Source organism: Tautonia rosea (assembly GCF_012958305.1).
In the GTDB taxonomy this organism is placed as follows: Bacteria; Planctomycetota; Planctomycetia; order Isosphaerales; family Isosphaeraceae; genus Tautonia; species Tautonia rosea.
This window is the reverse complement of record NZ_JABBYO010000017.1, coordinates 1-57671: the sequence shown is the minus strand read 5'-3', so window position 1 is coordinate 57671 and position 57671 is coordinate 1. Positions and strand designations below refer to the sequence as shown.

General features: G+C 63.7%; 49 protein-coding genes, 2 tRNA genes and 4 pseudogenes (1 of these 55 running past the window's edge). 16 read left to right on the top strand and 39 right to left on the bottom strand.

All coding sequences use genetic code 11. The annotated features are described in order from the left end of the window. From HG800_RS23010 to HG800_RS22995, 4 genes are all read right to left on the bottom strand, one after another. Positions 1–378: the start of an acetyl-CoA carboxylase carboxyltransferase subunit alpha gene (locus HG800_RS23010; RefSeq protein ID WP_169979973.1), read on the bottom strand. Its footprint begins 744 nt before the window's first position; only the first 378 of its 1122 coding nucleotides appear in the window; its start codon is at positions 376–378; its stop codon lies beyond the left edge, outside the window. Between the two features lie 132 nt (positions 379–510). Then, a complete protein-coding gene (locus HG800_RS23005; RefSeq protein WP_169979971.1) occupies positions 511–1401 on the bottom strand; it encodes a serine/threonine protein kinase in 891 nt (296 codons plus the stop codon). A 176-nt stretch (positions 1402–1577) separates the two neighbouring features. Further along, complete coding sequence (locus HG800_RS23000) at positions 1578–2876, bottom strand: glucose-1-phosphate adenylyltransferase (RefSeq protein WP_169979969.1); 1299 nt, start codon at positions 2874–2876, stop codon at positions 1578–1580. A gap of 222 nt (positions 2877–3098) precedes the next feature. Next, entirely contained in the window at positions 3099–3422 is a 324-nt protein-coding gene (locus HG800_RS22995; protein WP_169979967.1) for a DUF6793 family protein, read from the bottom strand. 362 nt (positions 3423–3784) lie between these two features. Between HG800_RS22995 and HG800_RS22990 the strand changes: the two genes are divergently transcribed. Continuing rightward, complete coding sequence (locus HG800_RS22990; RefSeq protein WP_169979965.1) at positions 3785–5182, top strand: hypothetical protein; 1398 nt, start codon at positions 3785–3787, stop codon at positions 5180–5182. Between the two features lie 6 nt (positions 5183–5188). After that, complete coding sequence (locus HG800_RS22985; protein ID WP_169979963.1) at positions 5189–8158, top strand: PVC-type heme-binding CxxCH protein; 2970 nt, start codon at positions 5189–5191, stop codon at positions 8156–8158. Between the two features lie 173 nt (positions 8159–8331). Here HG800_RS22985 and HG800_RS22980 read toward each other — a convergent pair whose 3' ends face one another. Further along, positions 8332–9927 (bottom strand): NAD(P)/FAD-dependent oxidoreductase, encoded by a 1596-nt coding sequence (locus tag HG800_RS22980; protein ID WP_235963897.1) that lies wholly within the window; start codon positions 9925–9927, stop codon positions 8332–8334. A 137-nt stretch (positions 9928–10064) separates the two neighbouring features. Further along, complete coding sequence (locus tag HG800_RS22975; RefSeq protein WP_169979961.1) at positions 10065–10499, bottom strand: HEPN domain-containing protein; 435 nt, start codon at positions 10497–10499, stop codon at positions 10065–10067. Between the two features lie 174 nt (positions 10500–10673). Between HG800_RS22975 and HG800_RS22970 the strand changes: the two genes are divergently transcribed. Next, a complete protein-coding gene (locus HG800_RS22970) occupies positions 10674–11597 on the top strand; it encodes a hypothetical protein (protein WP_169979958.1) in 924 nt (307 codons plus the stop codon). Positions 11598–11903: 306 nt separating this feature from the next. Here the strand turns inward: HG800_RS22970 and HG800_RS28315 are convergent, their stop codons facing one another. The 13 genes and pseudogenes from HG800_RS28315 to nuoB all read right to left on the bottom strand — a co-directional run. Then, positions 11904–13691 carry a rhomboid family intramembrane serine protease gene (locus HG800_RS28315; protein ID WP_169979956.1) on the bottom strand — a complete coding sequence of 596 codons (1788 nt, stop codon included), beginning with the start codon at positions 13689–13691 and terminating at the stop codon, positions 11904–11906. Positions 13692–13727: 36 nt separating this feature from the next. Then, positions 13728–15434: an NADH-quinone oxidoreductase subunit N gene (locus HG800_RS22960; RefSeq protein ID WP_169979954.1), complete on the bottom strand. Its 1707-nt coding sequence runs from the start codon at positions 15432–15434 to the stop codon at positions 13728–13730. A gap of 80 nt (positions 15435–15514) precedes the next feature. Beyond that, the gene (gene nuoK / locus HG800_RS22955; protein ID WP_169979952.1) at positions 15515–15853 is read right to left on the bottom strand and encodes an NADH-quinone oxidoreductase subunit NuoK; all 339 of its coding nucleotides are present in this window, start codon (positions 15851–15853) and stop codon (positions 15515–15517) included. Continuing rightward, the gene (locus HG800_RS22950) at positions 15850–17631 is read right to left on the bottom strand and encodes an NADH-quinone oxidoreductase subunit J (protein ID WP_169979950.1); all 1782 of its coding nucleotides are present in this window, start codon (positions 17629–17631) and stop codon (positions 15850–15852) included. Before HG800_RS22950 ends, nuoK begins: the two co-directional genes overlap by 4 nt. A gap of 28 nt (positions 17632–17659) precedes the next feature. After that, positions 17660–18973, bottom strand: a complete 1314-nt coding sequence (gene nuoH / locus HG800_RS22945; RefSeq protein WP_315852094.1) for an NADH-quinone oxidoreductase subunit NuoH — start codon at positions 18971–18973, stop codon at positions 17660–17662. A 49-nt stretch (positions 18974–19022) separates the two neighbouring features. After that, on the bottom strand, positions 19023–19394 hold the full coding sequence (locus HG800_RS22940) for an NADH-quinone oxidoreductase subunit A (RefSeq protein ID WP_152051997.1): 372 nt from the start codon (positions 19392–19394) through the stop codon (positions 19023–19025). 184 nt (positions 19395–19578) lie between these two features. Next, positions 19579–19890 carry a hypothetical protein gene (locus tag HG800_RS22935; RefSeq protein WP_169979948.1) on the bottom strand — a complete coding sequence of 104 codons (312 nt, stop codon included), beginning with the start codon at positions 19888–19890 and terminating at the stop codon, positions 19579–19581. 158 nt (positions 19891–20048) lie between these two features. Next, positions 20049–20783, bottom strand: coding sequence for a 4Fe-4S binding protein (locus HG800_RS22930; RefSeq protein ID WP_169979946.1), 735 nt, complete (start codon positions 20781–20783; stop codon positions 20049–20051). 33 nt (positions 20784–20816) lie between these two features. After that, positions 20817–21152: a XisI protein gene (locus HG800_RS22925; protein WP_169979944.1), complete on the bottom strand. Its 336-nt coding sequence runs from the start codon at positions 21150–21152 to the stop codon at positions 20817–20819. Positions 21153–21255: 103 nt separating this feature from the next. Further along, positions 21256–21543 carry a hypothetical protein gene (locus HG800_RS22920; RefSeq protein ID WP_169979942.1) on the bottom strand — a complete coding sequence of 96 codons (288 nt, stop codon included), beginning with the start codon at positions 21541–21543 and terminating at the stop codon, positions 21256–21258. Beyond that, a complete protein-coding gene (locus tag HG800_RS22915; RefSeq protein ID WP_169979940.1) occupies positions 21540–21734 on the bottom strand; it encodes a type II toxin-antitoxin system HicA family toxin in 195 nt (64 codons plus the stop codon). The genes HG800_RS22920 and HG800_RS22915 overlap by 4 nt, the downstream gene beginning before the upstream one ends. A gap of 10 nt (positions 21735–21744) precedes the next feature. Then, positions 21745–22836 carry an NADH-quinone oxidoreductase subunit D gene (locus tag HG800_RS28525; protein WP_390622649.1) on the bottom strand — a complete coding sequence of 364 codons (1092 nt, stop codon included), beginning with the start codon at positions 22834–22836 and terminating at the stop codon, positions 21745–21747. A gap of 240 nt (positions 22837–23076) precedes the next feature. Further along, positions 23077–24345 (bottom strand): annotated as a pseudogene (gene nuoB, locus HG800_RS28520) (NADH-quinone oxidoreductase subunit NuoB); the annotation flags it as partial. Positions 24346–24759: 414 nt separating this feature from the next. On the opposite strand from nuoB, the gene HG800_RS22905 reads away from it, so the two are divergent. The 5 genes from HG800_RS22905 to HG800_RS22885 all read left to right on the top strand — a co-directional run bounded on the left by HG800_RS22905 (position 24760) and on the right by HG800_RS22885 (position 27889). Continuing rightward, entirely contained in the window at positions 24760–25062 is a 303-nt protein-coding gene (locus HG800_RS22905) for a hypothetical protein (protein ID WP_169979927.1), read from the top strand. Between the two features lie 169 nt (positions 25063–25231). Continuing rightward, the gene (locus HG800_RS22900; protein WP_169979924.1) at positions 25232–25615 is read left to right on the top strand and encodes a response regulator; all 384 of its coding nucleotides are present in this window, start codon (positions 25232–25234) and stop codon (positions 25613–25615) included. A gap of 157 nt (positions 25616–25772) precedes the next feature. Further along, the gene (locus tag HG800_RS22895; protein ID WP_169979922.1) at positions 25773–26285 is read left to right on the top strand and encodes a hypothetical protein; all 513 of its coding nucleotides are present in this window, start codon (positions 25773–25775) and stop codon (positions 26283–26285) included. Between the two features lie 681 nt (positions 26286–26966). After that, positions 26967–27278, top strand: coding sequence for a hypothetical protein (locus tag HG800_RS22890; protein WP_169979920.1), 312 nt, complete (start codon positions 26967–26969; stop codon positions 27276–27278). Beyond that, the gene (locus HG800_RS22885) at positions 27275–27889 is read left to right on the top strand and encodes a dCTP deaminase (protein ID WP_169979918.1); all 615 of its coding nucleotides are present in this window, start codon (positions 27275–27277) and stop codon (positions 27887–27889) included. The genes HG800_RS22890 and HG800_RS22885 overlap by 4 nt, the downstream gene beginning before the upstream one ends. A gap of 207 nt (positions 27890–28096) precedes the next feature. On the opposite strand, the gene HG800_RS22880 is transcribed toward HG800_RS22885, so the two are convergent. The 5 genes from HG800_RS22880 to HG800_RS22860 form a co-directional block, all read right to left on the bottom strand. Further along, positions 28097–28423, bottom strand: coding sequence for a hypothetical protein (locus HG800_RS22880; RefSeq protein ID WP_169979917.1), 327 nt, complete (start codon positions 28421–28423; stop codon positions 28097–28099). 139 nt (positions 28424–28562) lie between these two features. Then, entirely contained in the window at positions 28563–28871 is a 309-nt protein-coding gene (locus HG800_RS22875) for a hypothetical protein (RefSeq protein ID WP_169979915.1), read from the bottom strand. Between the two features lie 70 nt (positions 28872–28941). Next, positions 28942–29349 carry a hypothetical protein gene (locus HG800_RS22870; protein WP_169979913.1) on the bottom strand — a complete coding sequence of 136 codons (408 nt, stop codon included), beginning with the start codon at positions 29347–29349 and terminating at the stop codon, positions 28942–28944. Positions 29350–29442: 93 nt separating this feature from the next. Further along, positions 29443–29655, bottom strand: coding sequence for a hypothetical protein (locus HG800_RS22865; RefSeq protein ID WP_169979911.1), 213 nt, complete (start codon positions 29653–29655; stop codon positions 29443–29445). Positions 29656–29698: 43 nt separating this feature from the next. Beyond that, positions 29699–29977, bottom strand: coding sequence for a hypothetical protein (locus HG800_RS22860; RefSeq protein WP_169979909.1), 279 nt, complete (start codon positions 29975–29977; stop codon positions 29699–29701). 191 nt (positions 29978–30168) lie between these two features. Here HG800_RS22860 and HG800_RS22855 point away from each other — a divergent pair, with 191 nt between their 5' ends. From HG800_RS22855 to HG800_RS22840, 4 genes are all read left to right on the top strand, one after another. Further along, entirely contained in the window at positions 30169–30366 is a 198-nt protein-coding gene (locus tag HG800_RS22855; RefSeq protein ID WP_169979907.1) for a hypothetical protein, read from the top strand. An 83-nt stretch (positions 30367–30449) separates the two neighbouring features. Then, positions 30450–30662: a hypothetical protein gene (locus HG800_RS22850; protein WP_169979905.1), complete on the top strand. Its 213-nt coding sequence runs from the start codon at positions 30450–30452 to the stop codon at positions 30660–30662. Between the two features lie 102 nt (positions 30663–30764). Next, entirely contained in the window at positions 30765–32714 is a 1950-nt protein-coding gene (locus tag HG800_RS22845) for a phage tail tape measure protein (RefSeq protein WP_169979903.1), read from the top strand. Positions 32715–32821: 107 nt separating this feature from the next. Next, entirely contained in the window at positions 32822–33370 is a 549-nt protein-coding gene (locus HG800_RS22840; RefSeq protein WP_169979901.1) for a terminase small subunit, read from the top strand. Between the two features lie 39 nt (positions 33371–33409). On the opposite strand, the gene HG800_RS22835 is transcribed toward HG800_RS22840, so the two are convergent. From HG800_RS22835 to HG800_RS22805, 7 genes are all read right to left on the bottom strand, one after another. Next, on the bottom strand, positions 33410–33577 hold the full coding sequence (locus HG800_RS22835; RefSeq protein ID WP_169979899.1) for a hypothetical protein: 168 nt from the start codon (positions 33575–33577) through the stop codon (positions 33410–33412). A gap of 153 nt (positions 33578–33730) precedes the next feature. After that, a complete protein-coding gene (locus HG800_RS22830) occupies positions 33731–33934 on the bottom strand; it encodes a hypothetical protein (protein WP_169979897.1) in 204 nt (67 codons plus the stop codon). Between the two features lie 68 nt (positions 33935–34002). Beyond that, positions 34003–34710: a hypothetical protein gene (locus tag HG800_RS22825; RefSeq protein ID WP_169979895.1), complete on the bottom strand. Its 708-nt coding sequence runs from the start codon at positions 34708–34710 to the stop codon at positions 34003–34005. A gap of 247 nt (positions 34711–34957) precedes the next feature. After that, complete coding sequence (locus HG800_RS22820; RefSeq protein WP_169979893.1) at positions 34958–36307, bottom strand: DNA primase family protein; 1350 nt, start codon at positions 36305–36307, stop codon at positions 34958–34960. Positions 36308–36633: 326 nt separating this feature from the next. Continuing rightward, on the bottom strand, positions 36634–36939 hold the full coding sequence (locus HG800_RS22815; RefSeq protein WP_169979891.1) for a hypothetical protein: 306 nt from the start codon (positions 36937–36939) through the stop codon (positions 36634–36636). A gap of 298 nt (positions 36940–37237) precedes the next feature. Then, positions 37238–38443: a tyrosine-type recombinase/integrase gene (locus HG800_RS22810; protein WP_169979889.1), complete on the bottom strand. Its 1206-nt coding sequence runs from the start codon at positions 38441–38443 to the stop codon at positions 37238–37240. 120 nt (positions 38444–38563) lie between these two features. Then, positions 38564–38637, bottom strand: a tRNA-Ile gene (locus tag HG800_RS22805). A 528-nt stretch (positions 38638–39165) separates the two neighbouring features. On the opposite strand from HG800_RS22805, the gene HG800_RS22800 reads away from it, so the two are divergent. Then, positions 39166–39238 (top strand) — tRNA-Phe (locus HG800_RS22800). A gap of 72 nt (positions 39239–39310) precedes the next feature. Then, positions 39311–39553: a hypothetical protein gene (locus tag HG800_RS22795; RefSeq protein ID WP_169979887.1), complete on the top strand. Its 243-nt coding sequence runs from the start codon at positions 39311–39313 to the stop codon at positions 39551–39553. A 441-nt stretch (positions 39554–39994) separates the two neighbouring features. Here the strand turns inward: HG800_RS22795 and HG800_RS27040 are convergent, their stop codons facing one another. The 4 genes and pseudogenes from HG800_RS27040 to HG800_RS28510 all read right to left on the bottom strand — a co-directional run. After that, positions 39995–40357 (bottom strand): hypothetical protein, encoded by a 363-nt coding sequence (locus HG800_RS27040; RefSeq protein WP_206352407.1) that lies wholly within the window; start codon positions 40355–40357, stop codon positions 39995–39997. A gap of 39 nt (positions 40358–40396) precedes the next feature. Next, positions 40397–41032, bottom strand: a complete 636-nt coding sequence (locus tag HG800_RS27705; RefSeq protein ID WP_235963896.1) for a hypothetical protein — start codon at positions 41030–41032, stop codon at positions 40397–40399. A gap of 220 nt (positions 41033–41252) precedes the next feature. Beyond that, positions 41253–41357: pseudogene (locus HG800_RS28515) on the bottom strand (transposase DNA-binding-containing protein); the annotation flags it as partial. 137 nt (positions 41358–41494) lie between these two features. Next, positions 41495–41656: pseudogene (locus HG800_RS28510) on the bottom strand (transposase); the annotation flags it as partial. Positions 41657–42098: 442 nt separating this feature from the next. Between HG800_RS28510 and HG800_RS22780 the strand changes: the two are divergent. Continuing rightward, positions 42099–49010 carry a Calx-beta domain-containing protein gene (locus tag HG800_RS22780; protein WP_169979885.1) on the top strand — a complete coding sequence of 2304 codons (6912 nt, stop codon included), beginning with the start codon at positions 42099–42101 and terminating at the stop codon, positions 49008–49010. Positions 49011–49015: 5 nt separating this feature from the next. Here HG800_RS22780 and HG800_RS28505 read toward each other — a convergent pair. The 4 genes and pseudogenes from HG800_RS28505 to HG800_RS22760 all read right to left on the bottom strand — a co-directional run. Beyond that, positions 49016–49543, bottom strand: a pseudogene (locus HG800_RS28505) (transposase DNA-binding-containing protein); the annotation flags it as partial. 154 nt (positions 49544–49697) lie between these two features. Continuing rightward, positions 49698–50972, bottom strand: a complete 1275-nt coding sequence (locus HG800_RS22770; RefSeq protein WP_169979883.1) for a hypothetical protein — start codon at positions 50970–50972, stop codon at positions 49698–49700. 3 nt (positions 50973–50975) lie between these two features. Continuing rightward, on the bottom strand, positions 50976–52082 hold the full coding sequence (locus tag HG800_RS22765) for a squalene--hopene cyclase (RefSeq protein ID WP_169979881.1): 1107 nt from the start codon (positions 52080–52082) through the stop codon (positions 50976–50978). A gap of 487 nt (positions 52083–52569) precedes the next feature. Then, complete coding sequence (locus HG800_RS22760; protein ID WP_169979879.1) at positions 52570–53772, bottom strand: neutral/alkaline non-lysosomal ceramidase N-terminal domain-containing protein; 1203 nt, start codon at positions 53770–53772, stop codon at positions 52570–52572. Between the two features lie 1362 nt (positions 53773–55134). Here HG800_RS22760 and HG800_RS22755 point away from each other — a divergent pair. Beyond that, on the top strand, positions 55135–57561 hold the full coding sequence (locus HG800_RS22755) for a DUF1592 domain-containing protein (RefSeq protein WP_169979877.1): 2427 nt from the start codon (positions 55135–55137) through the stop codon (positions 57559–57561). The last annotated feature ends 110 nt before the right edge of the window (positions 57562–57671 follow it).

The following is a 57671-nucleotide window of genomic DNA, read 5'->3' as shown; positions in this document are numbered from 1 at the left end:
GAACATGAGCTTCTTCTCGCCGAGGTGGGCGAAGCCGGTGACCATCGCCGGGTCGTCGCCGACAGCGCGATCGCCGTGAAGCTCCAGGAACTGGTCGAAGATCAGCTCCAGGTAATCACGCGACTGGGGACGGAGCTGGTGCCGAGACACCTGGACCGTTTCCCAGGGAGTCAGGTTGGCGAAGATGGCCCGTTTCAGGCCGATCAGCTCGCGCCGGATCGTGCGAATCTGGTCGGACAAGCCCGAACCGTCTCCCTGAGATTGCCGGGCTTCAAGCTCGGCCAGCCGGGCCTCCATCTCGAAGATGGGGGCCTCGAAGGGCAGGCGGTACTGATTGGGGGCCTGGGTATTGGTCTTCGGGTTGGTGGCGGGGGGCATGGTCGGCCGCCTCCTCCTGGCGCGGGCCGTTCGCCGGGGGGGACCGGCGTGGTCTTGGTCTGGGTCGGTTTCGTTGGGATTCGAGTCAGGTTCCGAGGCGAAGCGGGAGCCCTCGGCGGTTTTCCCCGGCGATCACATGGAGTAGCGGTCGGCCATGGGGTCAGGGTCGTCCTTGAAGATCCGGATCCGGTTGAACGCGGCGAGGAATTCCCGCAAATCCTTGAGACGATCGTCGGGTTTTTTGGCGAGCATCTTCAAGACCAAGTCGGAGAATTCTTTGGTCACGTTCTTGTTGTAAGAGGTCGGCGGGACGGGTTTCTCCTTCATGTGCTTGTTGAGCAGTTCCATCGGCGAGTTGGCCCGGAAGGGCTGCCGGCCGGTCGCCAGCTCGTAGCAGGTGATACCGAAGCTGTAGATGTCGGCTGCGGCCGAGGGGGCCAGCCGGCGGATCACATCCGGGGAAATGTAGCTGTAAGTTCCTTCCCTCGGAGGCTTTCCGGCGAACAGCTTGCCGAATCCGGTCGGAATCTTCTTGGCCAGGGCGTAGTCGATGACCCGGACCTCTCCGGAGCGGTTGATCAGGATGTTCTCGGGCTTGACGTCGCGGTGGGCCCAGCCTTGCTCGTGCATGTAGGCCAGCGCCTCGGCTGCTTGACGGAGCACCATGTGGGGGCGTCCGGCCGGCAGGGCGTACTCTTGAGGCTTGCCGATCACCAGGCGGAGCGTCATGCCCGGGAAGTAGTCCATGACGAAATACGGCGAGGGCTTGGCGTTGACGAACTCGTGCACCCGAATGAGGTTCGGGTGGGTGAACATCTGGCCGAGCTTGGCCTCGAACGCCAGGGCGCGCCGTTCGGCCGGGTCGCTCGATCGGCTTTCGAGCAGCTCCTTCAGGGCGAAGCGACGGCCGGAGCCCTCCTGGACGACCTCCATGATCACGGAGTTCTGCCCCATCTGAAGGACCCGGACGATCCGATAGTTACCGATCCGGTCTTCGCCGGTCGTGGTGGTTCCGGTGGCCACGGGCCCTCCTCGGCGGCGAGGCACCGGGCCGCCTGTACAAGGACTCCTGAGCTTCAGGAGAGGGGGCGACCCGGGGCAGTTCGAAACGTTGGCAGTCTGGTTGATCTTACCAAACCCAGCGATTGGCACAACGCGGGTCGGCTTGTCGCGGTTCGGTTCGATCGGCCGGTTGGGGATCAGATTTCGGTGCCGTCGGGGATCACGGCGAACTTGGGCACGACGACGATCCCATCTCGAACATAGTACAGGCCCTCTCGGTCGACCTCCTGATCCTTCGGTTGCTTGCGGATGCGAACCCCTCGGCCGACCCGGGCGTTCTTGTCGATGATCGCGTCCTCGATGATCGAGTCGTCCCCCACGCCGATATTCGGCCGACCTTCCTTCTGGTTTTTCTCGATTCCTCGCTGGCCTTCGAAGACGTCAGCCCCCATGACGTAGGAGTTGCGGATCGTGACGTTCTCGCCAATCTGGGTCCGCAGACCGACGATCGAGTGCTCCAGGACCGACCCCTTGCCGATGGCCGCACCGTCGGCGATCAGGCAGCGGGTCAGGGTCGCCCCGTTGACCTTCGAGGGGGCCATGAAGCGCGGCCGGGTGAAGATCGTCTTGTTGTCGGCCGCGAAGTCGAACGGAGCGTCCACTCGGGTCAAGTCAATGTTCGCCTTGTGGAAGGCGCCGATGGTCCCGATGTCCTCCCAGTAGCCGTCGAAGGGGAAGATCTGGACCCGCATGTTCGGGTCGGCGATGGCGGCGGGGAAGACCCCCTTGCCGAAGTCGTCCACCTCCATGCGGTGCAAGAGATCCACCAGCACGTCACGGTTGAAGAGGTAGATGCCCATGCTCGCCAGATACGAGCGGTTGCCGGCCCTGATGCCCTGGTTTTCCAGCCATTTCGGGTCGGTGCGGACCGAGTCGAGCGCGTCGCGGGTCTTCGGTTTTTCGAGGAAGTTATGCACCTGGCCGTCGGGCTTGATCTGCATGATGCCGCAGGCGGTCGCCTCCTGCTCATCGACGGGCAAGGCGGCGATGGTGGCCGCGGCCCTGGTCTCGTAGTGCAGGCGGATCATCTCCTGAAAGTCCATGCGGTAGAGCTGATCTCCCGAGAGGATCAAAACCAGTTCGCTCAGCTCCTCCTTGAGCAGGTCAAGGTTCTGGCGGACTGCGTCGGCCGTCCCTTGATACCACTCCTGGTTCTCCATCGTCTGCTGGGCGGCCAGGATCTCGACAAAGCCGCCACCGAACCCATCAAACTTGTACGTATTGGTAATGTGTCGATGCAAGCTCAAGGAGTTGAACTGCGTCAGCACATACATCCGGTTCAGGCCAGAGTAGATGCAGTTGGAGATGGGGATGTCGATCAACCGATACTTGCCGGCGATCGGCACGGCAGGCTTGCTGCGCAAGGCAGTCAGCGGAAAGAGCCGGGTGCCTCGGCCTCCCCCCAAAATCAGGCAGGTCACATTATTGCGCGTCATGACAGGAAATCCCCAGGCGAGTCGGATCGGCGCGGTGTCTCGCCAAGAGGACCGACCCGAGCATCCGACGAACCGTACAGCCAGTCTACCCGAAGGCGGGAGCAGGCTCGACCGTCGGCAGGAAAAAGCGCGTTGATTGACGATGGGAGGCGGGTTCGGATGGGTGCGTCGTGCACGCGGCCAGAACCCGCCCCGAGTTGAGTCGGTCGGACATTCGGCTCCTTACCAGCCGAGAGACATGTTGGACTCGATCACCTTGCGTGCTTCATCCAGATCGGTGCCGGTTTGCTGCATATAGAGTCGGACGGCATGCAGCTTGTCTCCTCGGGCATTGGAAAGGCACTCGCGTGCCTTGGTACACGGGTCGATCCCTCCTTCGATCCCCAGCAACCGCTTGGAGATGACCCAGGCATCACGCGGACGGTGCGTGACGCGGAGCACCTCCTCACCCGGATAGTTTTCCTCGGCGAAGGCTCGCGCGGCCGATTCACCGTCGACGCACGCGATCATGATGTGCGACGTCGTTTCCACCTCGAACAGAGGCATCGTTATGCCCCCTTTCTACGAGTCGAGCGGCCGGCCGCATGGCGTGATCTTGCCAGTTGGGGCCGCGAGGCTCATCGAGTTGTGAGAGAAAGAGATGGGTACTGCCACCGAGAATCCTAAGACGCCCCACCTGCCCCGGTCAAACCTTTTGAGCCGAAATCCAGGAGCCTCGGCCCGCCCAATCGGCCGAGATGCACCGGGCGGCCCATCGCTCCGACCGGCCCTGACAAGGGGCAGCGCCTACCTCCCGATCGCCCGACGGTTTACCATGGCGCTCGATCGGAACCGCGGCTCATCGCCGCCGAGGAGGGTTCCTGGAACTGTTGGATTCGGAAATGTAGATGCGATCGGAGGGTGCTTCGATGATGCGGTTGCTCCTGGCGGCCCTGGTTCTGGGGATGATGGGACCGGCATCGGCCGGAGAGTTGCGGGTGGGTGCTGCCCAGGAGGTGATTACCCCTCCTCCGGGGACGCCGATGGCCGGCTATTACTTTGAACGGGCCGCCGAGGGGGTGCACGACGACCTGTTCGCCAAGGCCATCGTGATCGAGTCGGGCGAGATGCGGGCCGCCCTGGTCGCGCTCGATGTGATCACCACCACGCGTGATCTGGTCAACGATGCAAGGCAGGCGATTGAGGACGCAACAGGCATTCCTGGTGCTCATGTGATGATCAGTGCGACCCATGCGCACACCGGCCCGGTCATTGCCGATCAATCCCGGCGGTCTCAGACTTTGGGAGGAGGCTCGGATCTGTCGCAGCGCTACCGGGAGAGCCTGCCGGCGAAGATCGCCGAGGCGGTCCGGCGGGCCGATGAGGCCAAGGTGCCCGCGATGGCCAGGGCTGCCCGGGGAAGCGAGTCGTCGATCGCCTTCAACCGGCGCTATCATATGAGCGATGGAACCGTCGGTTGGAATCCCGGCAAGCGGAACCCGAAGACGCTGAAGCCAGCCGGCGTGATCGATCCCGCCGTGCCGATTGTTTACTTCGAGTCGCTCGACGGCGACCCGCTGGCCGTGTACGTCAACTATGCGGTGCACCTGGACAACGTCGGCGGACCGGCCATCTCAGCGGATTTACCGTACACCCTCTCGAAGCTGATTGCCGAGTTCAAGGGGCCGGACGTGGTGACGGTCTTCACGGCCGGGTGCTGTGGGGATATCAATCATATCGACGTCTTCTGGGCCGAGCCGCAAAAGGGGTTCGAGAACGCCGCCCGCATGGGGATCATCCTCGCGGCAGAGGTCCTTCGGAACTGGCCGAAGCTGGAGGAGGTGGACCAGGTTTCGCTTCGGATTGACCATGAAATGGTCGCCCTGCCCTTGCCCGAGATTGCCCCGGAGGAGGTTCCGAAGGCCGAAGCCGTGGTCGAGCGACACCGCTCCGGCTCGACTCCTCAGCCAAGCTTTCTGGAAACGGTCAACGCGTACAAGGTGCTCGATGTGACCGCTCGGGACGGTCAACCGAACGAGGTCGAGGTACAGGTGATTGCCCTGGGAGACGTGATTGCCTGGGTGTCGTTGCCCGGCGAAATCTTTGTCGAGCTGGGGCTGGAGATCAAGCAGGATTCTCGATTTGAGCATACGATCATCGCCGAGCTTGCGAATGGGTCGATCGGTTACGTTCCCTCGCGCCGGGCCTACGCGCAGGGGAATTACGAGGTGGTGAGCGCTCGTTGTGCGGAAGGATCGGGCGAGATGCTGGTCGATGCCGCGGTTCGATTGCTCAGGAGCTTGCATGGCGATGCGATTACGGAGTAAACAGCGATGAAAATGAGGATTGTTGGACTTCGAGTTGTCGTGCCGTGCCTTGCGTATTCGCTCGGATGGCTCGTGGTTGCTTCGACTGCCCAGGAGCCGAAACCGGGCAAGGGGCCGCTTGAGCCCGAGGAGGCCCGACAGACGATCCAGGTTGATCCCGGTCTCCGGGTCGAGCTGGTCGCCGCCGAGCCGCAGATCACCAGCCCGGTGGCGATGGCGTTTGATGAACAGGGACGGCTCTGGGTGGTTGAGATGCGCGACTACCCGAACGGCCCGGCTCCGGGTAATCCGCCCGAGGGACGACTGAAGATTCTGGAAGACGGTGACGGTGATGGGTTCTTCGAGCAATCGCGGGTGTTTGCCGATGAACTGCTCTTTGCCAACGGGGTCTTGCCGTGGAAGGACGGGGCGATCGTCACAGCCGCGCCTCACATCGTCTGGCTCCTGGATACGGACGGCGATGGGACGGCTGACGTCCGTGAGATCCTGTACGAAGGCTTTGCCGTCGAGAACCCACAGCTTCGCGTCAGTCATCCGACGCTTGGGATCGACGGTTGGATTGCTGTGGCGAACGGGTTGCGAGGCGGTCAGGTCCGTCGCGCCGGGGAGGACGATGCCGAGCCGATCGACCTGAGCGGCCGTGATTTCCGCTTCGATCTCGTGAACGATCGCGCTGAGCCGATCGCAGGGATGGGTCAGTATGGCCTGACCTTTGACGACTGGGGCCGCCGCTTCGTCTGCACGAACCGGAATCACCTGGTGCCGATCATCCTGGAAGACCGCTACGCGCAACGGAATCCCGACCTGCCTGCTCCCGGTCGTGCCTCCGACGATCAGACCGCCGGGGGAGCAGCCGAAGTCTTCCCGCTGGTCGAGCAGTTTACCACCTCGTCGTTGCACATCGGTAGTTTTAGCGCGGCCTGCGGGGTCACGGTGTACCGGGGGAATTTACTGCCCGAGGCGTACCAGGGGTCGGTCTTCACCTGCGAGCCGACGGGCAGTCTTGTTCATCAAGAAGTGCTCACGCCAGATGGTGCAGCGTTCTCGTGGGCGCCCGCACGCAAGGGGGTCGAGTTCTTCGCCAGCACCGACCATTGGTGCCGACCGGTGGCGATGGCGCACGGTCCCGATGGGGCGCTCTATGTGGTGGATATGTACCGCGCCGTCATCGAGCACCCCCAGTGGATGCCCCCCGAATTGCGGGAACGGCCCGACTTGCTCGACGGGAAGGATCACGGGCGAATCTGGCGGATCGTCCCAGAATCGCGGGGTGATCGGCCGGAATCGCCGAAGCTTGGGGAGGCCTCGACGGCGGAACTGGTTGGCCTGCTCGACCATCCGGACGGCTGGTGGCGGACGACCGCACAGCGATTGCTTTTGCAGCGGCAGGACCCGGAGGCGATCGATCCGTTGCGGGAGATGGCCCGAGCGGCAAAGTCTGCCGAAGGCCGCGCCCAGGCGGCGTGGTTGCTGGAGCATGCCGGGGAACTAGATGAGGAAACGTTGCTCGGATTTCTCTGCGACGATCATCCGAGGCTCCGGGAGCAAGGGACGTTGCTGGCCGAGCATCGACTATTGGAGGATGGGAAACTGCGCGATGCGGTGATCGCTCTGGCCGACGATGAGGATGCTCGGGTTCGGTTCCAGGCCGCGCTGGCACTCGGGTTCGTGGATGATGATGTGATCCTCGATCCGCTGGCGACCATTGCCCGGCTCGGGGCAAATGATCGCTGGACGCGGGCCGCCGTGGGGAGCGCGGTGCCAGGACGGGCCGGAGCGTTGCTGCTGACCTTGCTGGAGGAACCGCATGGTTTAACCGATCAAACGGATGAAGGGCGGTTGATCTTGCTCCAGGAGCTGGCGGCACTCGTGGGCACGCAGCGCGATCCGGCGGAGTGTGCCGAGGTGCTGGAGGCGCTCTGGCAGATTGATCAGGACGCCGAACGCTGGCGATTGGCAGGGCTGAATGGTCTGACCGAAGGGCTTGCGAGACGAGGGACGAGGCTCGGCAGCTTCCTTGAACAGTTGCCGGAGGCGATTGCCGATCGGACGGCTGAGGCTCTGGCCGGGTTCGGCGAGACGGCCGAGGATGCCGATGCCGATCCGGCGGCGCGGCGCGATGCGATCCGGTTGCTGGCGCAAGCCCCCTGGGATGTTGCTGGCGACTCGCTTTCGCGGCTGCTGGTTGAGGAGCCGGATCAAGGGTTGCGGATCGCCGCGGCCCAGGCTCTTGCAGCTCGGACCGAGCCGGAGGTGGCGGATCGCTTGCTGCACCCGTGGCGGAGCCTGACCCCCGCAGTGCGCCGCGAGGTGGCGCAGGGGATGGTGGCACGGGCGGATCGGGCCGGTGCGCTGCTGGATGCGATGGAGCAAGGGCTTCTTGCGCCTCGGGACCTGGATGCAAACCAGAGCCGACGCCTGCGCGATCATCCGACCCCCGAGGTGCGCGACCGGGCGCGCTCGTTGCTAGCGTCGAGCCTGCCCGCGGAGCGGGTGGCGGTGCTGGAACGCTACCAAGAGGCGATCGAGATGCCCGCCGATCCGCACCGCGGCCGCGAGGTGTTCCGGAGGCTGTGCATTACCTGTCACCGCCTGGAGGATCAGGGGGTGGTCGTCGGCCCGGACATCGGCGACACGAGGACACGAACGAAGGCGGCCTTGCTTTCGGACATCCTGAACCCGAACGAGGCGATTGATGCGAATTACGTCAGCTACACGGTCGCCACGGTCGATGGGCAGGTGCTCGGCGGCCTGATCGCGTCGGAGACGGCCTCGGCCCTGACCCTTTTACGGGCAGAGGGTCAGTCGGAGACGATCCTGAAACAGGAGATCGAGGAGATTCGCTCGGATGGGGTTTCCTTGATGCCGGAGGGAATCGAACAGGATCTCACGGTCCAGGAGATGGCCGACTTGCTGGATTACTTGAAGAACTGGAGGTACATGGATGGGGTTGTGCCGCTGACCGGACAGGAGTGACGGGAAGCAGCGTTGAATGAGCCACGGATGAAACATGGAGAAGAAGGAGGGGATAAGAAAAAAGGGTCGTCCCCATCAGGTCGAGTCAATGGAGAAGGTCCATTGATCGCCATCTGTGATTCATCCGTGTTTTTCCGTGGCTCCAGATGCGTTCCGTGTTCCGGTGGTTGGGTTCAGGCGGCCTCGACGCGGCGGGGGACAGCTCGGCCGGCGAGGTCGGCGGAGGCGTCGTCGCTGGCTTCCTCGTGGTATTCGGCGTCGGTGTTGACCTTCCAGGTGTCGTAGGAGCCGAGGCCAAGGATGTTCCGCGCGGCGAGCAGGGCAGTCATCATTGAGTGGTCTTGATTATTGTATTTGTGCATGCCGTTGCGGCCGGCGAGTTCGAGGTTGTCGAACCGGGAGAGCCACCGGCGGATGATGGCGACGCGGTCTCGGTAGGAGTCGTCGTAGACGGGGTAGGCCTTGGGCATCCGGACGACGCAGCCGTCGATGACGGAGGAGGAAGGGACGAGGCCGATGGTGTCGATCTCGCGGCGGCCGAGTTCGATGAGGTCGGCGTCGCTCATCCCCCAGAGGTCATCTCCCTCGAAGCAGAAGTATTCAAGGCCGAGGCTGGAGGTGTTCGGGTCGGGCACCATCTCGGGCGACCAGTTCTTGAAGTTCTGGACGCGTCCGAGGCGGACGCAGGGATCATGGACATAGATCCATGTGTCGGGGAAGGTCTCGGCGCGGTTGACGATAAGGACGACGGTGAGGAAGTCGCGGTAGCGGAGCCCGGCCGCGGCCTCGCAAACCTCGTCGGGGGCGGCGGGGCTCATGGCGTTGATGAGGTGGCGGATCGGCATGGTCGAGAGGAAGTGCCGACCGAGGTAGCGGGTGGTTCGTCCCTGTGCATCGACGCTAACGAAGGCGTTGATGGAGCGGCCGTCGTGCTCGATCCGATCGACGCGGCGTCCGAGCTGCACGGAGCCGCCGCCGTCCTGCACGCGGTCGCGGACGGCTTCCCACATCTGACCGGGGCCGAGGCGGGGATATTTGAATTCTTCGATGAGGGTTTTGACGACCTCACCCCCTCTGCTTGGCAGGCCGATCCGCAGGGCGCTGAGCGCGGCCTTGATGAGGCTCAAGCCCTTGATGCGCTGGGCAGCCCAGTCGGCCGAGATGGCGGAGGTGGGCATCCCCCAGACCTTTTCGGTGTAGGTCTTGAAGAAGATGTCGAAGAGGGTGCGGCCGAAGCGGTTGACGATCCAGTCTTCGAAGCTGCGTTCGGGTTCGATTGGCTTCATCCGAGCCTTGAGGTAGCTGGCAAGGATGCGGGCCGATCGGATGGGGCCGAGCTTGCGGAGGGCGTCGACCGGACGGAGCGGGTAATGGAAGAACTTGCGATCGTAGTAGATGCGGCTCAGGCGAGGACGGCGGAGGAACTGGTCGCCGAGGACCTCGTCCCAGAAGGCGTTAACCTCGGGGCTTTTGGAGAAGAAGCGGTGGCCGCCGATGTCGAAGCGGTAGCCTTTGTAGACATCGGTGCGACTGATGCCGCCGACGAGGTTCGGATCGGCCTCGACCACGACGCAGCGGCGGCCGTGCCGGGTCAGTTCGAGGGCGGCGGTGAGGCCTGCCGGGCCGGCACCGGCGATGACCGCCTCGTACGCCCCGACGACGGCCTCCCGATCCGGATCCTCGACGCGATGCCAGCGATGCGGCGGAAGATTGCTCCGCGTGGTCGCGGGCCTCGACTCCTGGCTGCCCATGCCGGACTCCCCATCCATGAGGACTCAGCGGTCTTGACCGCGATTCCGTCCCGCCCCCGGACGTTGCGAAGGGTCGATCGCCTCTGAAGGGGAGGCAAGGACGGTTCGCTCGGCACGGGGTGGAGAAGGTGTTCTGTCAGATCCGGGCCCGATGGTCAAGGCCGGACGGTGTCGGAGTCGGTATCGGCCTGGAGTAACTCCAGGGTCTGCTTGACGAAGGCCGAGGCGGCGTCGAGGGCCTCGTCGGGGGCCAGGCGGAGGGCCTGGGCCCGTTCGAAGGCTCGGAGGTGCTGCGGATCGAGCTTTCCGGGACGGACGTAAAGGCCTTCGCAGGCGAGGATGAGGCAGCGGAGCCCGGCCTCTCGGTAGCCCTTTTGGTAGACGAGGGCGCGGAGGCAGCAGAACATGGCCTCGTAGCTCATCAGGCAGAGGTCGGTCGGGTCGCCTTTGGGATTGGCCCGGAGATTGGCGGCGGCATCGAGCCGGTCGGCGGCGCGGGTGAGCAGCTCGCCAACGCGATCGGCGGCCGAGTCATCCCGGCGAAGATAGGGGCTTTTCAGGCACGCCTCGAAGGTCTGGATTATTGCCATTCCGTTCATCCGTTCACTAGGTGGGATTTGTGCATTGAACAAGGAAAAGCGTGCAATCTATCAAGGAGCGAGTTCATAGTCCATCCTGCCAGTGCGGTAATAGCGAGGAAAGAGGTGGTACAATGGTCGCATGGAGCGAAAAATCCTTGAGTCAGGCAATAGGAGTCGTCAAACATGGCTGAAGAGCGAGAACTTAGCGAAGACGAACGCTTAAGGCTAGACGTCGAATGGATGACGACGAACGCCCTTCGAGAAGGAATGCTATTTGCTCACAGATACCAAGACCATATTACATACAAGCAATCCTTTGCTTTGGGGTTGCAGGTAGCACCCGAGATATTTTCGCCAGCACGCAGAATCCTCGATAATCCTCCCGAGAGCCAACCTGCTCAAGAATACCGACAAAGGGCAGCGGCCCAGTCGAAGGTCGAAGGTAGACATATTCCCCCACACGAATATGTAGAGAGAGAGATTAGGAGGACTAAAGAACAGTTTGAGGCCGACCCAGATGCTCACCTCCTAGAATCCATCTTGGAACGTCTTGAAGCGGTAAAGCAAGAACTCTTACCGAGAGAACACACGGAAACCTCGCTAATCTTTGGTGATGCCATAAACACGAGAATGGAGCTGCCGTTCAGTGGAGAAGGAAAGGGATACAAGGATTACAGGCTGGACAAGGAGCGAATATTGAGAGTGAGAGTTACTCACATGGAGCGACCGGAGGACAAGATCGGAACAGACCTAATCTACGAAGACCTAGACCACAAGAATAAGACTGCTCGTATAGTAATAATTCAATACAAGATGTGGGAACGGTACGATCAAGTGATCCACTGGAACGAGCGTGACAGAAAGCAATACGACAAGCTAAGAAGTGCAGCATGTGAGTACGGGCTCTGCAAAGAGGAGGCGATCGACGACCGTCCGACTTATCGCCTTCCACACTGTACGGCTTTCCTCCGGCCAACAGATCGACTCCAGAGCCCAAATTCACAAACAAGGTCCACAAGCCTTCACGTGCCAATTTGTGTGTCGGACAAATCGTGGCAAGAAAATAGAAGAGGCGGGAAATCCATTAAAAAAAGGACAGATAGTTGATCGATCACTTTCGTATAGAGTGTTTGGCGAATTATTCAATAACCGAATGATCGGCTCAAGGGTCATCACTTGGGAAGAAATGGCAGAACTCTATCACAAGTATGAAATTTTCGAGGCTGACGATCGGGTGATCGTCCACTTTCAAGAAGCCCCACTCAATTAGCGGTTCTGCAAGTACTGGTCGAAGGTCTGGACAATGGCGATGGTCTTGGGTGTCGGGCGAAGGAGGGGAAAAACGAGAATCCTGGTGAAACGGGATTGCCGGGTTGATTGTCGCGTTGGGGGTGATCGGTTGCCAAGGGGGAATCACGGCTCGGCGCGAGCCGGGGAGGAGTTGTCGTCATCGGCGTTTGGGGGCACTTCGACGAGTCCGTGCGTTTTGAGGTAATTCTGACGGCGTCTCTGGAAGCGGTTGACGTGTTCGATGCTCTGGTTGCGGAGGGTGAGGAAGCCGTCGGGGGCATCGAGCGCGGGGTGTTCCTCGGGCTGGTCGAGGTGGCGAGCGAGGGCCTGGAGCGAGCGATTCAGGGCGGTCTGGGCGGCGAGGATGGCGTCTCGCATGGCGAGGAGATCGGGGTCGTCGGCCTTGATCTGGGAGAGCGCGGCCTGGTTGGCGTCTCCCTCAGCAAGCAAGGTGTCGATCTTGACGCGGTCGGCGGGTTCGAGGGTGGGAGCCTGACTCAGCGTTTCGATCAAGGTGTCGAGTTCGGTGTTCATCGCGTCGAACCGCTGGAGCGAGGGGCTCATGGCCTCGGCCAGGGTTTGATAATCGCGCAACGGCTTCTGGAGTTCTTGATTGAGCAGCGCGAGGATTTCCGGATTGCGACGGATCTGGGTGGTGACGACCTGCCCGAGGATGAGCAAGGCCGAGGCGACCGCCAGGCCACCGAGCAGTTGCCGGATCAGGCCGGCCGTGGGGCGGGAGACCGGCCAGGGGCGCTGGAGGAGCAGACCGGCGACGAATCCGGAGGCCAAGCCGCCGAGGTGCGCGGCGTTGTCGATGCCCGGGATCGCCAGGCCGAACAGGGTGTTGTAGACGACGAAGGCGATGACCCCTCCCCGCACGCTGGCGACCACCGGCCCCGGAATGGCCTTCCGATGCAAGATCAAGAAGGCCCCGAGGCCACCGATGAGGCCAAAAATTGCCCCTGAGGCCCCGATGCTGACGACCAAGGGCTGCCACCACGAGCTGACCAGGGCACCGCCGAGCCCGGCGGCCAGATAGAGCATGGCGAAGCCGAGATTGCCGTAGAGGCGTTCCACCAGCGGGCCGATCCGGGACAGGACCCAGAGGTTGACCGCCAGATGGATGATGCCGCCGTGGAGGAAGACGGAGGTCAGGAGCCTCCAGATCTGGCCGTCGATCGCCACGGCCGCGCCGACGTTGCCTCCCCAGGCAATCAGGGACGGGACGCTCGGGCTGAGGATCGAGATGCCCGAGAGGACCATCGCCACGAAGACGATCAGGCAGGCGGCAATGAGCGCGGGGGTGACGACCACCCGAGGTGTGGCGGCCTGCACGTCGGCCTGGAAGGATCGGACCTCACCATCCACCTGATGCAAGGCGGCGGCCTGCCGGACGACGTGGCCGATCTCGGCGCGGGCGCGGTTCAGGGATTCGCGCGAGGTGGAGCCGGCGAGATCTCCCGAGCGTCGGGCCTGGGAGAGGGTCGAGAGCACCCCGGCCAGGGCCTCGGCCGCACCGTTCGATTCGGTCGATCGCAAGGGGAGGGAGTGCCGGTGGCCGAGGTCGAGGGTCGTGTCGAGACTGCCGACGACCCGGACCGATTCGGGAATCTCGTCGAAGCCGAGGGCGAGTCCTGATCGGGGGGAGTTGCCGCCGGGCCAGCAGATGCGTTGCGAGGTGATGGTGCAGGCGGGGACGGGGCCAGTCGGGCCGGGCTGTTCGACGATCGCCAGCAAAAGCTCGTCGGGCCTCGGGCGGAGGTAGGTTTGCAGCGCGCGGACGGCGGCGGAGGGGTCGAGCTGCGGGGCGACGAAGCAGTTCGGATGGCCTCGGAGCGGCTGGCAGGCGGCCAGCGCGAAGAGTTCCCAGGCGTCGACCTCGGGGCCGGAATCGGGGTCGTCAAGCACGGTACCGGTCCTCGATGGGGTCGTGTGCGGGAGGGCTTACGGATGGGGAAGAGCGACGGCGATTCGGGGGGTGGGGTCGGATTCGGAAGCGGCCGTGGCCGCCGAGGAGATGGCAGCGGGGCCGGAGCGATCTCGATCGCGATCGGTTGTGGGGGAGTTGATGGCGAGCATCGAGCTGCCCGCCATACGCATCGTCTCAAGCAAGGTGGTCGGGGCCAGACCAAAGCCGACGACGGCAAGGGTGGCCAGGCCGATCGGCCAGGAGACGCTCCTTGGAGCGGGCCTCGGTGAGCGGTCGGCCTGGCGGAGGAACATGGCGCGGAGCACCCTGGCGTAGTAGAAGGCCGAGACGACCGAGTTGATCAGGGCCAGGGCGACCAGCCCCAGAAGCAACGGGCGGGCGGTCGGATCGGCGTTCAGGACTTCGAGAAAGAGGTAGAGCTTGGCAAAGAACCCGGCCGTCGGCGGCATGCCGATCAACGAGAGCATCAGGATGACGATGCAGGCCGCCAGCCCGGGGGAGGCGAGGCCCAGGCCGTTGAGGTCGTCGATGTCGTCGCGTCCCTTGTCGGAGATGAGCCAGGCGGCCACGGCGAAGGCGCCGACGGTCGTCAGGCTGTAGACGACGAGATAGAAGAGGACCGATCCGGCCGTCTCTCCGCTGGTCGATCCGGCCCGGATCGTCACCGCCGCGGCCACGACGCCGACCAGGACGTAACCGGCATGGGCGATGGACGAATAGGCGAGCAGGCGCTTGAGGTTTCGCTGCCCGAGGGCGGCGAAGTTGCCGAAGGTCATCGTGATGGCCGAGATCAATGCGAGAATCAACACCCAGCCCCCTGCCCCCTCCGTTCCGGCAGTGCCGGCCCAGGGTCCAAGGGCGTGCAGCAGGACTTTCATCAGGGCTATGAAGCTCGCGACTTTTGATCCCGAGGCGATCCAGGCCGAGACGGGGGCGGGAGCGCCTTCATAGGTGTCGGGGGCCCACTGGTGGAACGGCACCGCGGCGATCTTGAAGCCGAAGCCGACGAGCACGAGGAGGACGGCCGTGCCGCCGAGGACGTCTCCCGCGAGTCCGAGCGACACCTCGCCGCCAACTCGTTCGAGCAGGACCTTGCGGATGCCGTCCAGATGGGTCGTGCCCGTGAGGCCGTAGATCAGGCTCAGCCCGAACAGGAAGAGGGCCGAGCAGACCGAGCCGTAGACGAAGTATTTCATCCCCGCCTCGGACGACCGCAATCGGGATTTCTCGAAGGCCGAGGCGAGGTAGAGGCAGATGGTCATCATCTCCAGGCTGATGAGGAGGATGAGCAGCTCCTCGGCCGAGACGAGGATCATCATACCGACGCCGGCCCAGAGCATCAGGGCGTAATACGGTCCCCAGTGCTCGGTGAAGTCCCAGGTCAGGGAGAGGCCGAGGACCATGACCAGCAAGAGGGCGATCAGGGCGTGGAACGACTGGGTGAGCAGGTCGCCGGCGATCGTGCCGTAGAAGTAGGTCGGATCGGGGTCGGACACCACCGCCGAGGGAACGAGCAACGGGGTCAGGAGGATGACCAGCACCCCGATCGGCCCCAGCATGGCCAGCAGGCCGAGCCGCTTGCGCCGGGAAGGGCTCGACATGCCTCGCATCACGGAAACGTCGAGCAGCAAGATGACGAGCCCCCAAAGGGTCAGCCAGAGCGGAGCCGCCAGGGACCAGAGCTGGCCGAGGTTCACCGGCTCGGCGGCAAAAGCGGGCATGGGAGGGGGTCCGATCGCGGGGGACAAAGGGGGGAAGACGTTCCGGTCGAGTCGACTCCAGACGAGTCGAGCGTCGGGAATCAACCGGCCATACTGTCGTAGCGGTCCACGTCGGCGGCGAGCCAGCGACGGTAACACAGCAAGATTAACGCGATGCCGACAGCGACCTCGGCCGCGGCGATCGTGATGACGAAGATCGCCAGCATGACGCCGGAGATCGGCCCACCTTCGGAGCCAGTCGCGTCGTTGAATCGCCAGAAGGCGACAAGGTTGATGTTGGCTGCGTTGAGCATGATTTCGATGGCCATCAAGAGCGCGATGGCGTTGCGCCGGGAGAGGACACCGAAGAGGCCGATGGCAAAGGCGGAGGCCGCAAAGACCAGGAACCAGCTGAGGGGGATGTCGCCACTGTTCATCATTGCGGGGACCTCGCACCGGGGGACTCGGAGTGAACGGGCGCTCGGGAGACTCCTGGAGCATGGGAGGCTGTCGCGGCCGGTTCGGGATCGCCGGTCAGGCCGCTCGCGGGAATCGGCCGGCCCGAGGCGAGCCGACCGGCCAGAGAATCGGGGAGCTTCGGGGCATCGCGGCGTTCCTGGCGAGCCAGGACGATGGCACCGACGAGGGCGGCCGTGAGCATCAGGCCGGCGACCTCGAAGGGAACGACCGAGCGGGTCATCAATTCCATGCCGACGGCCCGAGGCATGTCGGCGATGACGGTGGCCGTGGTTCGGGCCGGGCTGACGGACGCGATCCATTCGCCGTCCCGATCATCGAAGAAGGTGATCGGGCCGTCTTCAGGAGCCAGCGCCAGGCGAATCCCCTGCGGTCCCGCAACCAATTGAGCGAAGGGGCCGACCGGCGCAGGCAAGGCGACCGCAACCGGATCGACCTCAGCGGCCTCGGCATCGAGGGGCCAGACCTGGACGGTGGGTCGGGCCTCGTCGGCTTCGGCTTCGGCTTCGGATCGAGGGCCGGGCAGGACGAGGGCGGCGACCCGTCGGGCGTCGCTGGCCAGGGAGACGGCGACCGGGACTCCGGTCAGTCCCTTGATGGCCGCGACCTCGGCGCCGTCGGGGAGGTTGAGGATTCGGAGATCCCATCGGCCCGGCTTGCCGCTGATGAGCGAGGCAACGGCCACGAGAGGGCCGGAGGCTCCCCCAGCGGCCGGAGGAGGCGGCGGGGGGGGCGGAGGTCCCTGCGGATCGAAGGCGACCGACTCGGCAGGAGGGACCAGGCCAAGTGCCACGGCACCGATCGGCCGACCCTCGGCCGAGGAGGCGATGGGGGTCGATGAGCCGGTCGAAAGGTCCCAGGTCACGACGCGGCGGTCGTTCCCGGCGGTGATCAGGTGGCCTTCGGGGGTGAAGGTCATGGCGAGCACGGCGCCCTTGTGGGCTTCGATCTCGACCGGATCGGGGCCAACCCAGACCCGGACGATTCCGTCGGACCCGCCCGCGGCGACCAGCAGGTTCGTTCCTTCGTCCTCGAATCGAGGGGGGCTGACGGCCACCGACGTGATTGAGCCGGGGCGGCCTCCGGAGCGATCGAGGATGGTCTGGTTGCTCAGAGTTTGCCAGGCTCTGACGCGGCCCCGATCGTCGGCCGCGACGATGAGGGAGGAGTCAGGGCTGAAGGCGACGGCTGAGGGGGCGAGGCCCTCCAGATGCAAGGCCGATCGCTGACGCCCGGCGATCGTCCAGAGGCGGACCCGGCCGTCGGCGTCGGCCGAGGCGATGAACTGGCCTGTGGGACTGTAAGCCAGGGCGAGCGATTCCGGCCCGCCGATCCGGGGGTTGACTCCTCCGGGACGGGAGGTGATGCGGACCCACGACTCCTGCCCTGGTCGGCCGCGCTCGGCATTGATCCCGAAAAGCAAAACGCCGAGGACGCCGAACGCGACGATGCCGGCCGGGAGCTTCCATCCCCAGTGGCCGCCGGTGGTTTCGTCTCCCTGGATGTTCCGGGTGAGCATGATCCCGAACAGCAGGAGGATCGAGACGGCCCCGATGTAGATGAGCACCTGCATCGCCGCGAGGAACTCGGCCTCCAGCAGGACGAACTGGCAGGCGATCGTGAAGAAGAAGGCGACCAGAAAGAGGGCCGCATGCACGAGGTTCCGCGCCAGCACCGTCCCCAGGGCCGACAGCAGGCCGACGGTCGAGACGATCAGGAAGATGAGCTGAAGGGGGCTCACGGTCGTGCGTCCTCGGTGGCGGTTCGGCTCATCGCAGAGAGCCCGAGGGGGTGGGGGTCGGTGGTGCCAGGGTCGCTTTGCCGAGGACCGGCGCAGATCCTCCGGACCGGGCAAGGCGGAGGAATCCGGCCAGGGCGACGATCAGGATCGGCAGGGTTATCAGCCAGCCGAGCAATGGCCGATCGCGCCGGATGCCGAGTTCGAGCCAGGCTGCGGCCACGAGGATGTTGACCAGGCAGAGGGGGATCAAGACCTTCCAGGCAAAGTTCATCAGGCGGTCGACCCGCATTCGGGGCAAGGTGGCCCGAATCCAGAAGACGAGGAAGATCATCAGGGCGACCTTCAGGCCGAAGATGGCGATCAGGATGACGTTGGCCAGGATGACCGAGTCGATCGACCCGAGCGGCCAGGTCATTCCCGGCAAGGTTCCGCCGCCAAGAAAGAGGGCGACGGCCACGCACGAGATGCCGAAGATCGCCAGGTACTCGGCCAGGAAGAAGAGGCCGAACCGCATGCCGGAGTACTCGGTGTGGTAGCCGGCGATGATTTCCGACTCGGCCTCGGGCAGGTCGAACGGGGCGCGATTGACCTCGGCGATGCTGGCGATCAGCAGGAGGACGAAGGCGGCGATCCCCGGCGGTGAGAAGAGGAACCACCCTTGATCGAGCTGAGCGTTGAAGATGGCGACGAGGCTCAGGCTGCCCGTCCAGAGGATCACGGGGATGAGCGAAAGCACCTGCGGAATCTCGTACGAGACGAGCTGAGCCACCCCCCGCATCGAGCCGATCAGGGCGAACTTGTTGCGGCTCGACCAGCCGGCCAGGAAGATGCCGAGCACCGAGAGGCTGGCCGCGGCGATCAGGTAGAGCAGGCCCGAGGCTGTATCGACGGCCGCCAGGCCGGGATACCACCGGGAGGCCGGATCGGGGGCTTCGTCCAGACCGAAGGGGATTGTGTTGCGCTCGGTGGCTTGGACCCCGAACGGGATGACCGCCAGGACCAGGAACGAGGAGATCATGAGCAGGACCGGCGCGATCAGGTGGACGACGGCATCGGCCGATCGGGGGACGAGGTTCTCCTTGGTCACGAGCTTGATGGCGTCGGCGATCGGCTGCAGGAGGCCGAACGGGCCGACCCGGTTCGGGCCGATGCGGTCCTGAAACCGACCGGCGAGCTTGCGCTCGGCCAGGACGATATAGGCGACGATGCCCGGGAAGACGACCAGGAAGACCAGCAACCAGCCCGCCCAGTAGAGCCAGGCAGGCCCATCAAGCCCGGCCGTTCGCAGACCGTCATCGGCAAACGCCAGCAGGAGCACCGGGTCCAGCAGCGGGGCGATCACGGAGCCTTTTCTCCTTCGAGCGGGGACCCTTGGTGCGATCCCAGGTCAGTCACACCCAGCGAAGGTCGCCGGACGCCCACGCGTAGGCCAGGCCCACGGCGAGCATGGCCAGGAAGATCACCATTTCCACCAGGACGAACAGCCCGAATCCCATCTCGGCCAGGCCGAGGTAGCTGACGGCCCAGGGGTAGAGGAACACCGTCTCGATATCGAAGACGACGAACAAGATGGCATAGATGTAATACTGCAAGCGGAACCGGACCCAGGTTTCGCCGGTCGTCCGGACGCCGCACTCGTAGGTTTCCCCCTTTTCGACCGACCGCTTGCGAGGGGCGATCAGGGCCACCAGCACGAGCGGCCCGACGGCAAAGCCGATCGCCGCAAACAGCAGGAGGCCGATGAAGCCGTAGTTCGGGATCATCGCACGCAGTCCTTACAGGGCAAAAACGAGGGATCCGCCGAGGTCGATCTGGAGGGAGCCTTCGGCCAGGCGGGGGTCGGACGCATCGAATCGCACGACGACCGGGGCGATTCCCGGCCAATCAATCAATCGGCTCGTGGCGGGGCCGCACCACGGACCGAGCCTGCCGCGGCGCGGGCGTGGATCAGACCGACTGCGGAGGAGGTCCGCTGGCCGAGGCGGTAGCGGGTTCCGGGGCATCGAGCGATTCGACGCGGGTATTCTCGTCGAGCGCGACCTCGGTGATCTCGCCGTCGTCGCGACGAAGACGCAGGGTCGGCTGGTGACAGTAGAGGGCCTTGCCGCCCATCTCCATGCCGCCGACCGGGCGCAAGCCTTCGCCTTCGACGGTGCCGGTCGTCTCGGTCATCCAGCGACGATGGCCGACGCGGAGAAACTGCACGACCCGCACCCGGGTTCCAGGCACGTACTGGGGTTCAGGCTTTTTCAGGAACATCGGCGAATCGGACTCCTTGCGGATGGCGGGGCGATCGTATCCGCGCCGGCGGGGCCACACAAGGGGCCGGCGGCTTTGGCGAGCTATTGTAGCGACCTGGGGCGGTTGTTGCGTAGGTCAAGGCTCCGGCGAGCAGCAGGAACAGTAAATGGAGGCGGTCAAGCCCCGGCTTCGGCGGGTTGGGGAGCCGTCAGTGCTTTCTGGAGGCGCTGGGTTTTCTTCTTCTCGACCTTGGCCCGCTCGGCGGTTTCCTCGGGACTAGCCCAGGCTTCGGGGTGCGTCTCGGCGTAGTAGGCGCTGGAGACGAGCAGGTCTTGGAGCGAATAGATGTGCGACTGGTGCCGTTCGTAATTCGACAGCTCGAAGTTCTGGTCCATCTTGATGGCGTCGAACGGGCAATACTCGGCACAGAGCCCACAGTTCATGCAGACGTCCATGTCGATGTAGAACTCCTCGGGGAGCGGGACGACGTTCCCCTTGGTATTTTTCGCCTGGGACATCCAGATGCACTGCGGCGGGCAGACCTTCGCGCAGATGTTGCAACTGGTGCAGCGGACGTTCCCATCGTCGTCGTCGTAGATCAAGACAGGCAAGACGCGGAAGCGTTCGCGGGTCGGCAGGCGTTCGTCGGGGTACTCGACGGTGAACAGTCCTTCGGTGTCCGGCCCCTGATCGACGACCGGCCCGCGCCGGTGTTCGGGGCGTTTCCACCAGAGGTCGATCGGCAGGTCGCCGCCGCCGTGCCTTGCAGTGGTTGCCCCGTGGCCGACGGTGAAGGTGCGGAGGAACCTGCGCATTGTCACCAGATGGCCGGTGATCATCCCCTTGCCGAACGGCCAGAGTCCCAGCACGGCCGAGATGACCGCGCCGATCGTCCCGAAGACGGTTCCCATGATCCTCCTGAACCCGTTCATTGTTCCAACCTTTCACGCCACGGCGAATCCGGTGTGCGGCCGGAGTTCGGGGGACTTATAGCCGAGGACGATTCGATCTTTCGGGATGCCGGCGTCGAGCAGATCCTGGGCGATGCCGTATTCAATTCCGTCGTACTGGATCCAGAACTTGCCGTCGATCAGGTCGATGTGAACCAGGGGTCCATGGATCCGACGATCGCCCTGGCGGCCGACCAGCAAGATCATGTAATGGTCTCGTTCGCGGTCGAAGACCAGTTGCTGGGTGATCTCGCAGTCAGAGAACGGGGTCGAGGCATGCTCGGTCAAGATGCGTTCGACCAGTTGCCGATCGTCGTCTAGGGTACCCACTGAAGAACCTCCTCAGACTCGGGATCGAACACGAGGACGCGAATCCCTTCGCGTTCCGCGTTCCAGGAGTTCCTGGCCGTTCTCGGGGTCACGTTGTCGATAATCAGAGGTGTTCGGCACCGATCCGCTGGTAAAGCTCCTGGAGGGCGGTCGCGGCGCGTTCGGCCAGGGCGTACCATTCTTGATTCGTCACGCAGGAAGGGTGATCAAGCAACTGTGCTTCGATCGCATTCGCCAGGATCAAGGTCCGATCGAGTAACTCGTGACAGCCGAACGATCCGGGTTTGTAGCGATCGACCCAATCCGAACCCTCTTCGGCGTTGAGTTCGGCAATTCGTCGCTGACGGTCCTGCTCGACGGCTTCATTTGGGGCTACAGCGTGAGGGTTCATGAGTTTTCTCCGAGACCTGACTGTTTCCAGATGCTTTTGAGCGTGCCCTCGGGAACGTCGTCGGACATCTTGCCTGGGACCGTGACCTTGCCGGGCTTCGACGGGTGCTTGAAGTGACGATGGCTGCCCTTTTGCGAATCCTGATACCAGTCATCGTCGAGAAGTCTCTTGATCACGTCCCGAACCTTCATCGCGCTCTCCTCACCGATCCACCTCTCCCAGCACGATGTCGAGGCTGCCGAGGATGCCGACCACGTCGGCGACGGTGTGGCCGAGACACATGGTTTCGAGCGCCGTCAGGTTGATGAAGCTCGGGCTGCGGACGTGGTAGCGGTAGGCGGTCGAGCCGCCGTCGGCGACGACGTAGTAGCCGAGCTCTCCCTTGGGGTTCTCGACGCGGGAGTAGGCCTCGCCGGCGGGGACCTTGATCTGGTAGCTCTTCTTGCCGGGAAGGATCGGGCCGTCGGGGAGGTCGCGGAGGGCCTGCTTGAGGATGCGGACACTTTCTCGCATTTCGAGCAGGCGGATCAGGTAGCGGTCGTAAACGTCGCCGTTGGTGGTACTGATGACCTTGAAGTCGAAGCGGTCGTAGATCGAGTACGGCGCGGCCCGGCGGATGTCGTAAGGGACGTTGGAGGCCCGAAGAACCGGCCCGGCGGTCGAGTAGGCAATCGCCTGCTCTCGGGTGATGACGCCGATCCCCTTGGTGCGGTCCTGGAGGATTTCGTTCTCCGACAGGAGGCGGTCGAGTTCGTCGATCTTGCGGTCGAGCCGGTCGTTGACGATTCCCCGGCAGCGATCGGCCCAGCCAGGAGGCAGGTCGAACGCGACGCCGCCGAAACGGAAGTAGTTGCACATCATCCGGCTACCCGCGACCCACTCGAAGAGGTCGAGGATCAGCTCGCGCTCCTCGATCGCGTACAATGCCGGGGTGAAGAAGGCACCGAGGTCGTTGAGCAGGAAGCCAATCGACCACATGTGGCTGGCGATCCGGGTCAGCTCGGCCATGATGACGCGGAGGTACTCGGCCCGTTCGGGGACCTTTGCGTCGTCTCCCATCAGTTGCTCGATGGCCAGGGCATAGCCGAAGTTGTTGCCCATCGAGGTGAGGTAGTCGAGCCGATCGGTGAACGGGAAATTCATCAAGAATGTGTTGCGTTCGCCGATCTTCTCATGGTTGCGGTGCATGTAGCCCATGACGGGCTTGAGGCCGACGATCGTCTCGCCGTCGATCCGGAGATTCATCCGAAAGACGCCGTGAGTCGAGGGGTGCTGCGGCCCCATGCTGAGCATGAACTGGTCGGTGTCGAGCCCCTGGAGATCAACCCCGTCTCCCAGAGGAGTGAGGCCGATCCCCTTGGGGTCGAGGGCGGAGTCGAAGCTGTCCCAGTTCCGGAACGACTGGGGAATCTTGAGGTTCGTGCCGTGGGGGTTGAATTCCTCGGCGCGGAAGTGGTGCCCCTGGCCGTCTTCAATGCGGCTCGGGAAGACCTTGGTGGGTCCTTCGTAGTACGGTTCGAGGTAATCCTTGCGGAGCGGGTAATAGGCGAAGCCTTCCCACATGAGGATGCGCGTCAGATTCGGGTGCCCGGTAAAGCGGACCCCCATCATGTCGTAGACCTCGCGCTCCTGGAAATCGGCCCCGGGCCAGATGGGGACGACCGATGGGCTCTCCCCTGCCCCTTCGGCCTCGCTGGTTCGCACGCGGAGGGCGATCAACGAGCCGGGGGTTTCGATGCTGTCGACTTGGTAGACGACCTCGATGCAGTCGTCGTAGTGGACGCTCTGGAGGCTGGCGAGGTAGTCGTAGCGGATCGGGTTGCGATCGCGGAGGAATCCGGCCACGTCGAGCAGTTTCTCGGCGGGAATCAGGAGGGCAGCGCGGATGATCGTGGCGGTCTCGTCGCCGAAGGCGGCATTGAGACGGTCGGACAACTCTTTCAGCCGGTCGTTGCCGAGCCAGACGAGGCTCGGGCGGGCCTCGGCTACCTTGACCTTCTTCGCGGGTTTACCGGCTGGCTTTTTCGCGGCCGGAGCGGTGGCCGCCTCGGCTCCTTCGGGAATGGCTTCGCCACGGGCCTTGGCGCGGATCAGCTCGATCTTGCTCATCGGCCGAGGAGCGGAAGCGTCTGACTTCTTGGGGCCCTCGGAATCCGCCGATGGCTCGGGCACATCAGGCTGAGGCGCGGGAATCTTCGACGGGCGTTCGAGGGTGGCCTCTCGGGCTTCGACCAGGCCGGCTGCGGTGCGCTCGGCGGTCAGTTCGAGGGTGCGGACGTCGATCAGGTCGGGACCGAGGACGGGCACGGGGATATCGCGCTCGACCTCGGGATCGTACCAAGGGGTGTTCCCCTTTCGACCGATCGCGGGAATGTCGAGACGCTCGCCGTCGATCTTCTTCTGAAGCGTGATCAGGCCATTCAAGAGGGCCTGGGGAGTCGGTGGGCAACCGGGTACGTAGACATCGACAGGAAGATATTTGTCGATTCCCGAGACAACGTTGTACCCTTCCTTGAACGGTCCGCCGCCGGAGGCGCAGGCCCCCATGCTGATGACGTACTTCGGCTCGGGCATCTGGTCGTAGAGCCGGGCGATGACCGGCATCATCGTCTTGGTGACGGTGCCGGAGACGATCATCACGTCGGCCTGTCGGGGGCTACCGCGGAAGACTTCGGCTCCGAACCGGGCGATGTCGAAGCGGCTGCTGGCGGTGCAGATCATCTCGATGGCGCAGCAGGCCAGCCCGAAGCCGAGGGGCCAGAGGGCCGAGCGTCGTCCCCAGTTGTAAACTGTGTCGACCATGCCGAGCAGCTTGTCCCAGCTGGTCACCAGGACGTGACGTTCCAGCTCTTGCTGCAAGACCGGATCGATCGGGATCGACCATTCGAGGCGATCGGGAGTCGGGCCTGGTGGGGTTGGCATGGGTCGTATTGCCCTGACTTCGGCGAGGGACGGGGGCGTTGGTGCCCGGGGCCGCGTCGGGCGGCGGTTCGGACGGAATCGGCAAGGGGAACAGATTGACCAGACGCCATGCAGGGCGTCAGGGTTCGGACCGGATGACGGCCGAGCCTTCGGTTCGGCGCTTGTTCCCAGGGAGGTTTGCAGCCTGTGCAAACACCGGGGAGGATTGAGCCGACCGTGCGCGACGAATTGTAGTCTGAGGGCCGATCTCGATCCAGTCGCTCCCTTTCCGGGCGGTCCGGGGAGGCCCATAATATGGTTATGCAACGCTTGCCTCTTCAATTGAGCGTGACAGCCCTGTTGATCGTGGTGGCGGGGATCGCGCTGAATCTCTGGATTTTTCGTTTTGGCACGCTGGCCGGCTTGCTGGGCCTGAGCGTGACGAAGCACATCGTGATCGCCTGGCTCTGTCAGGTGCTCGGAGTGGATCGTCGACCTCGAACGGCCGATGGTCAGGCGGGCGATCCTCGACCGGGACCGGGGTCTCTTGCGAGCCTGTCGGGGCATCACACGCGTTCGGTTTCGATGACGTTACCGGGCGATTCCCGGCTGCTGTAACCTCAGATCATCTTGGGTGTCGGCCTCGGAATCGAATCTGAACCGACTCGATCCGAAGACTTCGGATCAGGGAACGGCACACGCATTTTTGAGATTCCCGAGTGGGCGCGGATCGCTCCGGTCGCTAGAGTACCGCCCAGGGCAAGGATGCTCTGAGGAGGGATCGCCGATGCCGACGGATCGCGACGGCACGCTACTGCTCGTCGAAGACGAGGACCTATTGCGTACCCTCGTCTCACAGTTCTTGCAAAGCTCGGGATTTTCGGTGGTTGAGGCTGCTGACGGCCCCGAGGCGTTACGGCGCATTGACGAGGATGGTCCATTCGACCTCGCCCTGGTCGACCTGAATTTACCCCGACTCTCGGGGGTCGATGTGTGCCGGAGCCTTCGAGGTCGATGGCCGGAGCATCCGGTGATCATCTGCAGCGCCGCAGTGCTCGATGAGCATGAGATTGCGTTGCGACTGCTGGGAATCGACCACTACCTGACCAAACCGTATCATCCCGAAGTGCTGTTGGAGCACGTTGGTCGGTGGCTGGGGCGAGCCGCCTGAGCCGACGGTCGCGGTGCCTAGGCAATCGCGCGCTCGCTTGGTTAGAATGCCCGCTGGAACGTGTTGGCCAACGGTATCCGGGTGCCTTCGCACTCCGAGCCGCTCGCCTTCTGATCGCCGACTGCAGTGGCCATCGCCCCGACGAAGGATCATGCCCATGGCCGGCAAGCCGAAAAATCGTTTGGAGTTACGTCGTCAGTACGAAGCTGCCGAAGACCTCGACCCCGTCGAGGACGACGCCGCCGCCATCGTCGATGACACCGATGATGACGAGGAGGTCGAGCGGAAGCCGAAAAAGAAGAAGGCTCCCGCCAAGAGCAAGGCCAAGACGACCAAGGCCGTGAAGCCGGCCGCTCGTATGCGCATTGTCTGGAACGTCGTGAGCGACGCCTTCAAAACCGTCGCCACCTTCGACTTTGCTCAAAAAGCCGAAGCTGAAGTCAAGGCCGAGGAACTGAACGCCAAGGGCAAAGGCACCTACTTCGTTCAGAAGGCCAAGGAACCGATGCCCGACGACGCCCCCGGTCTCGGCGCTTCAATCACCCGCACCACTGCCCCTCCTCCCAAAGCCGTCCCCGACGCCGAGCTTGAGGTCGACACCGAGCCCGAAGACGAGGAGGAGGAGATCGACGAGGACGACGACGACGACATCGACGAGGATGACGACTGATTCGCTCCGGCCGAAGGCTTATTCACTCCCAGGACCGATCGTTCCGTGGTTCGTGACGGATGGTCGGTTCTGTTTGCTGCGCCGTATTCGATCGCTCGCGGTCCCTCTCGCGATCGTGGTGAGTCGCATCACTGAAGTAATAAAAAAAAGCCCCGCTGGGGCTTCATGTAATTCCTCGTTGACAAATCACGTATCGACAATGAAGGAGACATTTCGAAATGGGCGCACCAGGATTCGAACCTGGGACCTCACCCTTATCAGGGTCCACGTCCGGACGCATCTGTTCAGCCCGAAGTGTCCGATACTGAGCAATTTACACCGTTCCTCGGCCGGTTGCAATCCGTCGCATCTCGTCGCACAGAATCGCGGATTATCGTGGTACTCACGGCCGATGAATGGTAGTCGGTGGTAACACTTTGCATCGGTTTCGTCGTGTAGCTGAAGATTAACGCCATCGAGCGTAATGGTCTGCTAAGGGCTTGCCGGGGCGCCCTAGAACCTGGAATAGGGCTTGCCGGCGTTAGAACTTTGAGGTATCCCCAGGCCGCCCTTCAATCCGCAATGGGGCAGGTATCCGGCCGCCTGAAGGAATCATGAGCCGGGGCGTTGCTTAACACGGTGGCGCCCGTCATAGTGGACCCACGTCCATAATGACGTGACCGATGATGGAGGAACCGTAATATGGCTGCCGAAGCTCTCTACTATCCCGAGGTTCGATGCAAAGTCATTCCGGGCGGATTGCTGCCCGACGGCGTTGCCGCCCGCGTTCAGGATATCAGTGGACGCTCTCAATTCGTCCAAGTCACACCAGCTCTGATCAACGAATACGGAGATGATCAGTTCCTCTCAGTCGGAATCGTCGAAATTGATCGCAGGCAACGTCGGGTACTCATCGAGTTGCCGGCGGAAGCGGACTCCGGTGCTAATCGAATGTGGGTCGCGTTTGAGTCGCTCCGTCACGAGGTCGCCAAGGATTCGGGAGCTGTTGCATGATACTCTCTGATCGCGAAATCGAGGCCGCACTCGAAGACAAACAACTCATCATTAATCCGCGACCCAACGCGGAGTTGTGGTCCTCGACCGCGATCGATCTAACCCTTCATGGTGTAATGGTACGATGGAAGACGTCGAGGCCTTTGCCTTCAGGTGAACCCGGCGGCCCCAAGTCGGTCTACCCGGCCAGGGACGGGTTTAACGTCACGGAAATGGCCGAAGACGAGCACTTTGCGGAGAAGATAGCGATCCCGCGTGATGGTTTCGCGTTGCATCCAAAGTGCTTCGTTTTGGGCTACACTCGCGAGCGAATCTACCTCCCCGAGAGATCCCGGATTGCGGCCCGGGTTGAGGGTAAAAGCAGCCTTGCCCGGCTGGGGATCGGTGTCCACGTTACAGCTCCAACAATCCATGCCGGGTTTGGGTTCAACAAAAAAGAGCCCGAAACACCCGGCCTGCCAATCCAGTTGGAAATCTTTAATCTCGGTGAATTTGTTGTCTACCTCGCGACCGGCATGCCCATCTGCCAGTTGATCCGCGAAGAGGTCCGTGAAGTTCCCTCAAAGGGTTATCACGGACGGTTCTCGGCACAAGAGCCGTTCCGGGCCTGATTCTCCGAAGCGGATCGCTCCTGATTCGGGCAAGCCCCGGCGGAACGCGTTCCGCCCGGGCCAAGCTCCCGGTCTACCTGATCGACGACGACCAGGGCGAGCCTCGGAAGATCACAGAGGCCTGAGGCGAGCGCACGAGAAAGCCCCGACGACTCCGGGAGTGGAGCGGCTGGGGCTCACTGAGATCAACGGGACAAGCGAGTGGTTTCACACCTCGGTGCAGATGGCCCGATCGTAAATCGTAAACCCTTCCGAGCTGCCCACCATGACCGTGATGGGGCGGTCAGGAGAAACCGTTGACCGGGCCAACTCGACAGCCCTCGGTTCCCAGCTTGCGAGCCATTCGAGGGCCTCGGTTCGTTCAAGGGCGCTGATCGTGATCGGGACCGGTTCGCCTGGATCGCCCTTGCTACTGGCCGGAGGTGAGAGGACCAGCACAACGGGATCGCTCATCCCAGACTCTTTGGCCTGCAAATACTTCATCTCGACGTGCTCCGCAACGAAGTCCATCAAGCCATCGTTCGGGTTTTCCATCGCGATCATCTCCTGAGTGAAAGCCCGGCCGACTCGACCGGGGCGGGTGAAGGTGATTGGGAGTGGAACACTGTAACGGCGTTACAAGAGTGACTGCATGCTTGTAACGGCGTTACAAGCATGGATGGATGTAACGCCGTTACACCTGGTCGAACCGTTCGACGGTCGGCCCCTCGGCGGTCAGGCGGACCAGGGCGCGGACGGTCGGCCCTTCGGTGACGACCAGCTCGAAGGGCGTCTCGCCGGGCTCCAGGTCGCGCACGGCCTGGCCGATGGCGTCATCGAGTGTAACGCTGCCGTAGACATGGTGGTCGATGGTGGCGGTCGTCGCACCAGGCTCTCGGCTCCAGAGCAGGAACGAGCGGTGGTGCTCCAGGGGGCCGGGCTGGAACGTCGTGCTCGGCGTGGCGGAACCGTCCCACTGATTGATTGCGGTGGTCGTGGTCATGGGGGCATCTCCAGGGCTACAGGGGTGATGCCCGGTCGGCATGGTGTCGACCGGGCGGGGAGTCTCGTCGTTACAGGGTGACAGTCCTGACGGGCCGGTCGAAGTGTTCCGAGGGGGCTTGAGTCTTCCACCACTCGCCGAGGTCCGGCCAGTCCTCGGCATTGAGGTCAGTGCAATGGTCCTCACAAGCCTTGCGATCGACGCTGAACCAGACGACCAGGCCGTCAAGGCTCCGGTCCTTCACCACGTAGCCGTCCTGGTTCAAGAGGCGGAGAAAGCGGGGCTCAACGACGTAGCGGTCGAACCGAGGGGCTTCAAGGTCCGAGCCGTTGATCAGATCGGCGATCGTCTCGGCGTCACCAGGGAAGGTGGTCACCGTGTCCTCGGCCGGGGCGATCATCACGTCCAACGGGGTCGGCTCATCGGTGTGCCACTCGATCGGCTGGACATCGGCGGTGGTTCGGGTGAGAATGCTCATCAGACTGACTCCTGATCTTTGCGGGTTGTGGGGGAAGTCGCCGGGGCTTCGGGTGTGTCACCACCCGAGGCCCCTCTCTCTTTTCCGGTCTGGTCAGTTGCTCAGGACGGTTTCGAGTTCTTCAAGCCGCGCCTGAAGGTACTCCCGCCGCTCCTTCATGCGCTCGTAGCTTGCGAGAGCAAAGTCCGCCGTCCGATGGTCGCCACGTTCGGAGGCGGCCAAGCAACGGTCCCGTGCGTCGGCCATGCCCTCGGTGAGCTGGCGAATGCTGACGGTCAGGGCTTCGTGGCGTTGTGCGTCGGTCATCGTTCGGTCCTCGGTTCGGGTGGGGTGAGTCTCTCTCGTCTGGTCAGGCCGGTTGGAGCATCGCGGCCAGCCGTTCACCGGCCTTGCTCCTGACCGCATAGGCCCATGACCGGGCCTCTCCCTCTCGCATCCCGGCCGGGTTGCTCGACACCAGGCGGAAGCACCGGCCCTGAGCGCCCATGACCAGGACGCACCACGAATGCGTCCCACCGCGGTCATCGTTCCACTCTCGGACGTTGGCCTCATCGGCATAGTGTTCCAGCCGGGCCGGGTCCTCGCAGCGTTCCAGCCGGGCCAGCATGTCGGCAAAGGTCGTGGTCATCGGTGTTGCTCATCCGTTGCCTCGCGTGAGTCTCTGCCGCTCACGTCTGAGGATATAGTATCCGCAAGTTATGGAGTCGTCAACGGTCTAGTGGGGATTTTTTGCGGATTGATTTTGGATGATGAACACCGTACACTATCAGCAAGTCATCCGCATCGGATACGCTGGCGTTGGATAATCCGACGCACCGCATGCGAGAGACAACGACGATGGGACGCAAGAAGATGATCAAGGCCGAGGAGAAGGTGGAACTGCGGATGAGGCTCGACTCCGAGCTGATGGAACGGATCAAGGCCGTCGCCGATGAGAGCGGCCTGGCCGTCGCCGCATGGGTCCGCTCGACCGTCATCAAGGAACTGAAGCGCATCGAACGGGAAGAATCCGAGTGAACCGTTTCGGACAGCCAAAAACGTTGTTTCGGCTCGGAGAATGAGAAGGGTGCGGCACAAAGAACGAAGGGAGCGGAATCGAGATGAGTGATCAATCGGGTGAGGTGGTATCGCGGCGGGAGTTCGAGGACACGATGAAGGGGGTTGCCGACCACTTGCGGACGCTCGGCGAGAATGACCGGGCGCTCGGCGAGAAGGTGGATCGCCTGACCGAGTGCCTGGGCCAACTCTCGACGCTGGTGGGTCACTGGGTCGAGACGGGGGCGTTGCCACGTCCCCCTGGACCGGCGAGCTGATTTGAACGGGTCCTCGCGTCTGTTTTTGGTACAATTCTCCATATCCAGGGGCCCGCGATGGTGCGGGCCGGTTTGCGGGGCCAGGACCGGGGGGAATCGACGATGCTCCAAGCCCAGATCGCGGCGCTCTACGGCGAGATCGAGATGCGGTTCGCCAAGTGGGACGCCGGTGTCCGCAAGATTGAACGGGATGTGCAGCGTTTGGGGCGGATGCCGCTCACCGTGCGGGTCGTGCTCGACGCCTCGCAGTTCCAGCGTCAGATGGCGACCCTCCAGGCGCAGGTCAGGGCCTTCGCAGCCACGCCCTTGCCGATCGGCCAGTTCCAGGCGCTCAACAATCAGATGGCCCAGATGTCGGCCCATGCCAGGGCGATGCAGGCCGCGATGGCGGGGATGCGGGCGCCGAACATGCCGGGCGGCGGCTTCGGGGGCTACCGAGGCCGTTACGGCGGGGGCTTCGCCTCGGGGGCGATGATGGCGGCGGGGCTGCCGTTCTTCGGCGACCCGCGGATGATGGCCGGGGCCGCGACGGTCGGCGGGGCCTTCTTCTCGGCGCGTGAGGCCATGAGGACCGAATCGGCGGTGGCACGGCTCGGGGGCATCGCCAGCATCGACCAGCGGGCCTCGGGCCGCATGGTGGGACGACTCGGGGGCATTGCGACCGACACGCCAGGCCTGAACCGTGCTCAATCGTTCGAGCTGGCCGAGGTGCTGGCCCGTGCCGGGGTCGGCGCAAGCGACATCCCGGAATCGACGCGGGTGTTGGGACGCCTTGCGGCCATGACGCCGGATGCCGAGCCGCGGGCGCTGGCCGAACAGACCGTCCAGACCTTGAACGCTTATCGTCGGCCGATGTCCGACGCCGGGGGCTTCACCGCGGCCCTGGCGGCGCTCGACGCCTCGGCGGTGGCGACGGCTCCTGAAATCCTGAACATCACCCGCCGTCTCGCCGGGGCCGGTCAGGCCGCGCGGCTCAAGCTCACCGAAACCATGGCGCTCGGGGCTGAGATGCGATCGGTCGGCCTGCCCGTCGAGTCCGGTTCCACCGCCATGAGTCGCATCCTGTCGAAGATGGCCGATCGGGGCCAGCAGGCCGAACTCGACCGGGCGCTCGGGCTCCGGCCCGGGACGATCGGACGCCAGTACGCTTCCGATCCGCTCTCGGCGCTCGAAACCCTGTTCGGGGGCATCGGCTCCGCGACGGCCCGGGGGGATGTCAACGCGCTGGACTACATCCGCAACGAGCTCGGATTCACGAACCAGCGTGACATCATGCTCGCCGGCCAGCTCGGGGGCCGCATGGGCAACGTGCGGGCCGCTTCCGAAATGGCGGACCGGGAGTGGGGGACCGGCTCGATCATGGCCGACCGCTTCAAGCGTGAGGCCGACACCACGGCGGCCGCTCTGGAGAAGCTGACCGATTCGGTGCGGGGCCTGGCCTCGGCAGCGGGTGGCGGGGCGAACCAACTGGTGAAGGGTGCGGCCAACTGGGGGGCCGACTACTTCGGCTTCTTCGCGGACGCCTTGACCACTCAGGCGACCAACCTCCCGAACCAGCAACCGCCGGGTCCTCCCCCCCTGGCCATGCAGGAAGGGCAGCGGTCCTTCGTCGGACCCTTGCGTCCGACCGAGGCCCAGCTCCAGGCGATGGCGGCCCAGCGTTCGGGGGACCGGTTCCTCAACGATGCCTGGACCCCGCTCAATGCCCTCTCGGGCTTCAACGTGAACAATGCCCTGGCATCCGTCGCCGGCCGATTCAGCCGGGGCGTCAACGCTGCCGAGAGCGCACTCTCCCGCGTCAACGGGGCCGCCGTGCGACCGCTCGACATCCCCGAACGCCAGTTCGCCGCATCCGTCATGGACCCGATGGCGGCGATGCAGCAGCAGCAGGTGGACATTCTCGACCAGGAAGCCATCCGACTCCAGCAACAACAGTTGGCCGCGGTCGAGCGTTCCGTCGAAATCCTCGGCGAGATTCGGGATGCGGTGGGCAATCGCGGCGGCGGTGGTGGCGTCGTCCCTGCCCTCATCGGCGCGGGCTTCGGCGGCTGACGACCGAGGGGGGGGGCTGGGCCGGTCGATCGCGGCGCGAGCGGTCAGGGTTCGGTCCCCTCGAATACAGGGCATTTCGGCGTGCCCCCGACATGAGGCATCGACGTATGAGCGAATATAAACTAGAGAAGTCGCCGGGGCCGCCGGCCGATGTCATGGCGGGCCTGAACCATCGGCAGCGGTCCTTCGTGCTGGGCATCATCGAGGGGCTGTCGGCGGTGCAGGCGGCCAAGCGGGCGGGATACGCGCAGCCGGTGGCCAAGGCGTCCCGCGTCATGGCTCACCCGGCCGTCGCGCGTGCCATCGAGGCGATGGCCGAACAACACGCGATGCGGGCGGGCGAGGTGCTGCTCCGCATCAGCGAGATTGCGGCCTTCGACCCGGCGACGGTGGCCGGGAAGGTCTACACGACCGCCGAGGACGGGCGGCGGGTGGTCGATTGGGATGCGGTCGAGCGGCTCAACGTCGGGCGGTTCATCCAACGGATCGGGATGCACGGCAAGTCGGGCCACGAACAAATCTATTGGTACTCTCGTGCCGATGCGCTCTCCCATCTGAGCAAGATTCACGGCCTGACCAGCGAGGGCTCGACCGTGAGCATCAATGTGGACTCCATGAGCATCGACGAGTTGAAGGCCGTCATCACGGGCAAGTGATTGATTGCTTGTGTGTTTGGTTGGAAAAGGTGGAAACGGTCATCGCCGGGCCTTGGCCTTTGCCTTCGGGGGCGAGGGCAGGCCGGTTTCATGCTCGTTGTCCTCGCCGGTGTACCAGTTGGTTTCGGCGAGTGGGCAACCGTCGCGGAGTGCTCGCAGGGCACCGCGGACGCTGGCGGCCTTGCGGCCCTGAACGACGCGGGTCATCGTCGAGAATCGGCCACGGGATGCCGGCCTGTGCTGCCAATCGGTCAACGAGCATCTCCAGGACGGCGAGGCGTCGGCCCTGGCGTTCGTAGGCGTCCTGCAAGCGCCTCAGGTTGACGTGATCGGGGACCAGGCGGGAACGGTCGGGATAGCTCACGGATGCTCTCCTGCGATGCGAGGGGGCCTTGCGTCCAATGGACAAGGCGGGTCGAGTCGGCGGGGCGGTGGCTCGGTCGGCACGCTCACCGGAACGTCGAGCCGATCGGCAAGGGCCTGGATCGCCGCGGCAAGCTCACTGATCCAGCACAGCAGTTGCTCATGACGCTGCGCGGCCAGGACATCGTGATTCGGGGGCATGGGTCGGTCCTCCTCAATCGGGGCCGGTGTCGCACCGTGACAGGCAGCAACACCGGCCGAGGGTCGGGTCAGATTCGGACGCTGGGAAGGGTGCCGCTCGTATTCCAGGCGGCGGGCTTGCGGGTCGCCGATGCCCCTACTCCGTGGGCAACGCTGCCGTCCCGAAGCTGGGTCGCCTGGCGCCGGCCATCCTCGGGGCCGAGCCCGACCCGAGAGGCGGCCATGCGTATGGCCTCGGCCTCGCTCACACCGGGCCGGGCCAGGTCGGTGTACGTGCCGATGCGGAGTCGCACCTCGTCGGGCTGGTCCGCGAAATGCTGACCGGCCAGGTCCCGCATGCGCCGCTCCATCGGGCTCGGCCCCGGCTTGTGGGCGATGGTCGCGTGCTTGTTGGCAAAGTCCCGATCGGCGAGCTTGCGCCGGATGTGCTCAAGTTGGCTAGGACCCGCCAGCGGGGCGACGGCGGTGGCCACCTCGGCGAAGGCCCGCTCGGCATCCTGCACCACGCCGGCCGCTTCGAGCGCCTTCAGGTAACGACGGGCCGGTGACTTGCTCTCGGGGGCCGGTGCGTCGGGATCACGGAACCGCTCGGCCACTCGCTCAAGATGTTCGGCGACGGCCCGCGCCATGGCCTCGGGCCGGGCCGCTCGGATGTTCGGGTCGGTGCTCAAGAGGCTGGCGATGCGCTCGTGGGAACCCGGCAGCAGGTCCGGCCCCTGGAGACGGACCTCATCGAGAATCTTCGGGTCGGGGGCGGTGGTGGTATCGGTGGACATGGGAACCTCCTTAGCGAATAAGTAATTGCAAGCACTCTTGTAACGGCGTTACAAGGATGGGTGATTGGGTGAATGTAACGGCGTTACAGTCCGATTCGGAAGGATGAACGGACTCGTCGTGGAAGGAACGGAAGGAACGGAACCGAGTTTGGGTATAAGCGCTTCATACACGCTCGCGAGAGCGCTATACCGGAATGTGGTTCCGTTTCCTTCCGTGGTTCCGTCACGTTGAGTTCCTCGGTTGGGTTCAAGCCCGGTCGTCGCGGAGTCCGACCCCGCGATACCAGGCGCCGTTGTTCTTAAATCGCTCGAAACCTCGCTCGGTCATTGCCTGGCCAAACTTCCGTTGAGTACCGAGTGCGTCCTCTCCGTTGCGTTTAGCCCATTCCTCGTAGCGTGTCCAAAGCTGACTCGCCCTGGCTTTCGCCTGTCCGTTGATGACGCACTCGTCGTCAAGGAACGACCCCAGAACGTCCTGCTCGGCCCGATAGGCGGTGGTCGCCTCGGTGACGGCGTCCGGTGGGGCGAGCCCATGCTCTTGCCACAGAAGGCACCCTCGGACACACCAGGCCAGAATGCCGGGCAGTTCCTTCGAAAGCTTGAGGGGCAGCGCCCTGTCCTGCTCGCCCTCCGGGATGCGGACCAGAAACGGCACGAGTTTCAGCCGACGCCAGATCGCATGATCGGTGCCGCGAATCTCGGGCTTGTGATTGGTGCAAAGCATCAACTTGTGGGTTGGGGAGAATTCCCAGAAGTCCTCGCGCATTCGTCGGGCTCGAATCTTGTCCGAGCCGGTCAATTCCTTGACCAGTGTCTCATCCATACGCCCCCCTTCTGATGTCTCGATCGCGACGACCAGGCGGCGCCCGAACAGGTCAGCCCGTTCGGTGGGGTGAACACTCTGCCTCCGGGCCATGATGAAGTCAGGCGGGGCCTTCATCGAATAGTCAGGCCCAAGCAGGTCGAGGAGCACATTCAGCAATGTCGATTTCCCATTCGCCCCTGTCCCGTACAGGATAGGCAGCGCTTGCTCGGACACGTCTCCCGTGATGACGTAACCACAGAGCCGTTGCCAGTACCCAATGAGCGTTTCGTCACCATTAAAAACGCGTTCAAGCGTGGCTTCCCACAGCGGACACTCAGCGTCAGGGTCGTACTCCACCGGGGCGAGTTTGGTGATAACGTCTTCTCTCCGGTGTGGCCCGAGCGTGCCGGTTCGGAGATCGAGGGTGCCATTGAGCACGTTCAACGCCCAGGGATCACGGTCCAGCACGTCAGTCCGGATCGGGATTCCTTCCTCGCTGGCAACGAGACTGATCATCCCCCTGATTTTGTCGAGAGATTCCGATTTCTTTGCCCATTCAGCGGTCGCTTTCCGCTCGCTCTCTCCGTGGTGGCAGGCGGCCTCGGAGTAGATGCGCCGCACCGCCAGCTTTGCGAAGCGTTCAACCGCGGAGTAGTCCAGCTCCCATCGCTTGCCGGTGAACACGAGGAACTTTCGCCAGGAAACGACCCAGCGAATGTCCTCCCCGTGCCAGTGCGCGAGTCGTTCCGCGTTGCCAAGGTCGGTCGTGGAAAACATCTTCGGCGATGGCAACGCGGACACTTCCTCCTGGACGTTCGAAACAAGGGGGAAGCTCGGTGGTGCAAAAATCGAAGGCATCTCGATGTCGCGACTCATTAGCGGCCCCCCTTGGCAGTTCCTCGGTGCAAGGGGGCAATCGACCACCATCCATCTGCCGATTGCACGAGCATCCAGCCTCGTCTCAGCATGTGCACAACGAGGCGAATCGGGATGCGATTGGCTTGTTTCGGACGACCGAATCGCGTATCCTGTGATGGCACAGCGAATCTCCTTTCTCGTTCACCAGTCGCACAATCTTTCGGCTCGGCGGATTGCCCCTCCGCCGGGCCGTTTGCGTTTCACACGCCCAGCGCAGCCAATTCCGCCTCGGCCCGATCGATTTCCCGGCGCCGTCGCTCGCTCGCGTCGGGGCCTTGCCCTCCCGACTCGGCATTGAGCCGATCGTTGAACGCATCGAAATCCGACAGTCGGACGTAGACCCGACCGCCGACGCGTGTCGTCCGCAAACGGACGCGGCTACCGTCCCGTGCGAGGACTCCACGAGACGCCCATCGAAAAAGCGTGCTGACGTGCAAGTCGAGCCCCTCGACGCCTGGCAAGTCGCGGAGCTGGACGCGCTGGTTCCGGTCGGTTGCGAGATTCATAGAGGCTCTCCAGATGATGCGGGCGCACGAAAAAACCGGCATCGACACGGACTCGCCGTATCGGCCGGTTGCTTTCGATGCTCGGAATGTGGTCGCATTCATCGGCGGATCGGTGGCTCAAACAGCGGCAAGGGCATCCGCCCCGACACCGAAAACGTCGGGGCAGCAAGTACACACCTGCGATCGCTGGTCGATCCCCTGGACCGGCCGATGGGCCGAGGCTTCCTCGGCCACGCGAATCATTCAACCTGTTCAAAAGTTTACAGATTCAGTTCAGTGCCGTCAAGAGGAAACAGCATCACCCAATTGCATTCATCGCCATGACGGCAAGTGTCTCGTCCCGTTCGGCGTAGATGGAAGTCGTCGTCACATCGGAATGGCCGAGGAGCGCCCGTGCGGCGTCGATCCCGAACTCCTTCCGGAAGCGAGTCGCAGCGGCATGCCGGAGTCGATTCGGCCTCCATCGCGGCACACCGGCCTTGTCGCAGGCCCGCGCGACCGCATAGCCGTATGCCGATGGCGTGTAGTGGTCGCTGTACCGTGCCTTCGGAGTCGCCTGACGGCGGCCCTTTTGGCTCGGCTGGACCGGGGTCTTCCTCGCCGCCCGCTTCCTCGCCCGGAACTCGGCATCGGCATCGGCCGGGGAGAACAGGAACGCTTCGAGCTCCGTCCGCAACCAGGGGGAGAGGATCGCTTGAGCCTTCGGCCCGAGGTAGATGGTCCGCTGCCGGCCGTGGTGCTCGGTCTTGTGCCGCTCAGGATGGTAGAGCCAGATGCGTCCGGACGTGTCGATGTCGCGCGTCCGCATCTGACACACCTCTCCGGGCCTCATGCCGGTGAGCCGTTGCAGCTCGACCATCGTCCGGACCTGACGGGAGACATGGGGCAGCACCGCATCGACGTACGCATCGGGGACGGGCCCGACCGGCTCGGTTTCCCTTGCGTTGCTCCTCCCCCGCTGGAGTCCGGGCACGGCGGCAAGCGCCTGGTAGACGGCCGGGGGGACCAACTCCTCGGCCACGCCCCACTTGAACACCTGGACGACCTTCCCGACGTTGTAGTTGATCGTCGAGCGGCCGAGTCCGTCCCGGACCAGTTGCTCTCGCAGGGCCTTGAGCGCCCTCGGGCCGAATTCGGCAACCGACGATCGCGCGTAGAGGTTCCGGAGCGGCCTCAGGGCGACCTTGAACTTCTCGGTCGTCCCGGTCGGGGTCCCGTCCGCGTGACGGTAGTGCGTCTCGGCATGACGGAGGAACCGCACCAGCAATTCGGCGACGGTCGGCCCTTCCGATGGCCGTTGGTCGTCCGGATCGGCACGAGCATGGCCCGGCTCGGGAAGTGAGCCGGTCGAGAGCCATTCGGCGATCACGCGTCGATAGCGTTCACGACTCTCGTCGGTGTCAAACCGGCCGAGGTAGATGTCCCGTCCGTCGATCCGGACGCGGGCCTGACCGGTGGGCTTGTGATGGGTGTAGGAAGGGACTCGGAGTGATCGGGAGGGCATGGACGCGACTCGCCGAGGGGCCTCGGTGGTAGTGCTACCACCATCGGACTACCTTCGGGCCGCGCCGCCGACCACCGGCGGGTACACGCAAGACGTGTTCGGCGTGGGACTTGTGATGAATGGGCGCACCAGGATTCGAACCTGGGACCTCACCCTTATCAGGGGTGCGCTCTGACCAACTGAGCTATGCGCCCGACTCGCGGGAGTGATGGCACGATTCTAACCGGTCGTCGCCGGGTGTCAACCATCCAGCGATCATGAAAGGGCTCGCTCGTGATTCTCGGCGCTGACGAATTTCCCGATTCCGCCCTCAAGACAGTCCTGCGAGGCTTGCCGTGGCATTCCCTCAGATCACCCCTTCTGACCGGTGCGAGAGACTGGCGGTTCCGTTGCGCCTCATCACTCCAAACCAGATCGATGCTTGGGGTTATGCTGCTTGCCAACTCCCTTGGGCTTCTTTCAAGGAGCCTCCGAATGTTTTTCATGAACTTCGTGAGTGTTGCCAGTGTCGGTCTTAAAGGCGGTTGAGAAATGTGTTCCGTGTTCCGTGTCAGACGTCCCTGGCCGATCCTCGAACATGCCAACTCAACCCCCATCTGTCTTCATACCTTGACTCGGATCAGGAGTTGCCCCGATCAACTGACTTGCTCTTCTCGTCTCAAACCGGACCATTGACAGGCCTCCTTCGACCTCGTACGATAATCATCCTTCGAGTGAATAAAGGGCAGATAGCTCAGCTGGTAGAGCACAGGACTGAAAATCCTGGTGTCGCCGGTTCGATCCCGGCTCTGCCCACTTGGACTTACGTCTAGTCACCCCCTCGAATCGACACGGTCCCCGACACACTTTCCGGGGAGTTCGTGATCGATGTTCAGAAAACCGAAACCGTGGCTCTGGAAAGCCCGGATAGCTTACTACACCCAGATCGCGGGCGTCCAGGTGCGTCTCTGCAGCCAGGATCGAGGCAGGGCAGAGGCCCAGCGTGAACTCTACCAGTGGTTGGCCGACTGCGGCATGGCGCCGATTGCCAGGTCGCTCAGCGTCCGCGAACTGCTCAATGAGTTCCTCGAAGACGTTGCCCGCCCCGTCGAACGCGGGGAGCGATCGTAATCGACCCACGACGGCGATCGTCGCTTCCTCAAACCGGCCGCCAAGGTCCTGGGGGCCCGTCGTCCGGAAGACGCCCGGCCGATCGACATCCAGCGCTGGGCCGAGGCCCCGAGTCTGTCCTAGAATGCCACGACGCGGTTCAACGCCATCACCGCGGTCAAGGCGGCCTTCTCCTGGGGCCGCAAGGTCGGCCTGCTGCGCCCCAATCCGATCGAGCGGATGGAGCGGCCGACGCCCCTGCGGCGGGAGTTGGTGCCGACCGAGGATGAGGTCCGTACCCTGATCGCGGGCGACGGCGACCAGCCGTTTCGCAACCTGCTGACGGCCCACTGGGAGACCGGTTGCCGGTCCCACGAGGCGATCACCCTCGAAGCGGATCGAGTGGACCTCGACGCCATGGTCTGGCTCGTGCTGAACAAGAGTAAGCGTTCGGCCGAGCTTTCAGTTACCCACAAGTCGTCGGCTGAGTTCGAAGCCGAGCTGGATGTCCATGAGTCGGGTCAGCCCGCGCCAGATCACCATGTTCCCCGGCGGCGGGTCCTTCGTCCGCGCCAGGTAGCCGCCCAGCTTGGCGATCGCCACGAGGGAGTGCGACACCGTCGGCCTCGCCGGCCCGGTCGTGTCCCCACCGAGCTGGTCCAGGATCGCGACTTCGGTCGCCGTCAGGGCGACCTCGGGCGTCGCCCGGTTGGTCATCGTCAGCCAGAAGACCCACCAGGCGACGATGCAGAGTACTGCCAGTAGGTTGGTCAGCCGCTCGGCCGTCCGGAGCCGGGCCTGCTCGGCCCGGCAGCCCGACTTCAAAATCTTATGATACGTCTCGATCTTCCAGCGATGGGCGAATCAGTCCAGCTGCTCGACCGCGTCGGGGAGGCCCGCCACGGCTTGGTCCGTCAGCAGGTCCCAGCGGATCGGCTCCCGACCCTCGGGAGTCCCGCGCTCTTGGGCGTGGATGACCGTCAGCGACAACGCCGGGTCGCGGTCTTGCTTGCCGATCGGAGGCCGCACGGTCATCCGTCGCACGCGCAGCTCGACCTCGGCGGTCGCGGCACGGCCCCTGGCGTCCCGGACCTCGACCTCATGGACGCCCAGGATCGGCATGTGGCTCATCACCCGGGAGATCGTCGTGTCGCCGTCCTCGGCCAGGCGGTCGACGCAGGTGCGGACCAGGACTTGCGTCTCGGCCTGCCGGGCGGTGCAGAACAACTCGTAGATGTCGGCCTCGCGGTCGCCGATGTGGACGCAGCGAGACGGGTCGCCGAGCAGCTCGGTGGACTGCGTGAGGTTCTCCAGCCAGCGGACGCTCTCCTTCTGCTCGATCGGGATCCGGGTGGGATTGACCGTCCGCTTCAGGGCGTTGGTCCCCTTGAACTTCTCGCGGGTCCAGAACTTCACGGCCGCCAGGCCGAGCGGCACCCCCTGGGGGGTGAGGACGAGGCTGGAGTGCATCAAGCAGGCCGCAGAGGGTGACGGTGGCATGCCGGGTCTTCAGGAGCGAGAGCCGGCCGATCGCCTCGGGGTTGGCGCGGGTGAAGCTGAACTCGGTCGTGTCGTGCAGGACGAGGATCGGACCGGTCGTCGCCTCGAAGCGGGCCCGAGTGGCCGCGAGGTGGCCGGCCAGGATGACCCCATCGTCGACCCAGGGGTTGCTGAAGAAGCGGGAGGCGGCCTTGGTGGCGGCCCAGTCCCGGTAGGCCATCGGCGTGGTGGCGCCGATCCGCTGTCCGAGGTTGCCGAGCAGCTTGCCCAGCCTCGTCCTCAGACGCCGGTCGGGGAACTGGCAGCCGTCGAGTTCGTGATCCACCCAGTCGTCTATCGCGATGGCCCTGAGCAGAGGGAAAGCGCTTTGACGATCTCAGCCGAGCCCTGACTGTAGTCCCCGCAGCCGGGCCGCGACACCGGCGACTTGTGGGTAATCGAAAGCTCAGCCGGACACTTACGCAGCATGTCCCATTGGCAGCCGGAGCGGTTGAGGTAGAGGATGGCGTTGAGCACCTCCCGCATGTCGACCTCCCGGGGCCGACCGACCTCGTAGACGGGGATCAGCGGCTCGATGGTGGCCCACTGATCGTCGGTGAGGTCGGAGGGGTAGGGCTTTCGCATCGGACCGTGCTCCGTTGTCGGCGTTGGGTGCGGACCTCCTGATGGAGCAAGAGTTTACGAGGTGGCCTCATCACCGGATAGCCTTGAACAGCGGCCGAGGTGATCGATCGATCGGGGGCATGAGCTCTTCAGCTTCGAGCAATGCGAACGCTCAACACGAACGATCACGTCAAACTGCACGAGGCCGCATCATCTGGAGCCAGAACGCGTTGCCATGAAGCAACATGAGATGAGACGAGTTGAGCCACTGTTCGTGCCGAGACGTCTACACAGTTGACTTTTCGAGTCATTTTGTCAATTTGTTCTGGCTGACCTAATCTTGGCATTTGAAATTACGATCCAACATCCCTTGTCTGCGGCCCTGTCTATAAGCGACCTCAATCACAGGAACGCCAGGCTCAGCGTCCGATGCCACATCGCACCCCTGACTCACGAAGACACCATGGACCCTCAGAAATTCCCCTCGCGAAAGTGGACTGGCAAGGCGATCGGATCGGGCCGTCGGGCCGCACGGAGAGCCAGTCGTCCCCGGCTGGAGAACCTGGAGCGGCGCGATCAACCGGCGATCCTGACCATCGTCGGTGGACTGTCCGAGCTGGCGCGGATGAACAACGCGTTCCAGACGCCGGGTCGGCTCACCGACCTCTCCGGCACGGCCCAGGAAGTGTTCGAGCGTACCGTTGGGGGGGCCCTTTCGAAGGTTGCCCTCGGATCAACTCCCCTGACCGACGGCGACGGCGGGGTTGAGCTGAGCCTCTGGACCAACGTCAATTTGCACCAGCCTGGGGTGGCGTCGGTCTCGCAGCAGATCGGCCTGGCCGACCCTGCTGGTAACCTTGGCGTGCCGGTGGAGATCAAGATCGAGAAGAGCGAGCCCGACGAGCAGGACGGCGACCCGGTCACATTGCGGCTCACGCTTGACATGGCCATCCCAACGTACGCGTCGAAGGACGCCGTCACGAGGTTCGATTACCAGATGCTGGTTGGCAACGGGCACCACCCGACCTGGACGGCCGAGGATCGCGTCGACCTCGGCGGCCAGGGAATCTGGTCTGTCGGCCCGCGCCCCGGCCTCTCGAAGACCATGGAGATCCCTACCCGTATCGGCGAAACGCTGAACTTCCGCTTCCTGTCGACCATGGTGACCAACACGCTCGGTGTTGTCTCTCCCGGGCCGCCCAACAATGCGGGCTGGATCGTCGATACAACGGTGGAGATGCGGATCGAGAAGAAGACTTCGATCGAGTTGACTGAGCTGACCTGGTCCGGCAAGAAGGAGGGCGGGGTCAAGTTCGAGTATCAGGTCAATGGGCCAGACCCTATCCTCAAAGCCCCACCGGTGGGCCCCGTCCCGAACGCGGAGGTTCCCGTCGAGTTTTTCTGGGCAAAGGGGCCGAACTACCCGGCCGACGTCCTCGGGAATAGTCCGATCCACACCACTACGATCCCTTATGATCGGCTTAACGCCGGTGCGGGGAAACCCATCGTGGTGCCAGGCAAGAAGCTCCAGGGCGTTCCCGAGGGTGCCTTCTACCTCATCGCCGTTGCCGATCGCCAGAATTCCTTGGGCGTGTTCGACCCTCAAAACACTGTGCGGTCAATGCCACTCAAGATGGACGTAATCTCCTCCAAGCAGGGAAATCCGTTATGGAAAACACAGCAACTGCTGCTGCATCCCACTGACACTATCGGCGGCTTTGGCTGTGCCCTGACCAGCCTGTTCATGTCGCTGCACGCGGCGGGCATCAACACCATCACCTTAGATGGCTCTCCGCAGCCTCTGAATCCTTCAACTCTCAACACATTGCTCGTCCGCGAGAGTGCTGGCTCGGTCCCCCTCAACGCCCGGATTGATTTCGGAATCGCCGCTCGCATGGTCATCAACCACGTCGGCGCATCGAACTACCGCTGGGTCCCCTTCACCACGTCCAACCCGCAAAAACTCCGGGACAGGCTCTTGGAAACCGGTATGCCAATCATCTCTTGGGTCCCCAGTCTCACCAGGCCCGGTAATTCTCATTTCGTCCTGATCACGGGCATTGCCGGCGACACCTTCTTTATTAACGATCCCGGATTCGATCACGTCCTTCTAAGCGACTACGCGCAGTTCCCATATCCCAATTTCGAAACACGCGGCTACGTCGTTGACCCGCCCGATGTCAGCGGACTCTACGTCACGGCAAGCTCCGATGACCACGATCTCGAGCTCTCGCTCATCGATCCCCATGGACGAGTCTCCTCCGTAACTGTCGGGGGGCAGATCGTGCGAAACCAGATCCCCGACGCAGTCCCGTTCGCGGATCTTCCAATCGCTGACCTTGATGGGACCAGTTCTCTAGCGACCACCGCTACGGCTTCTGTCTACCTGCCGCTACCCCCAGGCGGGAACTTCACCATCCGCGTTTCCGGATCAAGTCATCCCTCATCCGTAACAATCGCCAGCGCTTTGCCCGACAGTCCCTTTGAGCAGTGGCAGGCGCTCGATCTACCTCCCAACCCTGGGACACCCTCTGAATTCAGCATCTTTCTCGACCCGAACATCTATGGCGTGCCGCATGTGACGATCGCGGGGGCGGAGGCTATTGAGGGGGACATCGGCACGACCGAGTTCGTCTTCCCTGTCACGCTCTCGAGGGCTCCGACCGGCCCATTGACGATCGCGTATGCGACGGCTGACGGATCGGCCACGGTGGCAGACGGTGACTACATTCCTGTCTCGGGCACTCTGACGTTCGTGCCTGGCGGACCGCTCACGCAGCATGTGAAGGTGCTGGTCCGTGGCGATACCCGTTCCGAGCCGGATGAGTCCTTCGCCGTCGTGATCAGTAGCGAGGACCTCGTGCGCTTCGACGAGACGCGGGCGGCCGGGGTGATCGTTGACGACGACGCGGCCATCTCGATCCGCGATGCCTCACGCGAGGAGGGCAATGGCGGTCCTTCGCCGATGACCTTCATCGTGTCGCTCTCTCGGCGCAAGTCGGTGCCGGTCTCGGTCGACTTCACCACGGCTGACGGCACGGCCACCTCTGGCGGCAACGACTACCGCCCGATCGCCGGCACAATCACCTTCCAGCCGGGCGAGACGCTCCAGCGCATCTCCGTCGATGTCCTCGGCGACCTGACGAGCGAGGGGGACGAGACGTTTTTCGTGCGACTGGCAAACCCGGTTAATGCCTCGATTGCAGACGGGGGAGACCGGGCCACGGGCACCATCCGCGACGACGACGCGCCGGGGGCGGTGTACTACGTCAATGACGCCTCGACCCTGGGCGACGTCTTCACCATTGCACCGGGCGACAATGCCAACGACGGCAGGTCTCCCGCGACCCCGATGGCGAGCCTGACGGGCCTGTTATTGCGGTACAGTTTCCAGCCGGGCGACACGATCTATGTGGACGCCGGCGCGTACACCCTGGCAAGGAACGTGTCGCTGGGCCCGGCGCACTCGGGCGTGCGCATCATTGGAGCAGGTCAGGTCGCGGTGATGCCCTTGATCGACCCGGCGGCCATTCTCGCGGAGAACCCGGTCGCCTACTGGCGGCTGGGCGAGGCCGGTGTCAGCGACACGGCGTTCGACGCCGCCGGCCGCGGGCTTCACGGGAGGTACGTCGGAGGCATTCGTCGTGTCGAGGCCGCGCCGTCCACGGATGGCGCGGCAGAGTTCGACGGCAAGACCGGCTCGGTCGTCATCCCGGATTCCCCCCTACTGAACCCGCAGCAGTTCACGTTCGCGGCCTGGATTGATGATCGGGGCAATCAGGACGATGCCATGCCGATCGCCTCGAAAGTGGACGCGACCTATGGCTACTATGGCCACGGCTGGCGGCTGGAGTACAGACACGACACCATGTGGTTCCAGGTCTTCAATTCGTTTTCTCAGTGGTTACTGTCGGTTCCGCGGCCAGCGGCGGGTTGGACGCATGTCGCCGTCACCCACGACGGCTCGACGGCCTCGCTGTATGTCAACGGTCAACTCGCCGGGACCGCCGCCATGTGGTCTCCGTCGCCATCCTCGGCGCCCCTGGAGATCGGCGGCGGCGTGCCTTCGTACTCTCAACCAGATGTTCAGCAGTACTGGAAAGGGTCGATCGACGAGGTCGTCTTGTTCGATCGCGTGCTCTCCGCCGAAGCCATTGCCTCCCAGTACCGCCTGGCACGATGGACCGGCACCTCGCTGGACCGAAACAACCAGTCGGAGGGGGCGGTCGGGATCGAAGTGACCGACGCCACCAGCGTCGTGATCGCCGATTTGAGCATCGTGCGGGCCGATGTGGGCATCCGCGCCGCCGGGTCCGGGAGCACCGACCTGGCCGTCCGAGGCGTCGAGCTTGGGGATGTTCGGATCGGCGTGGAGATCTCGTCGGCCAGCCATCGACCGGCGATCGTCGCCTCGACGTTTCGGTCGAACAGCCAACACGCGTTGTGGAGCCAGTCCAACGGTGCCCGCCTGGTGGACTCCACGATCGTGAGTTCGGCAAGTTACGGCTCGAATGTCCTTCTTATCCAGGGCTCCGACGCGATCATTGAGAACAACGATCTTCTCAGGAACTCCGGCGGCCTCGCGCTGATAACGGACAGGGCTGGGCTGATCCGAGGTAATCGGATCCGCGACACCAGCTGGAATACCGCTGCCATCTGGGTCCTGACGTCGGAAAGCGCTCGGGTTTGGATTGAAGGCAACGAGGTGATCGGTTCGCACGGAACTGGTATCGACGCGGCGGGTCCGGGCATTTCTGTTCGGGGCAACACGGTCTCCGGAGGACTCGAGGCCGGCCTCGTTCTTCGGGCCGGCACCCAGGCGATCGGCAACACGGTTTCCGGCAACCGGGACGGGATCGTACACGCGCCGTTCAGACGCGCCTTCGGATGGCTGACCAATGGTCCGGCCCTGATCCAGGACAACATCGTCTTTGGAAATTCCAACATCGGCATATCGGTTCACGATACCGGTGAGGTGGTCGGGAACCGGGTCTATGGCAATGGCATTGGTGTGGTCGGACAGCACTATGACGAGATCACCACGCATTTATTCAGCCAGTTCAGGCCTATTCCGTTCCGGGGCACGATCCGCAACAACCTGATTTACGGTAATCGCGAAGCGGGCATCCAGATCCAGGGCGCGGCTGGCCCGAAGATCTTCAACAACACGATCGTGCAGCCCGGCGGACAGGGCTTCGAGGTCAGCCCACCCACCGGCTGGACGGCCCGCGACGTCCGGTTCACCTCCAACATCGTCCAGGTAGGCAGCGGCCACGCGATCCACCTCGCCAACAACGGTCAGACCAACTTCACAAGTGATTTCAACCTGTTCAAACTCACGGGGTCGGGAAAGATAGGCTGGTCCGGGGGCGAGTTTACGTCGATTTTCGACTGGCGGGCCGAGGTGGGCGTCGACTTCAATAGTCTTGTGGCCGATCCGCAGTTCATGGACCCGGCTGGCCCCGATGGAATCCTCGGGTTCGACCCGGTCACGGGCATCGATGGCGGCCGCGACGACAATTTCCGCCTGCGGAGCGGCTCGCCCGGCATCGCAGCGGGTGACCCATCGGCCGACGCCTCTCGCCAACCTCAGCCCAGTGGAGCCAGGATCAACGTGGGTGCTGACGGTGGTACTCCCGAGGCGACACCCACCGGCCCTGTTGGGGTGCTCATCTTGGAGTCGGGTGGGGCCACCGCGGTGGTGGCAGGGGGCCCTGCCGACAGTTACTCAATCGTGCTGACCGCCCCGCCGACCTCCGACGTGGTGATCTCCTTGTCCACGGATCGCCCTCTGAATCTTTCGACCCACCAGCTTGTCTTTACTCCGGCCAACTGGAGGGTGCCGCGTGCCGTGAACGTCCGACGCGTTGCCCCCGAGGGCACAACCGGCGACGATGTCGTGACCATCCGCCATACGATCGCCAGCGCCGACACGCGATTCGATGGGATCGCAGTGCGCAACGTGTCGGTCGATGTGGTCGAGCGGCAGCCGTCTCCGATCCGCGCGGCCAACGCTCGGGCCATACCCGGTGACTATGACGGCGATGGTATCACCGATCTCGCGATCTACACCTACGCCCCCCAGTACGGCCAGGGCCGGTTTGATATTCGGCCCTCGAGCCACCTCTTTGGGGAGACATATTCGGTCTTCCTCGGCTTCGCCGGTGGGATTCCCGTGTCTGGCGACTTCGACGGCGACGGCATCACCGACATCGCGGTTGTTCAGCCCGAGACCGATATCAACGGCGATCTCATCCCCGACCTGGCCCGATGGCTCTACATCCCGTCCAGCAAGCCCCCAGGGAGTGAGCCGGTCATCATCGATTTCGGCGCACCAGGCATCATGGATCGCCCGGCCCCCGCCGACTATGACGGCGATGGCATCACCGACATTGCCACCTTCCGCGCCAACTCCGACCTCACCCCCGGCGCGGCCGAGTGGTTCATCCTGGGGAGTTCAGCCGGTGCGTTCCGCGTGGCCTTCGGCGCGGCCAGCGGGGTCGACCTTCCGGCGCCCGGCGACTATGACGGCGATGGTCGTGACGATATCGTGACCTTCCGCCCCGTACCTCACCGCTTCGACGAGGCACGAGGCATCTTTGGCGTTGCGCAGTGGTTTGTGCTTCCATCCCGCGTGAACGACCTTCAGTACAGCCAGAGGGCCGGCGCCTTCCCAGTCGTCTTCGGTGCCGCTGGCAATGCCGACCAGCCTGCTCCCGCCGATTTCGACGGCGACGGCCGCACGGACATCATGGCGTTCCGTTCCATCACCGACTTGCCCGACGCCGCGGGCCGATCCGATTGGTTCCTGCTGCAGTCCGCTCCGAACGATACCTTCTACACGAGTACTCCTCCGCCGGGTGGCCGCCGCGTGACATTCGGCAACGCCGGCGACATCGCCGCAGTTGGCGATTACGACGGTGACGGCCGACCGGATGCGGTCGTGTTCCGACCAGAAGACGGAAACTGGATCGTCAGGAGTGGGCTCGACGGCACCCAGACGCAACAGGCTTTCGGGACTCCGGGCGCGAACGCTGTGCCGGTCCTTGCCCCGCTCTACTTCCGGCTCCGCGCAACAGGCAATCTGCCATCACAAGCGCGTTCGGCCGGGCTCCTCGCTGGCGGACGGGGCGCTGGCGGTTTAGTCGAGACGAGGACCACACCCATTGACAGTGGCACGAACAGCTCCAACCGGCAGATCGCCCGAGACTTCGGACACACTCGCGAGACCATTCGGCAAGTCCTCAACCATGCCGAGCCCCCCGTCCCGCCGACTCGTTTTCGAAAGGCTCCATTGCTCAATTCGTTCGAGTCGATCATCGATTGGATCCTGAACCACGACGAGATCTCACCGAGCACGCGACGGAAGCCTTGATTCTCTCAGGGATGACCTGCGTCTGGTTCAGGTTGTACCCCCGAACCCGGGTGGCCACCGATGCCGACACGACGACGAACGTTCACAGTTGAGTTCCAGACCGAGTTCACCTGGGTGTTACCGAGGCAGGGACACAGCTTCATCGAAGTCGCAAGCGACCCTGACCTCTGCGAGAGCAGGCAGTTTGTGCAGGAAACACGGACCGTAGCTATTTGTCGGGATCGAGAACTCTGCGGATCGACTCTCCACGCGCCCGACACAGGTAGGTGTGCAGAGCGACGCGACGCCAGGCGCATCGAGACGAGCCGCCGATCGGGTGACCTTCTCCACGAATCGTGGGCGCTGTTGCAATGTGCGGCTAGGATCGCCTCGGGAGAGAACCAATCATTGTCCCGGAAGCGGGAATCGGTCTTGGATGCTGCCCAGAAGCCCGTGGCCTGAGGGACGCGGGCCTCCGGCCTGGCGGTGAGGGAATCGACAAGGACCGCGAGCCATCGATTGAGACGACGATTACCGAGCTTGACGGACCGAAGTTCGTGTTCAGCCCCAGTCCTCTCCTACGACCCGAGGAGGCGATGGGATCACCCCCCCAACTTGTGGGTCATGGTGAGCGATTCGTGGGGAAGATCACTCCGCCAGACGCGTGCGGTGGGTCGAGGAGCCGGCTTCGTCCGGGGGGAGGCTGATTCATGATTTTGGTTTGATGAAAAGAACCTCGCCTCGCTCGATCCATCCCTTGCGAAGGTCCACTCGGAACCAGCCATCACTGTTCTTCGGCTGAAACCGGACGGGAGAGCGCGGGCCGAACTCGGCCAGGTCGTATTCCACCCAGGTCCGGCCCAGGTCGGGCGAGAAGGCGATGCCCGTCTGATAGGTTGATGCTGGTGAGCAGTGCCCGGCCAGGATCACACCATCCTGGATGATCATGTTCGCCATCTCGAACTCCGCATCGAAGAGCCGGGTATGCTTCGACGGGTCGGTCAGGTCTGCCGGGTCGCATCGAAAGATGCCGCGGTCATACTCCTCGTCGGGTTGCTTCGGCCCATTGGCATCGGCCGCCCAGTAGAGCTGTCCGGCGACGAAATTGATGCCGCCCGACTTGTATCGCGAATTGGCGTCCACCGAGATCAGCACGGTCCAGTCCCAACGATCCGTGGGGGCGTGGTAGGTCCCGCGCAGCCAGTGGCATTCGTGGCTGTGACCGCGGTTGATGTCGCCCGTGCAGGCGTAGAATGCCCGCTCGTCCGGATTGTAAGTGACCCCGTGAAGATGGCGGCAGATGACGGGATTCTCCGGATCGCCGAGGAACGACTCGGGCGGGGTTCCCTCCTCCTGGAAGTGCGGATTCCTGCCGAACGAATAGGCGATCTTGATTGTCTCGCCGCCGTTCGTGGAGTAAAAGATATTCACGGGGGCCGGCCCACCGAGCACATTGCAGTAGTTGCCCCATACGAGCATCTCCCTGCCGTCGATGTCCCAGGTGTGAACGCCGTCGAGCGGATGGAAATACCAGCCGGGCCGAGCGGGGTCCCTGGCGACATGAGGTCGGTAATCGCTCCCGTCGCGATCCTCGACGATGATCTCACGATATGTCCCGAGATTGTCGGTGCTCAGGAACAGCTTCTCACGCGTGGCGAAGAGGATGTTTCCATTCTTGAGCAGGCAACTGAACGTGATGTTGTCCGCGTCAGGGAAGGCAGCGTTATGTGCCCAACTCCGACCGTTGTCTTCGGACAAGAGAATTTGGCCATCGCCGAATCCGAAGGCCTTGTTGTCGCGCTGTGAGTCAATGTAAGGCCCCTCTGGTGCTCTGCGGTACCAGAAGTGTTCGGTCTCGCCGATCACCCCCGTGTCGGTGGCCCCCAGGCTGGAGAGGCTGGCGTTGAACAGACTGCCCACGGTTGCGGTCGCGGCAACTGTTCGTACAAACTGGCGTCGGTTCGAATGATATTGGGATTTCATGATTCACCGTCCTGTTGGTTCGGTGGTGCCAAACGGCCAGCCGGGCAATTTGCCGCATGACTGCAAGGCGAGGATGTCGAAAGCGCTTCCCGCGTTGGAAATGAGGTTGCCGCAATCCTGAACCGGCGAACGGGTGAACCATTTCCCGCTCTCGCGCTGATTGGCCAGCAACCAGGAGATGCCGAGCTCAAGTCGCGGGTCGTCCGCCGGCACACCGAGCTCCCGCGCGACGACGATCACGAAGCCGGTCCCGTAGCCGTCGCTGATATCGGTGGCCAGCGGTTGGCCGTCATCGCGGGCGAGTCCTCTCCAGTCCGTGAGCAAGCCCGCCGTGGACCAGCCACCGTCATCGAGTTGGAGGGCCAAGAGTTCGGCCAACGTCTGGTTGCGCTGCTCGGGCGTGGCGATCCCGTCGACCCTGACCGAAGCCCAGGCGAGCATGGCACGATGATGCAGCGATTTGGGCGGATTGTTCTCCAGATAAGTGCGCAGCTTCTCAAGGCCGGCGCGAGCCTGCGGGCTCTCGGCGTAGCCGTCGGGGGCGATGCCAACGGTGACCGCGGCAAGAGTCACACCGTAATGATCGTCGATCTCCAGGGGCGCGTAGTCGCAATGCGGCCAATTCCAACCACCGTCCTCGCGTTGTACGGCCCACATCATGTCGAGCACCTCGCGGGCCACGTCGCTCAACTCGCCCGTCGTCTGCGCGTCGTTGAAAGTCAATCCGGTCCCAACAACGATCGGCCAGAAGCCTTGCGCTTCCGTCGGTCCCTTCTTCTGCCAGCGGACCCGAGAATAACTCTCGTAGAAGCGGCGAACCTCGCCCGAGTCGGGGAGGACTTCGGCCAGCGCAGGACGCGCGGCCATATAGAACAGGTTGGTGTGGCACGTGGCACAATTCTTTGACTTCTGCCAGTTCAGCGCCGCACGATCCAGGTACTTCGCCGCCTCTTCTGCCGAGAAGTGGCCGAGCTTCGGTTCGTCCTCCCTGATCTCCGGCAAGCCTTCCTCGACATCACTCAGGGTGATTGGCTGTTGTGCGGTCACGAGGGCAGGCGCACCCACGACAAGAAGCAACAAAGCATGGGCAAATGTTGTGATCGATCTCATTGGAGCCGTTCCATGGATGCCGTATGCGGTGATTGAAGATCGGCGACTGTTGCCTTGCCGCATGGTATCTCCCGACTCGAGCGACCTCCAGACTCCGCCGATCGTCATGAACCATCAGGAATCAACCCTCCGACGGACACGAGAGCATTGTGAAGGTTCCGGGCGAGTCGCCCGGCGCCAGCGGCCCGGCCTGGAAAGGGTTCCGGAGGTCGGCCGGACGGTGCGTCCTTGGTGGCAGATCGTGCGGCAACCCCATCCACCTACGTGACCGTCCAAGTCCTTGCCCAACGCTCCAACTATTGCCCCTCGTCCTTCTCAGGGTCACGGTCCTTTACGGCTCCACGCATCCGGAGGAGCGCAAGCCAATTCCCACGCATCGACGACCGACGAATCGGGAGCCCCCATCGATCGCGGGTCGCGACAGCGAGCCGAACGAGAACGGCCTGCCGGGAGGCGAGGCCATCAAGGGGCTCCCCGAGCACACACCTCACTCGTTCTCGAAGGGATGCCGCCGCGGCTCTCCCTTCAGGCGTCCCCTCAGCGTGAAGAGCTGCACCAGACCTTTGTTGACGAGCCGCTCCCCTGCTCCGACCTCGGCCCGAGTTGTGTCGCTGGCCCCGTACCCTCCCCGGGCCGCGGACTGAAGATCGGGCAGGTAGCTTGGCCAGGCATAGGGGCCGTCACAGCAGTAGCCCAGCAAGTACGCGTGCGGCAGCCCCGCCATCTGGCGGATCGCCACCTGGAACGCGTGGAACGGCTCACCCGGCATGGTAATCAGGCCGATCTCGTCGTTGATCAGCACCGAAGTCACCCCAAGCGTAACCTCCTCGTCCGGCTCCCAACGGTTCTCGACCGTCAGATCGGCCGAGGCGCTCGACAGGGACTTCGAGGCCCCCGGCTCGTCCTCGATGCGCCCCAAGACGTCGAGGACCTCCTCGGCCAGCCGTCGCCCGACGCGCTCGACCACGGTGAAGTCGCTGTCGCGGTCGTCGCCCCGGGCCATGAGCAGGGGATTGATGTCGCCCCCGCCGCCCTGGAGGAAGAGGCAGGTCACGTCGCCGCCGAGTTCCTCCTCGACGAGGTCGCGCATCACGCCGGGGTAGTCGGCTGAGATCTTCCGATTGCGGGGGCCCAGAATGACGGGGTGGCAGGCGTAGGTCACCAGCACCGCGCGGACGTCCGACTCCTCGTCGGTGATCCGGATCACGCCAACGGTCGGATCGACGGGACCGTAGGGGATGTGGTCGGGGTTTTCGAACTGGGTCACCGCATGGTCGCCGTGGCGGACCAGGCGATTATAGCCCAGCGTGATGTTGCCCTCAGCCGCGAGGAACTGAGCCGGGAACAGCCCTTTCTGGGCCTCCCGAATCGCCTCCAACAAGCGACGTTCCACCGTGACGCGCCATGGTTCCTCCGGGCTGGGGAAGACCTCGTCGCGGAGATCCGGGCCGGCATGGGTGTGCGTATTGATCAGGAGGAGTCGATCGATACCGAGCTTGGGCATCTGCTCGTGGAGCCAGGGGGAGTTGAAGACGCAGAGGTCACACGCAACCACGGCGATCGTCGTCGAGGACGACTCCAGGACGAGGATGCGGGCGTCGAGCCGGTCGTGGATGCCGTCGGTGGGCTCGGCCGAGGCGTATCCGGCGGTGGGCCCCCCGATTGGGGGGGTGATGTCGACCCGCGCCACGCCGGCCCGGATGCCGGTCGCGGACGCCGGCCCGGATGCCGGTCGCGGACGCCGGCCCGGGGAAGAACCAGAGGACCGCCAGCAGGAGCAGGGCCCGGAGATTGGAGCGGACTCGAGTGCCGCCTGATGGCTTGTCCGTTGAGAGGAGGTCGAGATGACGGCGAGCGTTGACAGCGCCCGGGGCGAGCGGGCCGATTCGAGGACCACTCGAGCGTCCGGAAGCCGTAAACAGCGCCGCATGCCGGCACCAGGAGGTCCGACGTATCATCGTTATATTCCTCCAGTTTTTTTTGTCAATTCGTGCAGGTGCCTCGCCGGTGTTATGGCCGATTCTCGCGCACGGAAATGGTGTTGGCAAGCGTGCCAAGCAGGGCACACTTCGCCTGAGCCCTGGAGGGCCCGAATCCTACGTTCTCAGGGGAGAGCTCACCTCAGTTGGCATGCTTGTCCAACTTCATCGGCAGACTGCCGCGTGGGAGCGGGTAACCGGTCAAGGACCACGTCGCTCCGCGAGCTTGCCGCGGGACCGACCTCATCCGAAGGCTGACAGGTCGGAGATCGACTCCGGCGTATTCGGATGCGAGAGCTCCTCCTCGGACCCAGGGCCATTTCTCAAGTGATCCCCTCTTCTGTCTCCCAGGCCAGACGAGCGGTACTCGCGGGTGCAAGGCTGGAAGCGGATTGTCCACGCTCATCAGGGGGTCTCTTCCAGGTCCAGACACTCGATTGCAAATGAGTCGAAACGGCGGCTGCGATCCGATTGAGCCGAGCGGAAGTGTTGAGGACACTGGGATTCCCGGTAGGAGTTCATCATGTCGTCAGCCCTACGAGGTACTGTGGGGTATGGAATGACGTGCTTTCCCTCTCCCCTTAACGCAAGTGAGACGGACAGTCCCCCCGCTCGGGCCGACCGGGACCGCTGGGATCCTTTATGTCGACGTCATACAAGATCAAGATTGATCATTTCGTAGATAATTAGTATTTAGATTATATTCTCTCGGACTTCGCGATTCCATCAGCTTGTTGAATCCCACAGGCCTGGAGCGTTCACAAACCAGTTCCTGCCCTTCAATAGCAGGGCTTGGTTCGTCGGATCGCTTCAGGCTTCATACGGAGCGGCTTCTGCCTGGTAACCCTGGTGGCTCCCGACCTCTCAGGCTCGCGCCCTTCCCGCTTCATCCCCAGGATCCCGCTCGATAGAATGCGAATCGACAGCCACACCACGGTCACGAGTACCGGGATCGGCCTCGTGCTCTCAAGCTCCCCGCGACGCCACGATCCATCCGGAACCAGGACTGCCCCTCTCTTCGCCTTACTGATTTCCGATCACGTTTGCTCCGAATGCAAAGGCCAGGCTGAACCATGACTGCCCAGCCCCTCTCATCGAGACCGATCGGACAGACTTACGCGATCCGCCCGCACCCCGGCCGATCGGCCGGCATCCCCCTTGTGATCGCGACCCTGGTCTTTGTCGGAGGGGGATGGAGCGGGCCCACGACCCTGACATCCGCCGCCCCGGCCGACGTTCAGTCGACGGAGCAGCTTCCCTCACAATTTTTCGGGCAATACTGCCGGTCCTGCCACTCCGGCTCGGACTCCAAGGGAGACTTCCGCGTGGAGTCCCTCTCGCTCGACTTCGCCGACAAACAAAACCGTGAGTACTGGTTGAACGTTCTCGACCAGCTCGAAACTGGCACCATGCCCCCGCCGGATAAGCCCCGTCCCGACGCCAACGAACAGAAAGCCATGATCGCCTGGATCGACGGCCAGGTTGCTGAGGCAGAAGCCACTCGCCAGGCTCAGCAAGGCCGAGCGGTCTTGCGACGACTGAACCAGGTCCAGTACCAGAACACCGTGCGCGACCTGCTCCACGTCGACCTCGACCTCTCCGACCTGCTCCCCGCCGATTGTGTCGCGGGCGGCTTCGATACAAGCACCAAAATCTTGAACATGTCCTCCTATCAATTGATGGGCTATCTCTCTGCGGCGGACAGGGTGATCGATGCCGCCATCGCCGGTCATCGCCGACCCGCTCACTTCCAGCGTCGGATCAATCTTTTCGAAGATTCCTCGGCCCGCCGTCATGGCGTTTATCGCCACCTCGACGACGGCGTCGCCATTTTTAGCTCCGATCTCGCATCGAACATCCAGATTGTCTTCTGGAACCTCTTCACCCGAGCCCCAGGAAAATACCGAATCCGCCTCTCCGCCTACGCCTATCAGAGCGAGCAGCCCGTCCTCTTCCACATCAACGGCGGGACCGACAACCTCGGAGACCCTCCCTCCCTCATCGGCTACTTCGACGTTCCCCCCGGCGAACCCACCCTCATCGAGTTCGTCGAACAGATGGAGGCGGGTCGAAACATCCGTTTGCTTGTCGATACGAACGTCCGGCCGCGCGACCTCCAGCGCATGGGCGGGGCCGAGCAGTACCAGGGCCCCGGCCTGGTCGTGCAATGGGTCGAAATGGAAGGGCCGCTCCTCGATTCCTGGCCGCCGCCTAGCTATCGCCTCCTCTTCGGCGACAGACCCCAGGCGCGGGTGCCCGACCAGCCTGATCGCCTCGAAGTCGTCTCGGAGCAACCCCTCGCCGATGCCGAGGCGATCCTCCGGGCGTTCCTGCCCCGAGCCTTCCGGCGGGCAGTCACCGAGGACGAGATTCAGCCCTTTCTCAACCGCGTCCGAGCCAGGTTAGACGAGGGCGATTCCTTCGAGCGAGCCCTGCGGGTTGGTCTCAAGGCCGTCCTTGTTTCCCCTCATTTCCTTTTTCACCGCGAGCGCGTGCGGCCCCCGAGCCCTTCCCCATCAAATGACCTCCCTGCCCAGCCGGCTCCGCTCGATGAGTACTCCCTGGCCAATCGCCTCTCCTATTTCCTCTGGAGCTCGATGCCCGACGACGAACTATTCCAGCTCGCCGAACAGGGGCTCCTCAGCCAGCCGGACACCCTTCGCGAGCAGGTTGAGCGCATGCTGATCGACCCCCGGGCACAGGCCTTCACCGAGAACTTCGCCGGCCAGTGGCTTGGCCTTACGGACATCGATGCCACCTTTCCCGATCGCCAGCTCTATCCCGAGTACGACGACATCCTCCGATCCTCCATGATCCAGGAGGTCTACCTCTTCTTCGACGAGCTCCTTCGCCAGAACCTCAGCCTTGCAAACTTCGTCTCCTCTGACTTTAGCTTCCTCAACGGCCGCCTCGCCGACCATTATGGGATTCCCGGTGTCGAGGGGCTCGCCTTCCGCAAGGTTGACCTCCCGCCCAACAGCCCCCGAGGTGGTGTCATGACGATGGCCGCAATCATGAAGGTGACTGCCAACGGCACGACCACCTCGCCCATCGTTCGGGGCGCCTGGGTCCTCGACCGCATCCTTGGCACGCCTCCTCCTCGGCCTCCTGCCAACATCGAAGCCGTAGAGCCCGACATCCGGGGCGCGACGACCATCCGCGAGCAACTGGCCAAACACCGCGAAGTGGTTTCCTGTGCCTCATGCCATGTCTCCATCGATCCTCCCGGCTTCGCCCTGGAAAACTTCGACGTCATCGGTGGCTGGCGAGACACTTACCGCAGCATCGGCGCCGGTGAGCCTGTTTCCGTCTCCGGTCGACGCATGCCCTACCGAAACGGCCCTCCCGTCGACCCCTCCGACGTCTTGCCCGACGGCCGCAGCTTTCGCAACATCAACGAATACAAGAACCTCCTCCTCTCCGGCACCGATCAACTGGCTCGTGCCCTGGCCAGCATTTCTCACGGGGGGTGTTCGGAAGCCCTGATTAGGATGCCTTGAGTCCTGTTCCAAGCTCGACCGCTTGATGACGGTCTGGAACCGCTGTCCACGACCCGGGAGCGGTGTCCACCCACGTCGCGAGCCCTCGCCGGAGGCCGTCTCCGCTCCCT

Coding starts and splice junctions, on each gene's coding strand:
- HG800_RS23000 (WP_169979969.1), bottom strand. CDS start 2,876: ATGACGCGCAATAATGTGACCTGCCTGATTTTGGGGGGAGGCCGAGGC.
- HG800_RS22880 (WP_169979917.1), bottom strand. CDS start 28,423: ATGGAAAACCCGAACGATGGCTTGATGGACTTCGTTGCGGAGCACGTC.
- HG800_RS22825 (WP_169979895.1), bottom strand. CDS start 34,710: ATGTCCACCGATACCACCACCGCCCCCGACCCGAAGATTCTCGATGAG.
- HG800_RS22905 (WP_169979927.1), top strand. CDS start 24,760: ATGGTTATGCAACGCTTGCCTCTTCAATTGAGCGTGACAGCCCTGTTG.
- HG800_RS22915 (WP_169979940.1), bottom strand. CDS start 21,734: ATGAAGGTTCGGGACGTGATCAAGAGACTTCTCGACGATGACTGGTAT.
- HG800_RS22970 (WP_169979958.1), top strand. CDS start 10,674: ATGGCTGAAGAGCGAGAACTTAGCGAAGACGAACGCTTAAGGCTAGAC.
- HG800_RS22860 (WP_169979909.1), bottom strand. CDS start 29,977: ATGACCACGACCTTTGCCGACATGCTGGCCCGGCTGGAACGCTGCGAG.
- HG800_RS22815 (WP_169979891.1), bottom strand. CDS start 36,939: ATGAATCTCGCAACCGACCGGAACCAGCGCGTCCAGCTCCGCGACTTG.
- HG800_RS22895 (WP_169979922.1), top strand. CDS start 25,773: ATGGCCGGCAAGCCGAAAAATCGTTTGGAGTTACGTCGTCAGTACGAA.
- HG800_RS22990 (WP_169979965.1), top strand. CDS start 3,785: ATGATGCGGTTGCTCCTGGCGGCCCTGGTTCTGGGGATGATGGGACCG.
- HG800_RS22835 (WP_169979899.1), bottom strand. CDS start 33,577: ATGACCCGCGTCGTTCAGGGCCGCAAGGCCGCCAGCGTCCGCGGTGCC.
- HG800_RS22975 (WP_169979961.1), bottom strand. CDS start 10,499: ATGGCAATAATCCAGACCTTCGAGGCGTGCCTGAAAAGCCCCTATCTT.
- HG800_RS22875 (WP_169979915.1), bottom strand. CDS start 28,871: ATGACCACGACCACCGCAATCAATCAGTGGGACGGTTCCGCCACGCCG.
- HG800_RS28525 (WP_390622649.1), bottom strand. CDS start 22,836: ATGCTCAGCATGGGGCCGCAGCACCCCTCGACTCACGGCGTCTTTCGG.
- HG800_RS22900 (WP_169979924.1), top strand. CDS start 25,232: ATGCCGACGGATCGCGACGGCACGCTACTGCTCGTCGAAGACGAGGAC.
- HG800_RS22885 (WP_169979918.1), top strand. CDS start 27,275: ATGATACTCTCTGATCGCGAAATCGAGGCCGCACTCGAAGACAAACAA.
- HG800_RS22940 (WP_152051997.1), bottom strand. CDS start 19,394: ATGATCCCGAACTACGGCTTCATCGGCCTCCTGCTGTTTGCGGCGATC.
- HG800_RS22810 (WP_169979889.1), bottom strand. CDS start 38,443: ATGCCCTCCCGATCACTCCGAGTCCCTTCCTACACCCATCACAAGCCC.
- HG800_RS22840 (WP_169979901.1), top strand. CDS start 32,822: ATGAGCGAATATAAACTAGAGAAGTCGCCGGGGCCGCCGGCCGATGTC.
- HG800_RS22980 (WP_235963897.1), bottom strand. CDS start 9,927: ATGGATGGGGAGTCCGGCATGGGCAGCCAGGAGTCGAGGCCCGCGACC.
- HG800_RS22930 (WP_169979946.1), bottom strand. CDS start 20,783: ATGGGAACCGTCTTCGGGACGATCGGCGCGGTCATCTCGGCCGTGCTG.
- HG800_RS22770 (WP_169979883.1), bottom strand. CDS start 50,972: ATGAAATCCCAATATCATTCGAACCGACGCCAGTTTGTACGAACAGTT.
- HG800_RS22795 (WP_169979887.1), top strand. CDS start 39,311: ATGTTCAGAAAACCGAAACCGTGGCTCTGGAAAGCCCGGATAGCTTAC.
- HG800_RS22890 (WP_169979920.1), top strand. CDS start 26,967: ATGGCTGCCGAAGCTCTCTACTATCCCGAGGTTCGATGCAAAGTCATT.
- HG800_RS27705 (WP_235963896.1), bottom strand. CDS start 41,032: ATGCCACCGTCACCCTCTGCGGCCTGCTTGATGCACTCCAGCCTCGTC.
- HG800_RS22935 (WP_169979948.1), bottom strand. CDS start 19,890: ATGTTCCTGAAAAAGCCTGAACCCCAGTACGTGCCTGGAACCCGGGTG.
- HG800_RS22830 (WP_169979897.1), bottom strand. CDS start 33,934: ATGCCCCCGAATCACGATGTCCTGGCCGCGCAGCGTCATGAGCAACTG.
- HG800_RS22845 (WP_169979903.1), top strand. CDS start 30,765: ATGCTCCAAGCCCAGATCGCGGCGCTCTACGGCGAGATCGAGATGCGG.
- HG800_RS22765 (WP_169979881.1), bottom strand. CDS start 52,082: ATGAGATCGATCACAACATTTGCCCATGCTTTGTTGCTTCTTGTCGTG.
- HG800_RS22755 (WP_169979877.1), top strand. CDS start 55,135: ATGACTGCCCAGCCCCTCTCATCGAGACCGATCGGACAGACTTACGCG.
- HG800_RS22865 (WP_169979911.1), bottom strand. CDS start 29,655: ATGACCGACGCACAACGCCACGAAGCCCTGACCGTCAGCATTCGCCAG.
- HG800_RS22960 (WP_169979954.1), bottom strand. CDS start 15,434: ATGCCCGCTTTTGCCGCCGAGCCGGTGAACCTCGGCCAGCTCTGGTCC.
- HG800_RS22995 (WP_169979967.1), bottom strand. CDS start 3,422: ATGCCTCTGTTCGAGGTGGAAACGACGTCGCACATCATGATCGCGTGC.
- HG800_RS22985 (WP_169979963.1), top strand. CDS start 5,189: ATGAAAATGAGGATTGTTGGACTTCGAGTTGTCGTGCCGTGCCTTGCG.
- HG800_RS22850 (WP_169979905.1), top strand. CDS start 30,450: ATGAGTGATCAATCGGGTGAGGTGGTATCGCGGCGGGAGTTCGAGGAC.
- HG800_RS22855 (WP_169979907.1), top strand. CDS start 30,169: ATGCGAGAGACAACGACGATGGGACGCAAGAAGATGATCAAGGCCGAG.
- HG800_RS22920 (WP_169979942.1), bottom strand. CDS start 21,543: ATGAACCCTCACGCTGTAGCCCCAAATGAAGCCGTCGAGCAGGACCGT.
- nuoK (WP_169979952.1), bottom strand. CDS start 15,853: ATGATGAACAGTGGCGACATCCCCCTCAGCTGGTTCCTGGTCTTTGCG.
- HG800_RS22780 (WP_169979885.1), top strand. CDS start 42,099: ATGGACCCTCAGAAATTCCCCTCGCGAAAGTGGACTGGCAAGGCGATC.
- HG800_RS22870 (WP_169979913.1), bottom strand. CDS start 29,349: ATGAGCATTCTCACCCGAACCACCGCCGATGTCCAGCCGATCGAGTGG.